Annotated in this window: 50 protein-coding genes, 1 tRNA gene and 2 pseudogenes (1 of these 53 only partly in view); 34 read left to right on the forward strand and 19 right to left on the reverse strand. The window is 65.3% G+C overall.

All coding sequences use genetic code 11. The features are described from left to right. The 7 genes from H8B02_RS08065 to H8B02_RS08095 form a co-directional block, all read left to right on the forward strand. Window positions 1-953, forward strand: a 953-nt coding sequence (locus H8B02_RS08065; protein ID WP_229165720.1) for a 2-oxo acid dehydrogenase subunit E2, incomplete at its 5' end; no start/stop codon positions are given. 12 nt (window positions 954-965) lie between these two features. Further along, window positions 966-1,142: a hypothetical protein gene (locus tag H8B02_RS08070; RefSeq protein ID WP_171947596.1), complete on the forward strand. Its 177-nt coding sequence runs from the start codon at window positions 966-968 to the stop codon at window positions 1,140-1,142. Then, entirely contained in the window at window positions 1,143-1,385 is a 243-nt protein-coding gene (locus H8B02_RS08075; protein ID WP_229165721.1) for a hypothetical protein, read from the forward strand. It begins immediately after the preceding gene. A gap of 17 nt (window positions 1,386-1,402) precedes the next feature. Beyond that, complete coding sequence (lpdA, locus tag H8B02_RS08080) at window positions 1,403-2,824, forward strand: dihydrolipoyl dehydrogenase (RefSeq protein WP_229165722.1); 1,422 nt, start codon at window positions 1,403-1,405, stop codon at window positions 2,822-2,824. A gap of 164 nt (window positions 2,825-2,988) precedes the next feature. Further along, window positions 2,989-4,230 (forward strand): threonine synthase, encoded by a 1,242-nt coding sequence (locus H8B02_RS08085; RefSeq protein WP_229165723.1) that lies wholly within the window; start codon window positions 2,989-2,991, stop codon window positions 4,228-4,230. Window positions 4,231-4,308: 78 nt separating this feature from the next. After that, complete coding sequence (locus tag H8B02_RS08090) at window positions 4,309-5,277, forward strand: tripartite tricarboxylate transporter substrate binding protein BugD (RefSeq protein WP_229165724.1); 969 nt, start codon at window positions 4,309-4,311, stop codon at window positions 5,275-5,277. Between the two features lie 69 nt (window positions 5,278-5,346). Further along, on the forward strand, window positions 5,347-5,844 hold the full coding sequence (locus H8B02_RS08095; protein WP_229165725.1) for a hypothetical protein: 498 nt from the start codon (window positions 5,347-5,349) through the stop codon (window positions 5,842-5,844). A gap of 42 nt (window positions 5,845-5,886) precedes the next feature. Here H8B02_RS08095 and H8B02_RS08100 read toward each other — a convergent pair whose 3' ends face one another. Continuing rightward, complete coding sequence (locus H8B02_RS08100) at window positions 5,887-8,097, reverse strand: lytic transglycosylase domain-containing protein (protein ID WP_229165726.1); 2,211 nt, start codon at window positions 8,095-8,097, stop codon at window positions 5,887-5,889. A 293-nt stretch (window positions 8,098-8,390) separates the two neighbouring features. Here H8B02_RS08100 and H8B02_RS08105 point away from each other — a divergent pair, with 293 nt between their 5' ends. Continuing rightward, complete coding sequence (locus H8B02_RS08105) at window positions 8,391-9,239, forward strand: SMP-30/gluconolactonase/LRE family protein (RefSeq protein ID WP_229165727.1); 849 nt, start codon at window positions 8,391-8,393, stop codon at window positions 9,237-9,239. Here the strand turns inward: H8B02_RS08105 and H8B02_RS08110 are convergent. Beyond that, on the reverse strand, window positions 9,236-9,406 hold the full coding sequence (locus H8B02_RS08110; protein WP_229165728.1) for a hypothetical protein: 171 nt from the start codon (window positions 9,404-9,406) through the stop codon (window positions 9,236-9,238). The genes H8B02_RS08105 and H8B02_RS08110 overlap by 4 nt on opposite strands. Window positions 9,407-9,522: 116 nt before the next feature. On the opposite strand from H8B02_RS08110, the gene H8B02_RS08115 reads away from it, so the two are divergent. Further along, window positions 9,523-9,660: a hypothetical protein gene (locus H8B02_RS08115; protein WP_229165729.1), complete on the forward strand. Its 138-nt coding sequence runs from the start codon at window positions 9,523-9,525 to the stop codon at window positions 9,658-9,660. A gap of 56 nt (window positions 9,661-9,716) precedes the next feature. On the opposite strand, the gene H8B02_RS08120 is transcribed toward H8B02_RS08115, so the two are convergent. Genes H8B02_RS08120 through dctP form a run of 3 tightly spaced genes read right to left on the reverse strand, consistent with a single transcriptional unit; the run spans window position 9,717 to window position 12,645 of the window. Next, window positions 9,717-11,075 carry a TRAP transporter large permease gene (locus H8B02_RS08120; RefSeq protein WP_229165730.1) on the reverse strand — a complete coding sequence of 453 codons (1,359 nt, stop codon included), beginning with the start codon at window positions 11,073-11,075 and terminating at the stop codon, window positions 9,717-9,719. Beyond that, complete coding sequence (locus H8B02_RS08125; RefSeq protein WP_229165731.1) at window positions 11,072-11,626, reverse strand: TRAP transporter small permease; 555 nt, start codon at window positions 11,624-11,626, stop codon at window positions 11,072-11,074. The genes H8B02_RS08120 and H8B02_RS08125 overlap by 4 nt, the downstream gene beginning before the upstream one ends. Then, the gene (gene dctP / locus H8B02_RS08130) at window positions 11,623-12,645 is read right to left on the reverse strand and encodes a TRAP transporter substrate-binding protein DctP (RefSeq protein WP_229165732.1); all 1,023 of its coding nucleotides are present in this window, start codon (window positions 12,643-12,645) and stop codon (window positions 11,623-11,625) included. The genes H8B02_RS08125 and dctP overlap by 4 nt, the downstream gene beginning before the upstream one ends. Window positions 12,646-12,974: 329 nt before the next feature. Between dctP and H8B02_RS08135 the strand changes: the two genes are divergently transcribed. Beyond that, window positions 12,975-13,208, forward strand: a complete 234-nt coding sequence (locus H8B02_RS08135; protein WP_092114537.1) for a pentapeptide MXKDX repeat protein — start codon at window positions 12,975-12,977, stop codon at window positions 13,206-13,208. Window positions 13,209-13,264: 56 nt separating this feature from the next. Here the strand turns inward: H8B02_RS08135 and H8B02_RS08140 are convergent, their stop codons facing one another. Together H8B02_RS08140 and H8B02_RS08145 are read right to left on the reverse strand one after the other, a co-directional pair. After that, window positions 13,265-13,621 (reverse strand): DUF6481 family protein, encoded by a 357-nt coding sequence (locus H8B02_RS08140; protein ID WP_229165733.1) that lies wholly within the window; start codon window positions 13,619-13,621, stop codon window positions 13,265-13,267. A gap of 205 nt (window positions 13,622-13,826) precedes the next feature. Further along, window positions 13,827-14,048, reverse strand: a complete 222-nt coding sequence (locus H8B02_RS08145; protein ID WP_229165734.1) for a hypothetical protein — start codon at window positions 14,046-14,048, stop codon at window positions 13,827-13,829. Window positions 14,049-14,234: 186 nt separating this feature from the next. On the opposite strand from H8B02_RS08145, the gene H8B02_RS08150 reads away from it, so the two are divergent. Both H8B02_RS08150 and H8B02_RS08155 read left to right on the forward strand, forming a co-directional pair. Next, window positions 14,235-14,411 (forward strand): hypothetical protein, encoded by a 177-nt coding sequence (locus tag H8B02_RS08150; protein WP_171947595.1) that lies wholly within the window; start codon window positions 14,235-14,237, stop codon window positions 14,409-14,411. A gap of 139 nt (window positions 14,412-14,550) precedes the next feature. Beyond that, the gene (locus H8B02_RS08155) at window positions 14,551-14,856 is read left to right on the forward strand and encodes a hypothetical protein (protein ID WP_229165735.1); all 306 of its coding nucleotides are present in this window, start codon (window positions 14,551-14,553) and stop codon (window positions 14,854-14,856) included. Between the two features lie 97 nt (window positions 14,857-14,953). Here H8B02_RS08155 and H8B02_RS08160 read toward each other — a convergent pair whose 3' ends face one another. Beyond that, window positions 14,954-15,130 (reverse strand): hypothetical protein, encoded by a 177-nt coding sequence (locus H8B02_RS08160; RefSeq protein ID WP_229165736.1) that lies wholly within the window; start codon window positions 15,128-15,130, stop codon window positions 14,954-14,956. Between the two features lie 220 nt (window positions 15,131-15,350). On the opposite strand from H8B02_RS08160, the gene H8B02_RS08165 reads away from it, so the two are divergent. The 3 genes and pseudogenes from H8B02_RS08165 to H8B02_RS08175 all read left to right on the forward strand — a co-directional run bounded on the left by H8B02_RS08165 (window position 15,351) and on the right by H8B02_RS08175 (window position 17,304). Then, entirely contained in the window at window positions 15,351-15,566 is a 216-nt protein-coding gene (locus tag H8B02_RS08165) for a hypothetical protein (RefSeq protein WP_050402491.1), read from the forward strand. A 174-nt stretch (window positions 15,567-15,740) separates the two neighbouring features. Beyond that, window positions 15,741-16,657: pseudogene (locus H8B02_RS08170) on the forward strand (2-dehydro-3-deoxygalactonokinase). 11 nt (window positions 16,658-16,668) lie between these two features. Continuing rightward, window positions 16,669-17,304, forward strand: a complete 636-nt coding sequence (locus H8B02_RS08175) for a 2-dehydro-3-deoxy-6-phosphogalactonate aldolase (protein ID WP_229165737.1) — start codon at window positions 16,669-16,671, stop codon at window positions 17,302-17,304. A gap of 27 nt (window positions 17,305-17,331) precedes the next feature. On the opposite strand, the gene H8B02_RS08180 is transcribed toward H8B02_RS08175, so the two are convergent. Beyond that, window positions 17,332-17,637 carry a hypothetical protein gene (locus H8B02_RS08180; RefSeq protein WP_092114532.1) on the reverse strand — a complete coding sequence of 102 codons (306 nt, stop codon included), beginning with the start codon at window positions 17,635-17,637 and terminating at the stop codon, window positions 17,332-17,334. 259 nt (window positions 17,638-17,896) lie between these two features. On the opposite strand from H8B02_RS08180, the gene H8B02_RS08185 reads away from it, so the two are divergent. Both H8B02_RS08185 and H8B02_RS48455 read left to right on the forward strand, forming a co-directional pair. Then, window positions 17,897-18,310, forward strand: coding sequence for an SRPBCC family protein (locus tag H8B02_RS08185; protein WP_229165738.1), 414 nt, complete (start codon window positions 17,897-17,899; stop codon window positions 18,308-18,310). 96 nt (window positions 18,311-18,406) lie between these two features. Next, window positions 18,407-18,781 (forward strand): YdeI/OmpD-associated family protein, encoded by a 375-nt coding sequence (locus H8B02_RS48455; protein WP_229165739.1) that lies wholly within the window; start codon window positions 18,407-18,409, stop codon window positions 18,779-18,781. A gap of 283 nt (window positions 18,782-19,064) precedes the next feature. Here the strand turns inward: H8B02_RS48455 and H8B02_RS08195 are convergent, their stop codons facing one another. The 3 genes from H8B02_RS08195 to H8B02_RS08205 form a co-directional block, all read right to left on the reverse strand. Then, entirely contained in the window at window positions 19,065-19,361 is a 297-nt protein-coding gene (locus H8B02_RS08195) for an OapC/ArvC family zinc-ribbon domain-containing protein (protein WP_229165740.1), read from the reverse strand. Between the two features lie 524 nt (window positions 19,362-19,885). After that, window positions 19,886-20,341 carry a DUF992 domain-containing protein gene (locus tag H8B02_RS08200; protein WP_229165741.1) on the reverse strand — a complete coding sequence of 152 codons (456 nt, stop codon included), beginning with the start codon at window positions 20,339-20,341 and terminating at the stop codon, window positions 19,886-19,888. Between the two features lie 560 nt (window positions 20,342-20,901). Further along, window positions 20,902-20,978: transfer RNA gene (locus tag H8B02_RS08205), tRNA-Arg, on the reverse strand. A 289-nt stretch (window positions 20,979-21,267) separates the two neighbouring features. Between H8B02_RS08205 and H8B02_RS08210 the strand changes: the two genes are divergently transcribed. From H8B02_RS08210 to H8B02_RS08245, 8 genes are all read left to right on the forward strand, one after another. After that, window positions 21,268-26,475: an alpha-2-macroglobulin family protein gene (locus H8B02_RS08210; protein ID WP_229165742.1), complete on the forward strand. Its 5,208-nt coding sequence runs from the start codon at window positions 21,268-21,270 to the stop codon at window positions 26,473-26,475. Window positions 26,476-26,573: 98 nt separating this feature from the next. After that, complete coding sequence (gene pbpC, locus H8B02_RS08215; RefSeq protein ID WP_512699904.1) at window positions 26,574-28,685, forward strand: penicillin-binding protein 1C; 2,112 nt, start codon at window positions 26,574-26,576, stop codon at window positions 28,683-28,685. Between the two features lie 61 nt (window positions 28,686-28,746). After that, window positions 28,747-30,492 (forward strand): ArnT family glycosyltransferase, encoded by a 1,746-nt coding sequence (locus H8B02_RS08220; RefSeq protein WP_229165744.1) that lies wholly within the window; start codon window positions 28,747-28,749, stop codon window positions 30,490-30,492. 1 nt (window position 30,493) lies between these two features. Continuing rightward, on the forward strand, window positions 30,494-31,339 hold the full coding sequence (locus H8B02_RS08225) for a phosphatase PAP2 family protein (RefSeq protein WP_229165745.1): 846 nt from the start codon (window positions 30,494-30,496) through the stop codon (window positions 31,337-31,339). 67 nt (window positions 31,340-31,406) lie between these two features. Next, window positions 31,407-32,183 carry a glycosyltransferase family 2 protein gene (locus tag H8B02_RS08230; protein WP_376711618.1) on the forward strand — a complete coding sequence of 259 codons (777 nt, stop codon included), beginning with the start codon at window positions 31,407-31,409 and terminating at the stop codon, window positions 32,181-32,183. Continuing rightward, entirely contained in the window at window positions 32,183-32,521 is a 339-nt protein-coding gene (locus tag H8B02_RS08235; protein ID WP_229165746.1) for a lipid-A-disaccharide synthase N-terminal domain-containing protein, read from the forward strand. Before H8B02_RS08230 ends, H8B02_RS08235 begins: the two co-directional genes overlap by 1 nt. Before the next feature lie 459 nt (window positions 32,522-32,980). Further along, window positions 32,981-34,261, forward strand: coding sequence for a M23 family metallopeptidase (locus H8B02_RS08240; protein WP_229165747.1), 1,281 nt, complete (start codon window positions 32,981-32,983; stop codon window positions 34,259-34,261). Further along, the gene (locus tag H8B02_RS08245; RefSeq protein WP_229165748.1) at window positions 34,198-34,524 is read left to right on the forward strand and encodes a M23 family metallopeptidase; all 327 of its coding nucleotides are present in this window, start codon (window positions 34,198-34,200) and stop codon (window positions 34,522-34,524) included. The genes H8B02_RS08240 and H8B02_RS08245 overlap by 64 nt, the downstream gene beginning before the upstream one ends. A gap of 18 nt (window positions 34,525-34,542) precedes the next feature. On the opposite strand, the gene H8B02_RS08250 is transcribed toward H8B02_RS08245, so the two are convergent. Next, window positions 34,543-36,225, reverse strand: a complete 1,683-nt coding sequence (locus tag H8B02_RS08250; RefSeq protein WP_229165749.1) for a Na/Pi cotransporter family protein — start codon at window positions 36,223-36,225, stop codon at window positions 34,543-34,545. Between the two features lie 316 nt (window positions 36,226-36,541). On the opposite strand from H8B02_RS08250, the gene H8B02_RS08255 reads away from it, so the two are divergent. Continuing rightward, window positions 36,542-36,787: a PilZ domain-containing protein gene (locus tag H8B02_RS08255; protein ID WP_021079298.1), complete on the forward strand. Its 246-nt coding sequence runs from the start codon at window positions 36,542-36,544 to the stop codon at window positions 36,785-36,787. Window positions 36,788-36,948: 161 nt separating this feature from the next. Continuing rightward, window positions 36,949-37,740: a tetratricopeptide repeat protein gene (locus tag H8B02_RS08260; protein ID WP_229165750.1), complete on the forward strand. Its 792-nt coding sequence runs from the start codon at window positions 36,949-36,951 to the stop codon at window positions 37,738-37,740. A gap of 27 nt (window positions 37,741-37,767) precedes the next feature. Here the strand turns inward: H8B02_RS08260 and H8B02_RS08265 are convergent, their stop codons facing one another. The 5 genes from H8B02_RS08265 to metC all read right to left on the reverse strand — a co-directional run bounded on the left by H8B02_RS08265 (window position 37,768) and on the right by metC (window position 43,561). Then, a complete protein-coding gene (locus tag H8B02_RS08265) occupies window positions 37,768-39,033 on the reverse strand; it encodes a CpaE/TadZ family protein (protein ID WP_229165751.1) in 1,266 nt (421 codons plus the stop codon). After that, a complete protein-coding gene (locus tag H8B02_RS08270; RefSeq protein ID WP_229165752.1) occupies window positions 39,030-39,770 on the reverse strand; it encodes a CpaD family pilus assembly protein in 741 nt (246 codons plus the stop codon). Before H8B02_RS08270 ends, H8B02_RS08265 begins: the two co-directional genes overlap by 4 nt. A 27-nt stretch (window positions 39,771-39,797) precedes the next feature. Next, window positions 39,798-41,264 (reverse strand): type II and III secretion system protein family protein, encoded by a 1,467-nt coding sequence (locus tag H8B02_RS08275; protein WP_376711619.1) that lies wholly within the window; start codon window positions 41,262-41,264, stop codon window positions 39,798-39,800. Window positions 41,265-41,277: 13 nt separating this feature from the next. Beyond that, a complete protein-coding gene (gene cpaB, locus H8B02_RS08280; RefSeq protein WP_229165753.1) occupies window positions 41,278-42,081 on the reverse strand; it encodes a Flp pilus assembly protein CpaB in 804 nt (267 codons plus the stop codon). 283 nt (window positions 42,082-42,364) lie between these two features. Beyond that, window positions 42,365-43,561, reverse strand: a complete 1,197-nt coding sequence (metC, locus tag H8B02_RS08285; protein ID WP_229165754.1) for a cystathionine beta-lyase — start codon at window positions 43,559-43,561, stop codon at window positions 42,365-42,367. Between the two features lie 329 nt (window positions 43,562-43,890). On the opposite strand from metC, the gene H8B02_RS08290 reads away from it, so the two are divergent. The 4 genes from H8B02_RS08290 to H8B02_RS08305 are packed head-to-tail and all read left to right on the forward strand — an operon-like array spanning window position 43,891 to window position 48,406. Beyond that, window positions 43,891-44,907 carry an amino acid ABC transporter substrate-binding protein gene (locus tag H8B02_RS08290; RefSeq protein WP_173642910.1) on the forward strand — a complete coding sequence of 339 codons (1,017 nt, stop codon included), beginning with the start codon at window positions 43,891-43,893 and terminating at the stop codon, window positions 44,905-44,907. Between the two features lie 24 nt (window positions 44,908-44,931). Beyond that, window positions 44,932-46,137 carry an amino acid ABC transporter permease gene (locus H8B02_RS08295; protein ID WP_229165755.1) on the forward strand — a complete coding sequence of 402 codons (1,206 nt, stop codon included), beginning with the start codon at window positions 44,932-44,934 and terminating at the stop codon, window positions 46,135-46,137. Next, a complete protein-coding gene (locus H8B02_RS08300) occupies window positions 46,134-47,654 on the forward strand; it encodes an amino acid ABC transporter permease (protein ID WP_229165756.1) in 1,521 nt (506 codons plus the stop codon). The genes H8B02_RS08295 and H8B02_RS08300 overlap by 4 nt, the downstream gene beginning before the upstream one ends. Window positions 47,655-47,665: 11 nt before the next feature. Further along, window positions 47,666-48,406, forward strand: coding sequence for an amino acid ABC transporter ATP-binding protein (locus tag H8B02_RS08305; RefSeq protein WP_029083902.1), 741 nt, complete (start codon window positions 47,666-47,668; stop codon window positions 48,404-48,406). A 110-nt stretch (window positions 48,407-48,516) separates the two neighbouring features. Here H8B02_RS08305 and H8B02_RS08310 read toward each other — a convergent pair whose 3' ends face one another. After that, window positions 48,517-49,551: a cysteine synthase A gene (locus H8B02_RS08310; protein ID WP_229165757.1), complete on the reverse strand. Its 1,035-nt coding sequence runs from the start codon at window positions 49,549-49,551 to the stop codon at window positions 48,517-48,519. 589 nt (window positions 49,552-50,140) lie between these two features. Here H8B02_RS08310 and H8B02_RS08315 point away from each other — a divergent pair. The 3 genes and pseudogenes from H8B02_RS08315 to H8B02_RS08325 form a co-directional block, all read left to right on the forward strand. Beyond that, window positions 50,141-51,637: an efflux transporter outer membrane subunit gene (locus H8B02_RS08315; RefSeq protein WP_376711620.1), complete on the forward strand. Its 1,497-nt coding sequence runs from the start codon at window positions 50,141-50,143 to the stop codon at window positions 51,635-51,637. Further along, window positions 51,627-53,090 (forward strand): efflux RND transporter periplasmic adaptor subunit, encoded by a 1,464-nt coding sequence (locus H8B02_RS08320; RefSeq protein WP_229165758.1) that lies wholly within the window; start codon window positions 51,627-51,629, stop codon window positions 53,088-53,090. The genes H8B02_RS08315 and H8B02_RS08320 overlap by 11 nt, the downstream gene beginning before the upstream one ends. A 48-nt stretch (window positions 53,091-53,138) precedes the next feature. Next, window positions 53,139-56,220 (forward strand): annotated as a pseudogene (locus H8B02_RS08325) (efflux RND transporter permease subunit) (it continues 46 nt past the right edge of the window).

Genomic DNA, 56,220 nt, shown 5'->3' on the forward strand with positions numbered 1-56,220 from the left:
CGGCCGCGCAGGCCAATGGCCACGCCCGCGTGTTCTCCTCGCCGCTGGCACGGCGCCTCGCGAAGGAAGCCGGCATCGATCTTGGCCGCATCACTGGCACCGGTCCGCACGGCCGCGTCATCGCGCGCGACGTCGACGACGCCAAGTCCGGCAAGGGCCTGAAGGCGCCGGCGGCTGCGCCGGCCGCCACAGGTCCCAGCATCGCACCGTCGATGTCCGACAAGCAGATCCTGGCGCTGTTCGAGCCGGGCTCCTACGAGGTCGTGCCGCATGACGGCATGCGCCGCACCATCGCACAGCGTCTCACCGCCTCGGTGCAGAACGTGCCGCACTTCTACCTCACGATCGACTGCGACATCGGCAAGCTGCTCGCCGCGCGCGAGGAGATCAACGCCGCTGCGCCGAAGGACAAGGAGAAGAAGCCGCTCTACAAGATCTCGGTCAACGACTTCGTCATCAAGGCGATGGCGGTCGCGCTGCAGAAGATCCCGAACTGCAACGTCAGCTGGACCGAGGGCGGCATGCTCAAGCACAAGCATTCCGACGTCGGCGTCGCGGTGGCGATGCCGGGCGGCCTGATCACGCCGATCATCCGCAAGGCCGAGACCAAGACGCTCTCGACCATCTCCAACGAGATGAAGGATTTCGCTGCGCGCGCGCGCGCCCGCAAGCTGAAGCCGGAAGAATATCAGGGTGGCACCACCGCGGTGTCCAACCTCGGCATGTACGGCATCAACCACTTCACCGCCGTGATCAACCCGCCGCACGCCTCGATCCTCGCGGTCGGCACTTCGGAGGAGCGTCCGGTGGTGCGCGGCGGCAAGATCGAGATCGCGCACATGATGAGCGTGACCTTGTCGTGCGATCACCGCGCGATCGACGGTGCGCTCGGCGCCGAGCTGATCGGCGCCTTCAAGCAGCTGATCGAGAATCCCGTGATGATGATGGTGTGACGGGCATCCGCCATGTACGCGATCTATGGTCCGTACGTCCTGCTCGCCGCCATCGCCGTCGCGTTGCTCTTCGCTGTCAACCGCGACCTGATATCGACGATCCAGTTCAGGATCATGATGATCGGCGCCGCTGTGCTGGCGCTGGCGTGGACCGTGTTCCTCGGTGCGGTATGGCAGGAGTACGGATAAATGGCCGGCACGGCTCGCACGCGCTGGCCCTGGATCTCGCTATTGCTGTCGGCCGCACTGGTGCTCAATCCGGTCGGACTGGATTTTCTGCACTCCGCGTTCTTCGCCGGCGAACAGCTGGCGCGGAACATCGCTCAGCCGATCGTGCTGACGGCCTTGGCCATCATGGCCGTGGCGATCGGGCTCGAATGGCTGGTCAGGTCATTGATCGCAAGAAGCCGCGCGCGCGGCGTTACACGTTGAGTTGAACGGGAGCCGCCATGGCCGATACATCCTTTGACGTCATCATCATCGGCTCCGGCCCCGGCGGCTACGTGACCGCGATCCGGGCCGCGCAGCTCGGCTTCAAGACCGCGATCGTGGAGAAATCCTATCTCGGCGGCATCTGCCTGAACTGGGGCTGCATCCCGACCAAAGCGCTGCTGCGCTCCGCCGAGATCTATCACTACATGCAGCACGCCAAGGATTACGGGTTGTCGGCCGACAACGTCTCGTTCGACCCGAAGGCGGTGGTGCAGCGCTCGCGCGGGGTCTCGAAGCGCCTCAACGACGGCGTCGGCTTCCTGATGAAGAAGAACAAGGTCACGGTGATCTGGGGCGATGCCACGATCGACGCGCCCGGCAAGATCACGGTGAAGAAGTCGGCGGTCGAGGCGCCGAAGGGTGCAAGCGGCGATGGCACCTATCAGGCCAAGCACATCATCGTCGCGACCGGCGCGCGGCCGCGCGTGCTGCCCGGGCTCGAGCCCGACAAGAAGCTGATCTGGACCTATTTCGAGGCGATGGTGCCGGAGCGGATGCCGAAGTCGCTGCTGGTGGTCGGCTCCGGCGCGATCGGCATCGAATTCGCCTCGTTCTTCCACACCATGGGCTCTGACGTCACCGTGGTCGAGGTGCTGCCGCAGATCTTGCCCGTCGAGGACGCCGAGATCGCGGGGCTGGCGCGCAAGCGGTTCGAGAAGATGGGCATCAAGATCATGTCCTCGACCAAGGTGACAAAGCTGGAGAAGAAGGCCGACAGCGTGGTCGCGACCATCGACGACGGCAAGGGCCAGCCGCAGACCAAAGAATTCGAGCGCGTGATCTCGGCGGTCGGCGTGGTCGGCAATATCGAGAATCTCGGGCTGGAGAAGCTCGGCGTCAAAACCGACCGCGGCTGCATCGTGATCGACGGTCTCGGCAAGACCAACGTCCCCGGCATCTACGCGATCGGCGACGTCGCGGGACCGCCGATGCTCGCGCACAAGGCCGAGCATGAGGGCGTGATCTGCATCGAGGCGATCAAGGGCCTGCATCCGCATCCGATCGACAAGCTGCTGATCCCGGGCTGCACCTACTGCAACCCGCAGGTCGCCTCGGTCGGCCTCACCGAGGCCATGGCCAAGGAAGGCGGCCGCGAGATCCGCGTCGGCCGCTTCCCGTTCGTCGGCAACGGCAAGGCGATCGCGCTCGGCGAGGACCAGGGCCTCGTCAAGGTGGTGTTCGACAAGAAGACCGGCCAGCTGCTCGGCGCGCACATGATCGGCGCCGAGGTCACCGAGCTGATCCAGGGCTATGTCGTGGCGATGAATCTGGAGACCACGGAGGAGGAATTGATGCACACCGTGTTCCCGCATCCGACCCTGTCGGAAATGATGAAGGAAGCGGTGCTCGACGCTTACGGGCGCGTGCTGAATATCTAGTCTCTGCTCCGTCATCCTGAGGTGCTCGCGCAGCGAGCCTCGAAGGATGCACGGCCCGGATCGAGCAGCGAGGCTCGTCGCCCTTCGAGACGCGCTTCGGGCTCCTCAGGGTGACGGGTCAGGCAGCAAAGCGAATTCGCAAAGAACAAGAAAGAGCGCATCTCGTGAAAGACAACGACAACCTCACCATCGAACGCCCGACCTTCGCGACCCATCTCGAATGCGCGATGGAGGGCGATCATTATGCAGCCGATCAGGTGCACAACCTCTCGAAGGCCGGCAAGCCGCTCTTGGTGCGCTACGATCTCGCCGGGGTGAAGAAGGCGCTGACCAAGGACGCGCTGGCCGAGCGCCCCGCCGACCTGTGGCGCTACCGCGAGCTGTTGCCGGTGCGCAAATGCAAGGACATCGTCAGTCTCGGCGAAGTCACGACGCCGCTGATCCGGTTGCCGAAGCTTTCAGCGAGGCTTGGCGGCGGCGAGATCATCGTCAAGGACGAGGGGCGGCTACCGACCGGCTCGTTCAAGGCGCGCGGCCTCGTCATGGCGGTGTCGATGGGCAAGGCGCTCGGCATCAAGCACATGGCGATGCCGACCAATGGCAATGCCGGCGCGGCGCTCGCGGCCTACGCGACCTCCAGTGGGATCAAGACCACGATCTTCTGCCCGGCGGATACGCCGGAGGTGAATGTCAGCGAGATCGAGCTGCAGGGCGCCACCGTCTATCGCGTCAACGGCTACATCGACGACTGCGGCAAGATCGTCGGTGAAGGCAAGGCCAAGGTCGGCTGGTTCGATACCTCGACCCTGAAGGAGCCGTACCGGATCGAGGGCAAGAAGACGATGGGTCTCGAGCTCGCCGAGCAACTCGGCTGGGACGTGCCCGATGTGATCTTCTATCCGACCGGTGGCGGCACCGGCCTGATCGGCATGTGGAAGGCGTTCGACGAGCTGGAGAAGATCGGTTTCATCGGTTCGAAGCGCCCGCGGATGGTCGCGGTGCAAGCTTCCGGCTGTGCGCCGATGGTGCGCGCCTATGAGGCCGGCACCGAGCATGCGACGCGCTGGGAGGACGCTCACACCATCGCCTCGGGCATCCGCGTGCCGCAGGCGGTCGGCGATTTTCTCATCTTGCGCGCGGTGCGCGAGAGCAAGGGATTTGCGATCGCGGTCGATGACGACAAGATCACCGCCGCCCTCAACGAGGTCGCGCGCGAGGAGGGACTGTTGCTGTGCCCCGAGGGGGCTGCGACCTATGCCGCCTACAAGCAGAGCCTTGCCGACGGCCGCGTCACCAAGGCAGACCGCGTGATGCTGTTCAATTGCGCCAGCGGCCTGAAATACCCGCTGCCGCCGGTGACCCGCGCGCTCGACAGGCACAAGCCGATCGACTTCTCGCAGTTCTGACGCCTCGTCCGAAGGGCCATCTTGTTGAAAGGTGGCCCTTCAAAAATGATACGACAAGGAAGATTGAGGGAGCGCGTGATGCGGAAGCTGGTTCTGGCCGTGTTGGCGATGTTGGCGTTCACGGGGATCGTTTCGGCGGAAACCTGGCCCGCGCATCCGATCACCATCGTCGTGCCGTTCGCCGCCGGCGGTCCGTCGGATGCGATGGCGCGCATCCTCGCCGAGCGTATGAAGCAGTCGCTCGGCGAGGTGGTTCTGATCGAGAACGTGACCGGAGCGGGCGGCTCGCTCGGTGTCGGCCGTGCGGTGCGCGCGGCGCCCGACGGCTACACCGTCTCGTTCGGTCATCTCGGCACTCATGTCGCGAACGGCGCGATCTACAAGCTTGGCTACGATCTCGTCGATGATCTCGAGCCGGTGGTGCTGCTGCCGAGCAATCCGATGATCATCGTCAGCAAGAACGCCGTGCCGGCGAAGTCGCTGAAGGAGCTGTTGGAGTGGCTGAAGTCGCGGCCGGCGCCGCCGACCGCGGGCACCGCCGGCGCCGGCAGCGGCAGCCACATCGCAGGGCTCTATTTCGAGAACGTCTCAGGCATCAAGCTGCAATACGTGCCCTATCGCGGCACCGGGCCGGCGCTGAACGACCTTGTCGCCGGCCAGATCGACATCATCGTCGACCAGACGTCGAACTCGATCAACCAGGTCCGCGCCGGCAACATCCGCGCCTATGCGGTCACCGATTCCAAGCGGGTCGCGAACGCGTCGGAGGTCCCGACGGTCGACGAGGCCGGCCTGCCGGGCTTCCACATGACGCTGTGGTCCGGCCTCTGGGTGCCGAAGGGCACGCCGAAGGAGATCGTGGACAAGCTCAACGTCGCGGCGATCCAGGCGATGAACGATCCCGCGGTGAAGAAGCAGCTTGAAAATCTCGGCTTGCAGATGCCGCCAAAGGACCAGCTCAAGCCGGACGCACTCGGCGCCTGGCAGAAGGCGGAGATTGCAAAATGGTGGCCGATGATCAAGGCCGCCAATGTGAAGGTGGATTGAAGCGCCTGCGCGGTCTCGCTGTCGATCCATCGGGAGGTCGGGTATCATGATGAAGGATTGGATACTCACGTGACCGTAGGGTTGTCGCTCCCGATGTCTTCAGCAATGCGTCGCCACGTTCAGCTTGTCTGCAAACTGACGAGCATTGGTGCCTACGGTCTTTCGCTAGCTATTTTTCACAATGTTCAGCCTATCGCGGCAAAGGCCTACAACGATCTTTGTCAAAGCCAAGGTATGACTTTTGGCGACGGCGAGCCCGTGAACATTCTCGTGGTCGCGATTATTGTCATCACGGTTCCGCTCCTCATCGCGCGGAGCAATGCAGTCGTCACGACGAACCTGACCTTGGCTCTGGGTACGGCCCTCGGTGCGGTTGGGCTGCGGTATACGGCCGGCGATACGCCGTATGAATGCTTCACCACGGGTGGAACCTACGAGGATCACACGTCCGGGCTCGAAGGGTTCGAATTTTGGTTTATTTTCGTTGTCGTCGTCTCGTGCATTTTGCTGCTGATTGACTGGACAGTTTGGGCTCTGAGAAGGCCATCGCAAAATGGTGGCCGATGATCAAGGCCGCCAATGTGAAGGTGGATTGACCAAGGATCGAGCTCACTGCGCCGGCGCTGCGTTGCTCTCCTGCGTCACGACGCGCTCGCCGCTCTTGGCCGCGATCGCCGTGGCTGCGTCCTCGAACCGCGCCTGATAGACCGCGAAATTCTCCATCACACGCTGGACATAGTTGCGCGTCTCCGAGATCGGAATCCGTTCCACCCAGTCGACCGGATCGACCTTGGGGTCACGCGGGTCGCCATAGGCCTTGATCCAGTCGCGGACGCGGCCGCGGCCGGCGTTGTAACCGGCAAAGGTCATGATGTGGCAGCCGCGATATTCCGCCAGCAGCGCACTCAATTCGGCCGCGCCCATCTGGGTGTTGTAGACCGGATCGGAGACCATCCGGCTCCAGTCATAGCTGACGCCGAAACGCTTGGCGGTGTCGCGGCCGGCCTCGGGCGTCACCTGCATCAGGCCGACGGCGTTGGCCGCCGACTTGTCGCGCTGATCGAACGCACTTTCGGTACGCGCGATCGAGTAGGTCATGCTGCGCCCGATATCGGGGGCGATCGGGGTGTGCTTGGGAATACCGATGACCGGGAAGGCGTAATGGTCGAACGCAAAGCCCCGCGCCAGTGCGATCTTGCCGATCTGCAGCATGGCGCGGGCATCGTTATGGCGGCCGGTGAGTTCGCCGAGCGCCTCGAGCATCCCGACATCTGCGCTTTCTTCGGCAAGGTCGGCGGCGAAATAGAGCACGGTGTCGGGCTCGCCGATCGCATACAGCATGTCGGCGGCACGCACGCGCTCGTCGGCCACCATGCTGCCGGCGCTGGCCGCCGGCGAGGGCGCGCGCAGCTCGATCCCGTCGCGGCCGAGCCGGGCCAGCGCGAGCTGACCATAATAGGCGGTCGGGTAGCGCGCCGCGGCCTGGTAGTCGGCCCGCATCGCCACGTTGTTGCCGAGCACCTCGGCGGCGCGACCGCGCCAATAGGCGGCGCGCGCCAGCACGGTCGGGTTGGTCTGGCCTTCGTCGATCCGCGCGAAATGCGCCGCCGCGGTCCTGGCATCGTCGAGATAGCGCAGCGCGATCCAGCCGCGCATGAAGTGCATGTCGGAGCGGTAATACGGATTGTCCGGCGCCGCCGCGGCGCTGATGACGTCATAGGCCGCCTGGTGCTCACCCTGGTCGAGCAGCTTGCGGGAGAGGTTGCGGCGCTCGCGCCACCACTGGTCGGTGTCCTGCTGCGCCATGGTCTCGGGCGCCGCCGCAATCGTCACGCGCGCCGCATCATCGACCCGGTTCTTCGCGAGCAGCCACTGGATGCGGCACAGCGTGTAGCCGAGGTCGCTGCGGGCGTCCGCCGGCACATCGTTGAGTGTGTCCTCCGCCTTGCTGGATTGCCCGCGGACCGCGCCGCAAGCCTTCACGATGGCCAGCTCGTCGCTGCCGAGGTGCTGCGCCGCGCGCCTGGCGCCGGCAAGATCCTTGGCGCCGATCCGCTTGTCCATGCGCGCGCGATGATCGTCGCGCGTCAGCATGTCCTTGAATGCGTCGTAGGCGTCGCTCTCGGTACGGTCCAACAATTCTTCCGAGCGCCAGGCCTCGCGCACCAGCCGCGCGGCGCCGTCGCGGTCGCCTTCGGCGAGCAGCGTGCGGGCGAGGGCGAACTTGCCCTTGGCGCTGATCGGCTGATCGAGCGTGAAGCCGTGCACCGTGGCCGGATCGCTGCGCTCCTGCCACATCCGCGCTTCAGCCCGTTTGCGCAACAGCGTGACGCTTGGCCAGTCCGGGTTGGCCGTGACGAATGCCGCATAGCGGCTGAACGGCGCATTCGACTCGGAATGGCGCAGCAGATACCACTCGACGAGCTTCCGCCCGACGGGATCGGTGATCTTTGCCTGGATATCGGTCGCGTCGTTGGTCTTGCCCCGGCGCGCCGCGGCGATCGCGTCCCTGACCGCGGCGAGATCGCCCGACAATTGCGGCCCGGCGGGCCTCTCGGGCTCGGGCGCCTTCGAGGTCTCGGTGGATTTGGACGGCGCGGATTTGGCCTTCGCTGATTTGCGCTTGTCGGCGCCATGCCTGGCATGGCGCCGCTTGCCGGCGGCGCTCTCGCGCGTCGCCTTGGCGCCGTGCGCCTTCCTGTCCCCGTGGCCGCTCTTGGCCTGGTGCTGATGATGCGGTTTGGCACCTGCCTCAAGCGGAAGCAGCGCGAGCACGGCCACCGTGGCGAGGCACGCCAGCGGACGTAGGCAACGGTTCATTCCTTGGCCCCCCTGAAACGATCAGGCACAAACGGAACGCGTCGTACGCGGCACATCCGCCGCAGATTACTACCACCCTCGATTCTCGAGTATTAACGCTGCCGCAACTCAACAGAGAAAACGCGGCAAAATATGGCATACAGCGTGTGGAACCCTGCGGGAACCGGGGTTTTGCGGGTCTTTTTTAGGGAGCCGAGGCTCCGATTTGACCGGTCCCAGCGGGGATATATCCTGGCCGAAACATATGGCGGGGCGCTTCTGATGTCAGATCTGTTCGTTCAGGCCGGCGCGTCATGACGGCTCGGCTCAGAACCATCCTGGATGGCGGGCGCTATTTCGAGGGCCCGCGCTGGCATCGCGGGCGGCTCTGGTTCGTCGACTGTATGGCGCGGACGCTGCTCAGCATCAGCCCGTCAGGCGAACGCCAGGAGCATGCGGCGGTGACCGACGACACGCCGTGCGGTCTTGGCGTGCTGCCTGACGGCGACATCGTCGTGCTGACGATGTTCAGGAAGCGGCTGCTGCGGTTTTCCGGCGGCGCGCTGTCCCTGTATGCCGATCTCTCCGCGGTCGCGACCGGTACGATAGACGACATGATCGTCGACGGGCAGGGCCGTGCTTACGTCGGCGATCTCGGCTTCAATCTGCCGCCGCCGGAGGGCCGCGGCGCCGTCGGCCGCATCATCCTGGTAATGCCCGACGGCAGCGCCCGCGTCGTCGCCGACGGCTTGCGCTTTCCCAACGGCATTGCCGTCTCCTCCGACCATCGCCGGCTCGTCGTCGCGGAGATGGATGGTGCCGGTCTCGCCGACTACGACATCGCGCCGGACGGCGGCCTGAGCCTTCGCGGGCGGTTCGGTCGCGTCAATGATCCCGACGGCATCTGCCTCGACGGCGACGGCGCAGTCTGGGTCGCGTCCTTCACCGAAGACGCGTTTGTCCGGATCGATCGCAATGGTGTCGAGCGTGCGCGCATCGCGGTCCCCGGCCGCCGCGCGCTCGCCTGTGCATTCGGCGGCACGGATCGCAGGTCGCTGTTCTGCCTGAGCGCGGAGACGTCCTATGAGGAGCTGCGGAAGGGCAAATCGGCGTCGCGGATCGACGTGATCGAGGTCGATACAGCGGGCGACGGCTATCCCTAGCCGGGGCGAGACTGTTTCTTCTTTTGCTTCTCTTTCTTCTTCAGGATCTCGGCCTGGCTCCTGAAGGCGCGGGCCAGGGAGCGCATCTGATCGGCGACGATTGCGTCCGCGGTCGCCGATGCGACCCGTTCCGCGGTCTGCGCCTGCTTGCGAATTGCCTTGGCCATTTTCATGAAGGAACCAATCGCGCTGCGTCGTCCTGGTTCCCGCGCCGGCGACGGCCTCTTGCGGCCTTGAGTTTTGTTCTTGTTTCGTTCATAGTGAGGCACTCCGGGAGAATGCCATGGACGCCGAGCGAGACCGCGAAATCATCAGGCTCTGGAATGAGCTCCGCCGGCTGCAGCGCGAGGGACGTCCGACGACGTTGATAGTCCGCCGGATCGAGCAGGCCCTGGCAGCGAGGGAGCAGGAGGCGGCCTGAAGCGCGACGGCGATCGGGGCGAACCGCCATCGCGCCTGTAGTTCCTTGTTTGCGCATCAGCGCCCGCCGTCCGGCCCCATCACCAGATTGGGCAGCCAGGTCGAGATCTCCGGGAAGAAGCATAGCATCAGCACGGCGAACATCATCAGCAGCACGAAGGGCAGCGTGCCCCAGATCACCTCGCTCAGCGGGATATCGGGCGCGACGTTGCGGATGACGAAGATGTTGAGGCCGACCGGCGGGTGGATCAGGCCCATCTCCATCACGATGGTCATGACGACGCCGAACCAGATGATGTCGAACTCGGCGGCGCGGAGCGGCGGCAGGATGATCGGCGCGGTCATCAGGATGATCGAGACCGGCGGCAGGAAGAAGCCGAGCACGATCACCATCACGAGGATCGCGAACAACAGCTCCCAGCGCGGCAGGTGCATCGCGACGATTGCTTCCGCCGCCGACTGCGAGATGTGCAAATAGCTCATCACGTAGGAATAGAGCAGCGACATGCCGATGATCAGCATCAGCATGGTCGATTCACGGATGGTAGACTTCAGGATCGGCGACAGGTCGCTCGGTTTCCACACGCTGTAGATCACGGCGATCAGCCCGAGCGCCAGCAGGCCGCCGAGGCCGGCGGTTTCCGACGGTGTCGCGTAGCCGCCATAGAGCGCGATCATCACGCCGGTTAGCAGCAGCACGAACGGAATCACGCGCGGCAGCGCGCTGAAGCGCTCGGCCATGGTGAACTCGTCGCGCTGCAGGATCGCGGCATCCTCGCCGGTCGCGTCATAGACGGCGCGGGCCATGGCGTATTCCTTGCGGAAGCGGAACACGGCGTAGACGCCGAACAACGACACCAGCAGCAGTCCGGGGCCGATGCCGGCCAGAAACAGCCGTCCGAGCGACTTCTCGGCCGCGACCGCGAACAGGATCATCGTGATCGAGGGCGGCAGCAGGATGCCGAGCGTGCCGCCGGCGGCGATGATCCCCGCGGCAAAGCCGCCGGAATAGCCGCGCTTGCGCATCTCAGGGATGCCGGCCGAACCGATCGCCGAGCAGGTCGCGGGCGAGGAACCGGCCATCGCCGCGAACAGGGCGCAGGCGAATACGTTGGCGACGCCGAGGCCGCCGGGCACGCGGTGCAGCCAGGCATGCAGCGCCGAGTAGAGATCCTGGCCGGCGCGGGATTTGCCGATCGCCGCGCCCTTCAGGATGAACAGCGGGATCGACAGCAGCGTGATCGAGGCCATCTCCTCGTAGACGTTCTGGGTCACCGTATCGAGCGAGGCCGCCGGCATGTAGATCGCCATGAACACGACGGCGACCGCACCGAGCGCGAATGCGATCGGCATGCCGGAGAACATCGCAAACAGGGTGGCAAGCCCGTAGGAGATGCCAATACCAAACACGGTCATCGGCGCGCGCCACCGGTCAGCGGAATGAGGATTTGCAGAAGGAGCTGCACGCAGAGCAGCGTCATGCCCAGCGCCATCAGCCCATAGGGGATGGCGAGCGGCGGCGACCACATCGAGTTGGACACCTGGCCGTCGACATAGGCCTCGTGCGCCAGGGTCCAGGACTTCCAGGCGAAGAAGGTGCAGAACGCGAAGCTCGCCACGTCGACCAGCCACAGCCTGATGCTGTTGGCGCGCGCCGAGAGCAGGCCGACGAACGCCTCGATGCTGACATGACCGCGCTGGCTCTGCACATAGGCCGACGACATGAAGGTGGCGCCGACTAGCAGGAATACGGCGGCCTCGTCCTGCCAGTAGTTCGGGCTGTGGAACAGGGCGCGGCCGAGCACGCTGTAGCTCAGGATCACGCAGGCCGCGATCAAGGCGAGCGCGGCGAACACCACGATGATGTTGTTGCAGACCGACAGCGCACGCCCGAGCAGCGCCACGGGTGTATGGCCCGTGGCGATGCTTGGGGTTTCGGCTTGATCCGCGGCCGGACCATGCATCATGCGGCGACGTCGCTTGCGAGCTTCAGCAGGTTGGCTGATGTCGCCGTCTTGGCACCGTAGTCCTTCCAGGCGGTGTCGCGCGCGATGTCGCGCCACTTGCCGACAATGGCGGCGTCGAGTGCGCTGACCTTGGCGCCGGCCTTCTCATAGACCTTGGTGACTTCGATATCGTCGTCCTGCGCCCCCTTGCGGCCGAACGCCTCGAGCTCGGCGCCGACGGCGAGGATGATGTCCTGCTGGTTCTTCGGCAGCTTGTCGAAGATCGCCTTCGACATCATCAACGGCTCCAGCATGAACCAGTAGGAGGCGCCGGCGCCCGAGGTCAGCGACTTCGCGACCTCCTCGAGGCGGAACGAGATCAGGCTGGTGGAGGAGGTGATGCCGGCATCGCAGGCGCCGGTCTGCATCGCGGCGTAGATCTCGTTGGACGGCACCGACAGCACGGCGGCGCCGGCGGTCTGCAGCACCATGTCCATCTCGCGCGAGCCGCCGCGCACCTTGAGGCCCTTGGCGTCTTCGGGCGCCACGATCGCCTTGGAGCGGCTGGCGACGCCGCCGGCCTGCCAGACCCAGGAGATCAGCAGAATGCCCTTGTCGGCGAGGAAGTCGCTCAGCGCCTTGCCGACCGGCTCCTTCTTCCAGCGCAGGCCCTGGTCGTAGGTCGTGACCAGGCCCGGCATCAGGCCGATATTGGTCTCCGGCAACTCGCCGCCGGCATAGGGCATCGGATAGAGGCTGAGATCGAGCGCGCCCTTGCGCATCGCCGAGAACTGCGCGTTGGTCTTGATCTGCGAGGAGTTCGGATAGATCTCGGGAGTGAGGTCGCCGCCCGAGCGCTTGGCGACCTCGGCCGCGAACATCCGGCACAGCCTGTCGCGGAAATCGCCCTTGTCGATGGTGCCGCCGGGGAACTGATGCGAGATCTTCAGTGTGGTCGCGGCATGCGCAGTCCCGACACCCATCCGCAGGACGGCGGGTGCGGCGAGGGCGGAAGCGAGGACGTGGCGGCGTGTGAGCATGGTTGTTCCCCTGAAGAGCTTCTTGAGTGGCTGTTAGACCGGCGCGGAGCTTTAGCCTAGCCGGTCTTCGCGTGAAACTTCTCTAGTCTGATAGTTCGAGGCGCCCTGTTAGTGCGGGCCGGCAGGCGGTCGCAAGGGTTGCCGTTGCTGCGGCGCACACTGCGCTGCCGCAGCGTCGCCGCCCGATCCTCGCGCGATGAGCGATGGGCGTACGCGCCGGTGTGCTTCAAGAATTTGTTATTGAAGGTAACAACCGGCGGCGCAAGTGCGTCGAGGAGAGAGCGGCAAGTCGTCGCGCTCACATTTGACCACACAAGGGATCACTCATCATGACCACCAAGACCCGCCTCGGCCTTTCCGCCGCGCTGCTCTCGTTCAGCCTCGCGCTCGCCCCCGCCGCCTTCGCTCAGGACAAGATGGGCAAGGACGACGCGATGAAGAAGGAAGGCACAATGTCCAAGGATGCCATGAAGAAGGACGATGGCATGATGAAGAAGGACGACGCCATGAAGAAGGACGGCGGCGCGATGATGAAGAAAGACGACGGCATGAAGAAGAACTGACCGCCGCCACCGCTCATCATTCGCAGGCCCGCCATCGTGGCGGGCCTGGTTACGCCTCAGCGCTTCTTCTTGCCGCGCTCCTTGCGCGCCGCGTAGCGCGCGTCGCGCTTGGCCTTCTGCTCGACCTCGAGCGCAGCCAGTCTTTCGGTTTCCTCTTCCTTCTCCCGCGCGATCCGGGCGGCCTCGGCTGCGGCGGCCTCTTCCTCGCGGCGCTTCCGCTCGGCCCTCTCGATTTCGCGGGCTTCCTTGGCCTTGGCGCGGCGCTCGGCGATCGCCGCGCGCTCGTCGGCCCGTGCCTTCACGGTCGGATCGTCGGCGCCCGGCTGGGTACGAAACTTGTTGAGGAGGTTTTGCCGCGCCTGCAGGGCCGCTTTCTGGCGGTCGGCAAAACCCGGTTCCTTGAAGCCACTCATAGAGGAAGCCTGCTGCTTTCTGTTCGTTGATGGATGAGGTTCGGTTCGGCGTTTCAATAAGTGAATGGCGGCGAAAAGGCCAGTGGCGAACGGGGGGCTGTGGAGCAAAGGAGATATGAGCGGACAGCAAATGGCCGACGGCGGTGTTTGCGCCCGGCTGGCGGCCGGCGTGGTGAGTGCTTGGTCACCGAACCTGCCGACAGGCCTAGCCGCGCTGAAACTGCTCGCGCCGGCCGTTGCCGAGCACCTTGGCGACTGTCTCGGCGGTCATCGCGCTCCGGTCCGAGGCGCGCTGCGCTTCCAGCCTGTCGCGCGCCTTTTCCGTGATCAGGAGGCTGATCAGCCGCAGTCTGGCGGTCTCGTCGACAGCTTCCGAGAGCAGCTGCCTGTAACGCTGATAATCGTAACTCGCTTCTTGTTCGCTCACCGGCACGCCCCGCACACGCGCTCCACTCAGCGAGCAGTTTTTCGCGAGTCGCGCCAGCCCGCAATGGAATTGCAGGGCCGATCGCTGCCGGCGCGCATTTCGTTGTGCGAGTGTTGCAGAATTGATCGCACGCAACCGTGCAAACGGTCATGATGCGGGCGATGGCAAAAGGGAACCGAAGCGGCCATGAGCGAATCCGAAGACGGAGGTAACCGCCGCGGGGCGCTGATCGGATTGCTCGTCGCGGTGGTCATGCTCGCGGTTGGTCTCTGGCTTGCGCATGACCTGACGGCGGCGAGCAAGATGCAGGACTGCCTGATGTCGGGCCGGACCAACTGTAATGTGATCGAGCCGGCGCGCTGATCCTGCCTTGCGGCAGTGCAATATCGCTCCCACATCACGCCCAAGATTCGGGCTGAACTGTTTGGTCCTGATTGTGATTCCGGTCACACGCGGGCAGGCGGGCTGCCTCGACTCCCAGAGATCGGCGGGAACCAAGGCCATGATGTCCAAGCTGTGGTCCGGAACGGGCGCGGCACTGGCTGCCGCAGCCGCGGCGGGTGCCGTTTTGGTAGCGTATCTATCCCTGACGCTGGCGTCGCCAGAACCGGTGTCGAGCGCGGCGCTCGGGCCGGCCTGGCAATGCAGCCGGGTGGCTTTCGTGCTGACCACCTGCACGCGGGCGGGCGAGGATGAACAAGAGGCCAGAGCTGAGCGCGAGGTGAAGGCCGAGCGTGAGGTCAAGACCGAGGGCGAGGTCAAGGCGATCCCGGTGCGGGCCAAGGACGATTGCCCGCCGGAACCCTAGATCTTTGTTTCTGACGCGTCGTCTTTAAGCGGATCGGTGCCCACTTCGCTCAAGCGCGCTCTGGCCGGCCGGGCTGCGGTCGCGGCCGTATTTCAAACTATTTCTTGGTGGCGCCACGCGGCTTGATGGAGAGGCCAAGGCGCATCGCCATCTTCTTGATACGGTCCGGCGAACGGCCGGTCGCCTTCACGACCTCCTCCAGCGACTTGGAGGAGCGCGCCAATTCCATCAGTCGTCGGTCCTCCTTGAACGACCACCGCGGCTTTCGGGCCATCTTGTTGGTATCCTTGTGCATTGCTGGGCAACAAAGCCGCCAGGCGGGGTCGCCTGACGGCCTTGCCGGTGTGGGCCCGGACCTTGGGGAAATGTCCGGTGGATAAGCAATACCGCTTCCGGATCAGGTCGCAATTGAAACCGAAATTTAACCTAACCTATCAAGGTTACTTGCAAGGATACTTGGAAGGATACTTGGATAGAGCGTGGCAGGAGGCCTTATGCGCAAGGTCGCCATTTTGAGTGCCGCAGCATTTTTACTGTCCGGTTGCTGGTCCGACCCGGAGGTCACGGGATCGACCAACAGCTGCGCGGCCAATCTTTATAGTCAGTACAATCCCAAGGTCATGGATCAGTGCGTCAACGCCTGCATCAAGTGTGACCATGGCAACGTCACGACCTGCACGACCTCCTGTACGCTGAAGGGCGCGCGGTAACCGATCCGCACGCACCGACGCGAACAGGGCCCGGCGGTCGCATGCGTGCGCGTTCGCGGGATCGCGTGGCTGCGCGATATCGGCGCGCCTTGCGCGGCGTCATGAACGCCGTTATCGCGTCTGTTCGGCGGCGCCATCGCCGAGCCGGAAACCAAGAGCGTGGAACAGAGCGCGATGAGCGGGCCTTCCTATGTCGCGGTCGATTGGGGCACCAGCAGCTTCCGGCTCTGGCTGATGAGCGCTGGCGGCGAGCTGTTCGGCGAACGGCGCAGCGACGAGGGCATGACGGCGGCCGCCAGGGCCGGCTTTGCGTCGGTGCTGCAATCGCATCTCGACGCGCTGGGCGCGGCGGCCAATCTGCCGGTCGTGATCTGCGGCATGGCCGGCGCGCGGCAGGGCTGGGTCGAGGCCGGCTATGTCGACACACCGGCGCATCTCTCCGATATCCTCAAAGGCGCCGTCGTGGTCAGGGGGCAGCCGTGCGATATCCGCATCCTGCCCGGGATTGCACAGCGCCATGCTGCGGCACCCGATGTGATGCGTGGCGAGGAAACCCAGTTGCTCGGCGCGCTCGGCCTGGATGCGCCGGGTGAGGCCCTCGTTTGCATGCCGGGAACCCATTCCAAATGGGTGCGCCTGCGCGGTGGAACGGTCGAGCGCTTTGCGACCTTCATGACCGGCGAGTTGTTCAGCGTGGTTGCGCGCGACACCATATTCTGTCGCATGCCGTCGCCGGTGCGGAAGAGGCCGTTGATGCCGATGCGTTCCGCTCGGCCGTCGCCGAGGCGTTCGCAAAGCCGGCGCTATCAGCCAATTTGCTGTTTCGGGTGCGATCGCGGCAGTTGCTGTTCGGCGGCAGCGCGCAGGCGGCCCGTGAGACGATCTCCGGCACGTTGATCGGTGCCGAGCTGGCGGCCGGCCTTGCCGAGCGGGAGCGAGCAACGCCGGTTACGCTGATTGCATCGGGCCGCCTGCAACGGCTCTATCGGATCGCGCTCGAAAGCCTTTCGATTCCGCTCAACGTGATGGATGCGGAGGAGGCGGTTCGCCGTGGCCTCGCCGGCGCCGCGGCGGCGATCTGGACCAATTGAGGGATCAACGCATGAGCATTCCGTTTCCTCCGATGAAGCGTCCGCTGGTCGCGATCCTGCGCGGTGTCAAGCCGGGCGAGGCTTTGGGCATCGTCAGCGCGCTGCTCGAGGCTGATATGACCGCGATCGAGATCCCGCTGAACTCCCCCGAGCCGTTCCGTTCGATAGAGATTGCGGCGAGGCGGGCGCCTGCTGATGTCCTGATCGGCGCCGGCACGGTGCTGACCGCGGGAGACGTCGATCGTCTCCATGACGCCGGCGGGCGCCTCATGGTGTCGCCGAACGTCGATGTCGATGTGCTGGCGCGCGCCCGGCACCATGCGATGATCACGATGCCCGGTGTGTTCTCGCCGACGGAAGCGCTGCTCGCCGCGCGCGCGGGCGCCTCGAGCCTGAAGTTCTTTCCGGCAAGCGTGCTCGGCGCTTCCGGCATCTCGGCGATCCGCGCCGTGCTGCCGCCGGATGTGATGCTCGCCGCCGTCGGCGGCGTCTCGGACCAGAATTTCGCGGAGTATGTGAAGGCGGGCATTCGCGCCTTCGGTCTCGGCAGCAGCCTCTACAAGCCGGGCATGACGGCCGCGGATGTTGCGGTCCGCGCAAAGGTGACAATCGAGGCGTATGACAGGGCCGTGCAGGGCGCGAGCTAGGCCCGGTCCGCAATTCCTGACCGCGGGCTAATCGTCGCGCTTTCCGCCGTCGATCACCCTGAACAGCGGGGCTGCCTCGCGAGGATTCTCGAGCAGCTCTTCGACCATGGCGATCGCGGCCGCGACGTATTTCCCGGTCGCGGCGTCCAGCGGCCGTTCGGCTTCGTCTGCCAGCGCGAGCTTGGCGCCTTCGAGCAGTTTGCGTGTGCGGATGGCGGACTCGTCGCCGGAGGTCAGGGCGGCGCGCGCGATCGATCGCAGCACGAACAGCTCGCCCTCCAGCCGCAGCAGGCGGTCGTTCAGCTTGCTCAGCACAGTATTCAGGTTCCGCATGTCGTCCTCTCCGGGCGTTGGACCCGTCTTCCATACACGGTCATTCCTGACGAAATTCTTGTGCAGGCCACACACCATTTGGTTTGTTGAACGGCGTCGCCGGCCACCTCATGTTCCCGGCGGCCCTGGCAGGCGCTGTCGTCCGCGGAGCGATTTGTGGATCACGGCGAATAGCCCTAGTAGAGTGTCCGCGGTCAGGCGCCCCGGCGCGGGCGCCGTGGGCGCATCCGCTTCATTTGGGAACGACGAAGGAACGCATATGAAGATTGCCGTCGAAACGACCGTTGCCGCGCCGATCGCAGATGTCTGGCGCGCCTACACCACGCCCGAAGACATCAAGCAGTGGAATGCGGCCTCCGACGATTGGCACACCACTGCTGCGATCGTGGACCTGCGCGCCGGTGGCGCATTCTCGTCGCGGATGGAAGCCAAGGACGGCAGCATGGGATTCGATTTCGCCGGCACTTACACCAAGGTCGAGGCACCCCGGCTGCTGGAATATGCGTTCGGCGACCGCACCGCGCAGGTTGCGTTCACGCCTGAGGCGGGCGGCGTCAAGCTGCAGGTCAGCTTCGACGGCGAGGATACCCATTCGGTCGAGCAGCAGCGCGGCGGCTGGCAGGCGATCCTGGATAATTTCAAGCGCTACGTCGAGGCAAAGCAGCGGTCCTGATCCGGCCACTGGAGGCGACGTGATCGATGCAGCAAGGGTCTGGCAGCTTGCGCTGCCAGCAAGATCGCGGGACGGACCTCCGGATCCGAGACGTCGGTGATCGTCGTCGACACGCCGCCCGGGCCGGGCCGCCTCCTGCAGGTCGACGTCCACGCCTCCGACCACTTCGTCGCCGAATGGCTGATAGCGGGGGCGGAGCGCCCGCGCAGCTCTGCGCGAGAGGAAGGCATGATGCTGAAACGACCGCGCGCGACCATGCCGGCGGGGATCCGTCGCGAACTCGACGCTGCCGGTCTGACGGAGGCGTTCAAGCAACGTCCACCGTATCAACGCAATGACTATCTGCACTGGATTGGCCGCAGCGTGCGGGCTGCCACCAAGCGCAAGCGGATCGACCAGATGCTGGAAGAATTGAAAGCCGGCGGGGTCTATATGGGAATGGCGCATCGGCCGAGCAAACGGGCGAGGTGATCGTTCTCTCGGCGCGGTCGCGATGGTCGTCAGGAGCAAATGCGATGCGTTGTGTCTTGGCACTTGGCCTACTGGTCATCCTTTGCGTGTCTGCGAGCGCCGCAACACGGCGTCACTCCCACGCACGCCAACCCGCAACCGTTCGTTCGCCTGCGGCTGCAACGCCGACGGCGCGCTTCGCCGTTCCCGGCTGGAGTGACGAATCGACGCGGCAATGGCTCGACCGCGCGTCGGAAAATGCCGGCCGAGGCGGCGGATAGTGCGGTAGCCCCTCGCGCCAAACTCAATCGGCACCGTCGTCTTCGGTTCCCCGCGCGCTCGATGCCGAGCGCCCGCCGTATTGCCGAGGAGCAGCCGCGGCCCTCCTCGTGCTCACGCCTTCGCTTTCACGTAGTTCCTTCCGTGCGCGCCGCGCGCTTCGCATCGCTTGTTTGATGTTTGCATCATGCGAGTCCTCGTCGAAGAACAGCACGATCTCGCAGCTCGGGCACTGACGCGAGTAACCGTTCTGCAGCCGCTTGGCGCGATCACGAAAGACGTTCTTGCAGCGTGTGCAACGGATCTGGACGGAGTCTTCCATATCGATCCCAAATATCCACGAACAATGAGCGCGCTGGCAATCTCTTCGAGGAAGCAATTCCAGATTAAGAAATCACGAAGCACGCCGCCCAAGATCGCTGCGAGAATTGGAACCTAGCAACGTGACGAACAGAATACGTTCGACATCTCAAGCGCCGTCGGAACTTTGTTCACGCACGGAGAACTACGGAATCGTTGCGTGCGCTGAATGATAAAGAACAAGACGCGATTTCGGAGGAGATCGTGAACATCAAAAAGAATGACCTCAGCGCGTGGGCCACGCTGAGGCCAAGTTGACACTTTGGTCGTGAGGCACCGTCACCAGTGCCTCGGTGCTTAACCTAGCTTCGTTTCTCTGCAGCCAAATAGCCCATATGGGCCATGATCGTTGGCACAGAACGTGCAGAGTTGGAGCTGTCAGGATTTTGCATCACCTTCCTGGGGCTAGGAGCAGCGCCGTCCGCGTCTATTTCAAGCGGGCGGCGTTGTGCATTTCGGCCGCCGGTACGCGGCTTCGATCAGGGATCAGCGATCCATCGGCCGAACTTCCAGGCTCTCGATTTTGACCGGCGGAGCCGAGAAAGCATCCTCGTTCAACGGATGCAGCGTGATCGGAGTATTCGTGCCGCCGGTGAGGACATTGTCGCCCGCGCCGCTTGCGTGGATGTAGCTGCCGGCGAGTTGGTCGAGCCCGAGCCACGGCACTGGCGCCATCACCTTCCAGGTCAGTGCGACTTCCTGGTCGCCGATGAAAATGCCGAGATTGGGAATAGCTGCGACGTAACGGCTGTCCGGTGCGCTATCGGCGTGCAGCACGCAATCGAGATTGGTCACCGCGCCCAGGATGAAACCGGTATCGGGGCCGCCACGACACGCGAGCGTTCCGGCCTGCACCTGTTGCGCCTCGGCGGTTGCGATGGGCGTGGCGAGAACGGCCGCGCCCCATACCGCAACGATGACCCAATGACCCGTTGTACGCATGGCGCTGTACAACGCGAAGGGACGCGCAATCGGTCCACGCTCTCGCGTGCGGCATTCGCTGGTGGTTAAGGGATCCTTAGAATTGGGGCGGCCAACGAAACTACGCCGCCGGGCTCGAAATGAATTGTCCCGGCGGCGCCCTGTTTCAATCTGGGCCCGCAATCCCAGTCATGTTCTGTCTGCGAGACTGCCGCCAAGGTTCGAGTAACCCGTATTCATACGGGCGTCAGCGTCTCGCGACAGTCTGGGGTCGGCTGCTGACTCTCTTGTGCCCCGGCGGAGGTCCGATGGTCACCCAGACCACCGCGGCAATCACCACAGCCGTCAGGATGGCGCCGGCCAAGGGCCGATCGTTATCCATGGTCCGTGCCTGTTCAGATATGATGCTCGACCTTCCGCATCTCCTGCAGGCGAGCCAGACAAAAATCCCGATACAATTCGTTGATGAAATCCCACATGACCGAATCCCCTTTTGGTGCAATGACGGGACGCTATCCCGGCTTTGTTTCCGGCCGGCTTCGCGGCGTCCGGAAAATGGCTTCATCGAACGGGGAGTGGCGTGGCGATCCCGGCAGGATTCGAACCTGCAACCCGCGGAGTAGAAATCCGCTACTCTATCCAGTTGAGCTACGGGACCGTGGCCGCCTTGTAGCATCCGCAATATGAAAAATCCGCCTTTCCGCCAAGTCCGTCCGAACCGATTTTTGTGGTCAGACGACAAAGGCGAGCAGGGGTCCCGTCCTGTGTTGGCCAGACCCGCCCGCCGAGCCGGCATGACGCTGCCGCCGGGGCTGGTCGAAGGAATGTCGGCAATGCAATCTGCGACGTTTTCGTCCGTTCATGTCAGCGCCTTCACTCCGTCACCTTTTCGCGCATTTTTTAGCCCCAACGCGGCGGTCGACCGCGGGGCGTTCAGGAGCTCCATCATGATCGGATTGGTTCGTGCGGCCGCACTTTGCGCCACGCTGGCACTCGGCCTGGTGAGCGCCCAGGCTGCGGACAAGGCCTTCAGGCGGGACGATCTCGCCGATTCTGCGATCAAGCTGGAAGCCCAGATCAAGAGCGAGGCGGGCGCGGTCAACAAGTCGGCCGCGACCTTGCGCATCGACGCGGACGCAGCCTTCAAGCGCAATGATTTCCGCGGCGGGCTCACGATCCTCGGCCAGATCGCGGCAACCGCGCCCGAGGACGGTGCCAACTGGCTGCGGCTTGCCAGGACCGTCTTCCAGATCCGGTCGGCCAGCTCCAGCGAACAGACCTTCCTGATGGAGCGCGCCTCCACCGCCGCCTACATCGCCTATCAGCGCGCCGGCAATGCGGGCGAGGAGGCCGATTCGTTGGCCGTGCTCGGCAAGGCGCTCGCGGAGCGCAAGCTGTGGCGTCCGGCGCTCGACGCGCTGCGGCTGTCGCTCGACCTGCGCGAGGTCGCCGACGTCCGGGGTCAGTATGAGAAGATGCGCGACGAGCACGGCTTCCGGCTGCTCGATTATACCGTCGATTCCGACGCAGCCTCGCCGCGGGCCTGCTTCCAGTTCTCCGAGGAACTGGCCAAGCGCGTCGACTTTGCGCCGTACCTCGCGCTCGCAGGCACCGACAAGCCGGCGCTGTCGGCAGAAGGCCAGCAGCTCTGCGTCGACGGGCTGAAGCACGGCGAGCGCTACAACATCAATCTGCGCGCCGGGCTGCCGTCGACCGTCAAGGAGACCCTGCCGAAATCGGCCGAGTTCAACATCTATGTCCGCGACCGCAAGCCGTTCGTGCGGTTCACCGGACGGGCCTATGTGCTGCCGCGGACCGGACAGCGCGGTATCCCGGTGGTTAGCGTCAACACGCCGGCGGTCACGGTCAACGTGTTCCGGATCGGCGACCGCAACCTGATCAACACCGTGATCGACAGCGACTTCCAGGGCACGCTGAGCCGCTATCAGCTCTCCGATCTCGGCGACCAGCGCGGCGTCAAGGTGTGGTCAGGCGAGCTTGCGACCGCCACCACGCTGAACCAGGACGTCGTCACCGCATTTCCCGTCGACCAGGCGCTGGGTGACCTGCAACCGGGCGTCTATGTCATGACCGCCGCGGCCAAGGGACCAGGCAGCGACGACGACGGCACGCTGGCGACGCAATGGTTCATCGTCTCGGACATGGGCTTGTCGGCGTTCTCCGGCAACGACGGTATCCACGTCTTCGTCAACTCGCTGGCCTCGACCGAACCGGTCGCCAATGCCGAAGTGAAGCTGGTCGCCCGCAACAACGAGATCCTGGCCACCCGCAAGACCGATGCAGCAGGCCATGTGCTGTTCGAGCAGGGGCTGGCGCGCGGCGAGGGCGGATTGTCGCCGGCACTGCTGACGGTGACGGACGAGAAGGCCGACTATGCCTTCCTGGGCCTGAAGACCAACGCCTTCGACCTCACCGACCGCGGCGTCGCAGGGCGCGCGATCCCGGCCGGCGCGGACGCCTTCGTCTATGCCGAGCGCGGCGTCTACCGCTCCAACGAGACCGTCTATTTGACCGCGCTGCTGCGCGACGGACAAGGCAACGCCCTGACCGGGACGCCGCTGACCATGGTGATCGAGCGGCCCGACGGCGTCGAATTCCGCCGCACCGTGCTGCCCGACCAGGGCGCCGGCGGCCGGATGCTGGCGGTGGCGCTGAACTCCGCGGTGCCCACGGGAAGCTGGCGGGCGCGCGTCTTTACCGATCCCAAGGGCTCGTCGGTCGGCGAGACCACCTTCATGGTCGAGGATTACATCCCCGAGCGGATCGAATTCGACCTGACCAGCAAGGAGAAGGTGATCAAAGCTGAAGTTCCAGTGGAACTTCAGGTTTCCGGCCACTTCCTCTATGGCGCGCCGGCCTCGGGTCTGCAGCTCGAAGGCGATATGCTGGTCGCACCTAGCGCGGCCGGGCGGCCCGGCTATGCCGGGTACCAGTTCGGCGTCGACGACGAGCAGACCGCGAGCAACGAGCGGACCCCGATCGAGGACCTGCCGGAGGCCGATGCCAACGGCGCGGCGAGCTTCCCGGTCAAGCTCGAGAAGGTCCCGGCCTCGACCCGGCCGCAGGAGGCCCAGATCTTCATCCGCATGGCGGAGACCGGCGGCCGTTCGGTCGAGCGCAAGATCGTGCTGCCGGTGGCCCCAGTGGCCTCGCTGATCGGGGTCAAGCCGCTGTTCGGCGACAAGAGCGTGGCCGAGGGTGACAAGGCCGAGTTCGACGTCGTGTTCGTCGCGCCCGACGGCAAGCAGCTGCCGCGCAACGGACTGCGCTACGAGCTGTTGAAGCTGGAGTCGCGTTACCAATGGTACCGGCAGAATTCGTCCTGGCAGTATGAGCCGGTCAAATCGACCCGCCGCGTTGCCGATGGCGACGTCAATCTCGCGGCCGACAAGCCGATGCGCCTGACCTTCCAGCCGCAGCCCGGCCGCTACCGGCTCGATGTGAAATCGACCGATGCCGATGGTCCGGTGACCTCGGTGCAGTTCGATGTCGGCTGGTACTCGGACGGCAGTGCCGACACGCCCGATCTGCTCGAAACCTCGATCGACAAGCCGGAATACCAGTCCGGCGACACCATGACGGTGTCGGTGAACGCGCGCATCGCCGGGAAGCTCACGGTCTATGTGCTCGGCGACCGCCTGCTGACGACCCAAAGCGTCGACGTCAAGGAGGGCACCCAGCAGGTCAAGCTCCCGGTCGGCAAGGACTGGGGCACCGGCGCTTACGTCATGACGACGCTGCGCCGTCCGCTCGATGCCGCCGCCGGGCGCATGCCGGGCCGCGCGATCGGGCTGAAATGGTTCGGCATCGACAAGAAGACACGCACGCTGGCCGTCGAGCTTTCGCCGCCCGCATTGGTGCGGCCGGGCACGACGCTGAAGATTCCGGTCAAGCTCGGCGGGCTCAATCCCGGCGAGGACGCCAAGGTGGTGCTGGCTGCGGTCGATGTCGGCATTCTCAATTTGACCAACTACAAGCCGCCGGCGCCGGACGACTATTATCTCGGCCAGCGCCGCCTGACCGCCGAGATCCGTGACCTCTACGGCCAGCTGATCGACGGCATGCAGGGCACCCAGGGTCAGATCCGGAGCGGCGGTGACGCCGCCGGTGCCGAGCTGCAGGGCTCGCCGCCGACGCAGAAGCCGCTCGCGCTCTATTCCGGTATCGTCACGGTCGGCCCTGACGGCACTGCCGAGGTGAGCTTCGACATCCCCGAATTCGCCGGCACGGCGCGGGTGATGGGGGTGGCGTGGAGCGCCACAAGACTCGGCCGCGCCAATGTTGATGTGATCGTGCGCGATCCCGTGGTGGTGACCGCGACATTGCCGCGTTTCCTGCTGACCGGTGACAAGGGCACCATCAGCATGGATATCGACAATGTCGAAGGCGCCGCCGGCGATTACGCCGTCAGCGTCAAGGCAAGCGGCCCGATCAAGGCCTCGGGCAATCCGACCACGACGGTGAAGCTCGCCGCCAAGCAGCGCACCTCGCTGTCGCTCGGCCTCGAGGCCGGCGGCGCAGGGCGCGCCGATTTCGACGTCGACATTTCCGGGCCGAACGGGATGACGTTGGCGCGGCACTATGCGCTCGACGTCAAGCCGGCGACCCAGGTGCTGGCGCGCCGCTCGATCCGCACGCTGGCGAAGGGCGAGAGCCTGACGCTGACGTCCGATATGTTCTCCGATCTGGTGCCGGGCACCGGCAGCGTCTCGGTCTCGGCGAGCCTGTCGACCGCGCTCGATGCGGCGAGCATCCTGAAGGCGCTCGACCGCTACCCTTATGGTTGCTCCGAACAGATCGCCAGCCGCGCGTTGCCGCTGCTTTATGTCAACGATCTCGCCGCCGGCGCCCATCTTGCGATGGACACCGCGGTCGACCAGCGCATCCGCGACGCGATCGAACGGCTGCTGGCGCGACAAGGATCGAATGGCTCGTTCGGCCTGTGGTCGGCGGGCGGCGACGACGCCTGGCTCGACGCCTACGTCACCGACTTCCTGACCCGGGCCCGTGAAAAGGGCTTTGCGGTGCCGGACGTGCTGTTCAAGAACGCACTCGACCGCGTCAGGAATTCGGTGGTCAATGCCAACGAGCCGGAGAAGGACGGCGGCCGCGATCTGGCCTACGGCCTCTACGTGCTCGCGCGCAACGGCGCCGCGCCGATCGGCGACCTGCGCTATCTCGCCGACACCAAGCTGAACAATCTGGCGACGCCGATTTCCAAGGCGCAGCTTGCCGCGGCGCTGGCGCTGGTCGGCGACAAGGCGCGGGCGGAGCGGGTCTATGGTGCCGCGCTCGATGCGCTGAACCCCAAACCGGTGATCGAGTTCGGCCGGGTCGATTACGGCTCGGCGCTGCGCGATGCGGCGGCGCTGGTTTCGCTCGCCGGCGAGGGCAATGCGCCGCGCACTACGCTGACGCAGGCCGTGCTGCGGGTCGAAGCGGCGCGGGGGCTGTCGCCTTACACATCGACGCAGGAGAATGCGTGGATGGTGCTGGCGGCACGCGCGCTCGCCAGGGAGACGATGGCGCTCGACATCAATGGCCAGCCGGTCAAGACCGCGGTCTATCGCAGCTACAAGGCCGAGGAGATGACGGGCCAGCCGCTCAAGATCACCAATACTGGCGATGCGCCGGTGCAGGCGGTGATCTCGGTGTCGGGCTCGCCGGTGACGCCGGAACCCGCCGCCTCCAACGGCTTCAAGATCGAGCGCAGCTATTTCACGCTCGACGGCAAGCCGGCCGACGTCAGCAAGGCGAAACAGAATGACCGCTTCGCGGTTGTGCTGAAGGTGACGGAAGCCAAACCGGAATTCGGTCACATCATGGTGGCCGACTATCTGCCGGCGGGGCTCGAGATCGACAACCCGAACCTGGTGTCGTCGGGCGATTCCGGCACGCTCGAGTGGATCGAGGACGGCGTCGAACCGAAGAACACCGAGTTCCGCGATGACCGCTTCACCGCGGCGATCGACCGGGGCGCCAACGACAAGTCGGTGTTCACTGTCGCCTATGTCGTGCGCGCGGTGTCACCCGGCAAATACGTGCTGCCGCAGGCTTATGTCGAGGACATGTACAACCCCTCGCGCTACGGCCGCAGCGGCACCGGCGCAGTCGAGGTCAAGCCGGCGAAATGAGTGATCGTGGAATGAGCAAGGACGTGCGTCCAAAACTCTTCTCGTCATGGCCGGGCTTGACCCGGCCGTCCAGGGATGCGTCCGCTGGCAAGAAAGACGTGGATGCCCGGGTCGAGCCCGGGCATGACACGCGTAGCGGGCGGTTGGTGCTTCGCATCGCCGGCGCTGTTGCGATCGTGCTCGTCATGGTTGCTGCGGCCTTCGCCGCCTGGGTCGCCTCGCTCGGGCCGCTACCGCTTGCGCAGGCGCAGCAGGTCTCGACCACGGTCATCGACCGAAACGGAAAACTGTTGCGCGCCTATGCGATGGCGGATGGGCGCTGGCGGCTACCGGTGGACGCCAAGGCATCGGTCGATCCCACCTATCTGAAGCTGTTGTTCGCCTATGAGGACAAGCGCTTCTACGCGCACCACGGCATCGATCCGCTGGCGCTGTCGCGCGCCGGATTCCAGATGCTCACAAGCGGCCATATCGTCTCGGGCGGTTCGACGATCACGATGCAACTGGCGCGGCTGATCGAGCCGCGGCACCAGCGCTCGGTCTACGCCAAGCTGCGGCAGATGGTGCGGGCGGTTGAACTGGAGCGGCAGCTTTCGAAAGACCAGATCCTCGATCTCTATCTCGCGCTGGCGCCGTTCGGCGGCAATCTCGAGGGCGTGCGCGCCGCCTCGATTGCCTATTTCGGCAAGGAGCCGAAGCGGCTCTCGCTTGCGGAGGCCGCGCTGCTGGTGGCGCTGCCGCAATCGCCGGAGCGGCGGCGGCTCGATCGCTATCCCGAAGCCGCGCATGCTGCACGCGACCGCGTGCTCGACCGCATGGTCGAGGACGGCGTGGTGGCGAAGGAGGACGCCGCGCAGGCCCGGGCCACGCCAGTGCCGAAGCTGCGCAAGCAGATCCCGATCCTGGCGCCGCATTCGTCCGATCAGGCGATCGCGACGATGAAGGATGCGCGCGTCATCAAGCTGACGTTGGACGCCACGCTGCAACGGAACCTGGAGGCGCTGGCGCGCGATCGCGCCATCGCGCAGGGATCTGACGTCTCGGTTGCGATCGTCGTCGTCGACAATGAGACGGGCGACGTGCTCGCGCGCGTCGGCTCCGCGGATTATTTCGACGAGCGGCGGGCCGGGCAGGTCGACATGACGCGCGCGGTGCGCTCGCCGGGTTCGACGCTGAAGCCGTTCATCTATGGCCTCGCCTTCGAGGACGGCTTTGTCCATCCCGACAGCCTGATCGAGGATCGGCCGATCCGGTTCGGCTCCTATGCGCCGGAAAACTTCGACATGACGTTCCAGGGCACGGTGCCGATCCGCAAGGCGCTGCAATTGTCGCTGAACGTGCCGGCGATCGCGCTGCTCGACCGCGTCGGCGCGAGCCGGCTGTCGTCGCGGCTGAAGCAGGCCGGCACCAACCTCGTGCTGCCGAAGGACGAGGCACCGGGCCTTGCGATGGGCCTCGGCGGCGTCGGCATCACGTTGCAGGATCTCGCCCAGCTCTATTCCGGTCTGGCGCGGCTCGGTGCGACCAAGCCGCTGCGCGAGATCGTGCAGGCGAATGACGGCCGCGACACGATGCGGCTGATGGATCAGGCCGCGGCCTGGCAGGTCGGCAATGTCCTGCTCGGCACGCCGCCGCCGGAGAACGGCGTGCACAACCGGATCGCGTTCAAGACCGGCACCAGCTACGGCTATCGCGATGCCTGGTCGGTCGGCTTCGACGGCCGGATCACGATCGGCGTCTGGGTCGGCCGTCCGGATGGCGCGCCGGTGCCGGGCCTGGTTGGGCGCACGGCGGCGGCGCCAATCCTGTTCGATGCCTTTGCACGCACCGGGAAGATCCCGGCGGCGTTGCCGAAGCCGCCGCGGGGCGTGCTGGTCGCCTCCAACGCGAAACTGCCGCCGCCGCTGCGCCGGTTCCGGCCGCTCGGCGAACTGGTTCGCAGCGGCAACGACCAGGCGCCACATATCCAGTTTCCGCTGAACGGTTCACGCATCGACGTCAATCAATCCGAGGGCGGCAGCCATGCGGCGATGCCGGTCAAGGTCGCCGGCGGGGTACTGCCGCTGACGGTACTCGTGAACGGTGTCTCAGCCGGGGACATCGACAGCCGGCGGCAGCGCCTGATCGACCCGCCCGGGCCGGGCTTCGCGCGGCTGACCGTCATCGACGCCACTGGAGCAGCGGATACCGTTGTGATCCGCGTGCAATGATCGCGCGGGAAAGCGGAACAGCACGGTTGTTTGCGCTGCGGTTTCATCGTATGCGAAACCCATGGTGGATAGCCTCCAACCCCGGCGCTTCGGAGCAGGGCAACAGTCTGTAAAACCTGCGCATTCGAGCCGCAGGCTGTTCATGGCGTTCGAGTTCGCGACGGCCAGCCAATGGCGTTCGATCCTGTTCCTGACGCTGACCTGCCTGGTGCTGTTCCTGCCGGGCTTCTTCACCATCCCGCCGATCGACCGCGATGAGGTTCGCTTTGCCCAGGCCACCAAGCAGATGGTCGAGAGCGGCGACTTCGTCGATATCCGCTTCCAGGACGACGTCCGCTACAAGAAACCGGTCGGCATCTACTGGATGCAGGCGGCGGCGCTGAAGACGATCTCCGCGCTCGGGGTGCCGCGCGCCCAGGTCCGCATCTGGGTGTACCGCCTGCCGTCCCTGATCGGCGCCATCGGCGCCGTTTTGCTGACCTATTGGACAGCGCTTGCCTTCGTGACGCGACAGGGCGCGGTGCTGGCTGCCTTGATGATGGCAAGTTGCGTGCTACTAGGGGTCGAAGCGCGGCTCGCCAAGACCGACGCCATGCTGCTGCTGACGGTCACCGCGGCGATGGGCGCGATGGCGCGGGTGTATCTGTCTTGGCAACGCGGCGAGGATCCGGCGCATCCATCATGGGCGCCGCCTGCGATCTTCTGGACGGCGCTGGCGGTCGGCATCCTGCTCAAGGGCCCGCTGATCCTGATGTTCGTCGGCCTTGCCATGGCCGGGCTTGCGATCCTCGATCGATCGGCGGCCTGGTTCTGGCGCATGCGCCCGGTCTGGGGCCTGATGTGGACCCTGGTGCTGGTGCTGCCGTGGTTCGTGCTGATCTTCCTGCGCGCCGGCGAAACCTTCTTTGCCGACTCCGTCGGCGGCGACATGCTGAGCAAGCTCGGCGCACAAGAATCCCATGGTGCGCCCCCCGGGCTCTATCTACTGTTGTTCTGGATCACGTTCTGGCCCGGCGCGCCGCTCGCCGGCATGGCGGCGCCGGCTGTCTGGCGCGCGCGGCGCGAGCCGGGTGCCCAGTTTCTGCTGGCCTGGTTGATCCCGTCCTGGATCGTGTTCGAGGCGGTGCTGACCAAGCTGCCGCACTACGTGCTGCCACTCTATCCGGCGATCGCAATCCTGACCGTCGGCGCGTTGGAGCGGCGTGTGCTGTCGCGTTCCCCTTGGCTGTTGCGCGGCGCTGCCTGGTGGTTCGCTATCCCCGCGTTCGGCGCCGTGCTGGTGATCGTCGGCGCCATCAAGGCGATTCATCAGCCGGTGTTTCCGGCCTGGCCGTTGTTCGCGGTGGGGATGGTGTTCGGCCTGATCGCCTGGTGGATGTTCGAGGACAGCCGCGCCGAGCGCTCGCTGCTCAATGCGGTGATCGCTGCGGCGCTGATGGCGGGCGCCACCTATGGCGTGGTGCTGCCGCGGCTCACCACCGTGTTTCCGAGCCAGGAGGTCGCACGCGCGCTGCGCAACGTGACCTGCGTCGGCCCGAGGGCGGCTGCTGCCGGCTTCCACGAGCCTAGCCTCGTGTTCATGACCGATACGTCGACGCTGCTCACCGACGGATCGGGCGCCGCGGATTTCCTGGGGCAGGGCTCCTGCCGCTTCGCGCTGGTCGAACAGCGCTCGGAGCGCGCCTTCGTGCAGCGCGCCGAAGCGATCGGCCTGCGCTACAACGCGCCGGTGCGGATCGACGGCTACAACATCTCGCAGGGCAAGGCCGTTTCGATCGCGATCTTCCGTTCCGAAGGGACGGAGTGACATGGCGGCGCCGCCAGCCACCGCGGAATCCGCCAACTATTTCGGACGATTGCTGACGCTGGTCTGGCTATCCTTTGCCCAGCTCGTGCGTGCTCCGTCGCATTCTCGCCGGTCCGAGGCGGCGCGACGCTCCGCGCGCCATGGACTCCTGCTGGTCGTCGGCGTTGGCGCCGTGATCATCACGCTGATGTATGCGGTCGATGTCGCCGAGATCAGCCTGATGCCGCCACGCGGCACGCCGGGTCTCTGGTGGGTGAAGACGCTCACCGATTTCGGCAAGGACGAGTATGTGCTGTGCGCGCTTGGCCTGCTGCTGATTGCGGTTGCATTGGCGGCACCGGCGCTGCGCGGTGTGCCGCGCGCGACTTTGCTCGGCCTCGGAACGAGGCTGCAATACCTGTTCCTGTCGGTCATATTGTCGGTGGCGGTCGGTGAGCTGATCAAGTGGATCGTCGGCCGCGGACGACCGTTCGTTGGCGGCAAGGCCGACGCGTTCAACTTCCAGCATTTCGCCGGCATCGAGGCCTATTCGAGCTTTCCGTCGGGACATTCGATCACCGCGTTTGCGCTGGCCTTCGCCGTGTCGGCGGTGTGGCCAGGCGCGCGGATCGCGATGCTGGTCTATGCGCTGGTCATCGCTGCGACCCGGCTCGTGCTGCTTGCCCATCATCCGAGCGACGTGGTGGCCGGCGCGCTGGTTGGCGTGATCGGCGCAATGGCCGTGCGCTACTGGTTCGCCGCCCGCCGCCTTGGTTTCGCCATTGATCGCGATGGCACGGTGTTGGCGGTGTCAGGACCGTCGGAAGAGCGCCTTAAAAGGGTTGCGAGGAACGCCTTCGCCCCATAAAAGCGGTCGCCCGATGGCCGGATCGGGCGGGTTCCAGCCGCTGCCAACACCAACCACGAGTGCCGATTTGCCTGCTTCCGACCAGACGCCGGTCGCCGTTTCCATCGTCGTGCCTGTGCGCAACGAGGCGGACAATATAGCGCCGCTGATCGCCGAGATCGCGGCGGCGCTCGACGGCCGCTGGGCCTATGAGATCGTCTACGTCAATGACGGCTCGACCGACGCCACCGGCGAACGGCTGAGCGCGATCATGGCGCAGCGGTCCAATCTCCGGCAGCTCCGCCACACCGTCTCGTCGGGCCAGTCCGCCGCCGTGCGCAGCGGCGTGCGCGCCGCGCGCGGGGCGATCGTGGCGACGCTTGACGGGGACGGCCAGAACGATCCGGCCTTCCTGCCCAACCTGATCGCGGCGATCGAGAGCGGCAATGGCCGGGTTGGCCTCGCTGCGGGCCAGCGCGTCGGACGCAAGGACACCGGCTTCAAGAAGCTGCAGTCGCGGATCGCCAACGCCGTGCGCGGCATCATCCTGCGCGACGGCACCCGCGACACCGGGTGCGGCCTGAAGGCGTTTCCGCGCGAGGTGTTTCTGGCGATGCCCTATTTCGACGGGCTGCATCGCTTCCTTCCGGCGCTGGTCCGCCGCGAGGGGCTCGCGATCGCCTATGTCGATGTCGTCGACCGCCCGCGCCATTCCGGCGTGTCGAATTATGGATTCTTCGACCGGCTCTGGATCGGGATCATGGATCTCGGTGGCGTGTGGTGGCTGATCCGCCGCAAGAAGCCGACGCCGGTCGTCACTGAAGTGACAGGCACTGAAGTGCCTGATGTGACCGAGGTGAAGTGATGCTGATTCAGTTCGGCCAGGCGCTCAGCGCCTATTTCTACGAAGTGTTCATCGCCAAGTTCGACTTCTGGCTGGCGTTCGGCCTGATCGCGCAATTGTTCTTCACCGCGCGCTTCCTGGTGCAGTGGATTTCCAGCGAGCGCGCCGGCCAGAGCGTGGTGCCGATAGCGTTCTGGTTCTTCTCGATGGGCGGCGGTTTGATGACGCTGATCTACGGGTTCGCCAAACGCGAGCCTGTCATCATCATCGGGCAGGGCCTCGCGACGCTGATCTACATCCGTAACATCATGCTGATCGTGAAGAACCGCGCCAAGGCGTCGAAGACGCTCGACAGCTGATCGTCGTGGTCGTCAGTGCGACGAGCGGTATGCGGGGCCTCCTCGACAAACTCGATGGAGTCCAGCACCGGGCGCCGCTCGACATTGTGATCGAAACAAAACGACGGTCAAACAATCGCCCCAAGGCGTATGGCATCTACGCTTCGTCGTGGGCGTGGCTGCACCCCGAAACCATGCGCCAAGGGATGAGGGGCGTTGATGACCGGCCGTGGCGAACCGACCAGAGCGCGTGGTTATCCATCGAGCGTCCGTGATGTCCCGATGCTTGACGAGCCGCCGCTGACCGGCGAGCGCGGCCTGCCGGACCGGCGTGCAGTCAGTATCCGCTGGATGGCCGGGACGATTCTGATCGCGACCGCGGCCGTCGCGCTCCTTGGTGGCGCGCTGCGCGGTGCATTCGGCTATCGCACGCGATTCGCAGCATCGCCGGTCGTTTCACTTCCGCGCTTCACCGGGCAAGTGGTTGACGAGGCGCGGCGCGGCGATCGTCTGGATCGGAGACCAGGCTCGCAAGGCCGTCCCTCGGCGCTCAAGATCGAGCAGCTGAGCGATGCCGGCTCGGTCCGTCGATTTACCCGTGTGTCAGCGCGGCTCGCGGAGATCGATCCCGAACCACAACAGGACCATCGTCGCGAAGCACCGGCAGACGGCAAGGACGAGCAGCGAGCGGACGCGCAACCGCTGTCGGAGTTACCAGCCATCATACGGGCGGGTCCATCGCGCCGCGGGCTGCCGGGCCGCACCAGCTCCTATGCTGACGGTGAAGATGTGCCGCAGCCGCATTCTCCGATCGGGGAGGCTGTCAACGTAACCAACCTTCCGAAGTCGCCTTCCTCGTCGCGTCACCATCGACATGTCGTTATCGCGAGGAGCGGTGACACGCTGTCCGCCATTCTGCGGGCGTTGGCCGCGGCTGCGGAGGACGCACCGTCGATCCTTGCCGCTTTCCCGACGCCTGGCAGTCGAGAGACGCTGTCTGGTGGCGAGAAGATCACGATCATCGAACAAGACGGAGACCCCGGGGCGCCGCGCGGCCATGTCGCGAAAGTGTCGATCGAACGGCCAGACTCAGGAGTGTCCGCTGTCGGTCGCACCGATAGCGGACAGTACCAGGCGATCGTGCCGGAACAGCCGGATGTCGTCGTGTCGAACGGGAAATTGTTGCGTCAGTCGATCGACACCCACTCCGTCCCCGGCGAGACGCTACGTGACGGACTTAACGCGCTTGCACGCTCCAATCATGTCGACGAGGGGATCGTTGCAGAACTGATGCGGCTTTGCGGCCGCGATTTCGATCTCGACGAGCCTCTCGGCGACGCCGACGTCGCCAACATCATCTATGCTCCCAACGAAATTGGCCAGCCGGAGCTGGTCTTCATCGACTTGACGGCCGGCGGGCAGGCGCGCCGCTACTATCGGTTCACGGCCCCGGACGACGGCAGCTCCGACTTCTACGATGAAGATGGTCAGTCCATCACCAAATTCCTGTTGCGCAAGCCGGTGGTCAGCGGCCGCCTCGGCGACGGCTTTGGTTGGCGCATCCATCCGATCCTCGGCGACCGCCGCTTCCATGAGGGTGTCGATTTTGCCGCGCCCTATGGTTCGCCGATTGCGGCCGCGGCGCCGGCGTCGTCGAGACCGAAGGCTATGAGCACGGCTACGGGAAATTTATCCGCGTGCGGCACGATCGCGGCTATGAGACGACCTACGCCCACGTCGCGAATTTCCCGCCCGGGCTGAAGATCGGAGACCGTGTTCGTCAGGGCGAGACGATTGCCTATGTCGGATCGACCGGGCTCTCGACCGGACCGCATCTCTATTACGAGGTGCGGATCAACCGCCATAACGTCGATCCGCTGCGGATGAAATTGTCAGGCGGCCGGCTGCTGCAAGGCGATCTCCTAGGGGCCTTCGATCGCCAGCGGGACAGCATCGACCAACTCGCGGCGGCCTCCGCGTTTCCGCAGCGGCCGCCTGGCTCCGAACACCGGCCGCCTACGTAGTCTTGGAAGTAAGTTTGATCACGGCCGCCCGGGCGCCGGCAGTTCGGCCGCCTCGACCGCATTCGCGCGATCGGCGGCAGTCTCGCCGGCGGCATCGAGCACGGGATAGGCGACCGAGCAGATGTGCGAATGGATGCGGCGAAGGTCGCGCAGCACGTCGAGATGCAGCGAGGTGGTCTCGATGGTCTCGGGCCGGCCTTCGCGCAGGCGCTCCAGATGGCGCTCGACGGCGGCAAGCTCGGCCGCGCGCAGCGCCGCCTTCTCGGTGAGCAGCTTGCGCGCCTCGGCGGCGTCGCCCGACATGAACACGCCGAACGCGAGCCGCAGCGAGTCGATCGTGCGCTTGTGGAACGCCGACAATTCCTCGGCGCCTTCGGCCGAGAATTGCAGGCGATGCTTGATCTTCTTGGTCGCGAGCTCGCTCAGGTTCTTATCGATGATGTCGCCGATATGCTCGAGATTGATTGCGAACGCGACGATCTCCATGGCGCGCTTACCTTCGCGCTCGTCCAGGCTGCCCCGAGTGAGCTTCGTGACGTAAAGCTTGATCGCCTCGTTCAGCCGGTCGACGGTGTTGTCCATCTTCGACACCTGGTCGACCATTGCGCGATCGTTGGTCAGCATCGCGGTCATCACCTTGCGCAACATCGCCTCGGTGTGGTCGCCCATATGCAGCACCTCGCGCGCGGCATCGGCCAGCGCGAGTGAAGGCGTCTCCAGCGCGCTCTCGTCGAGATAGCGCGGCCGTGACGGATCGGTCTCCTGCGCCCGCTTGGGCAACAGGCGCTCGAGCAGACGCGACAAGTGGTCGAGCACGCCGATGAACAGCAGCGCGGTCGCAACGTTGAAGGCGATGTGGAACAGCGCGGTCGCCTTGGCGAGATCGGGCTGCCAGGCGTAAATTTGCTCGGTGATCGGGCGCAGGAACGGCGCCACCAGCAGGATGCCGATGACGCGGTTGACGAGGTTGCCGACCGGCAGCCGGTAGCTCGCCGGATTGTCGCGCCGCGCCCCCTCCATCAACGGATTGACGGCGCTGCCGAGGTTGGCGCCGAGCACGAGCGCGAACGCGGCATAGGGCGAGATGAACTGTGAATAGGCCAGCGACATCACCAGCAGCACGCTGGCGACGCTGGAATGGACCAGCCAGGTCACGACCGCGCCGATCAGGATGCAGAGCACAGGATCGCCGGTGATCGCGTTCAGGAACACGCGCACGCCCGGGGCATTCTCGGCCGGCGCCATCGTATCGAGCAGGATATGCAGCGCGAGCAGCATCAGGCCGAGGCCGATCGAGACGCGGCCGAGATCCTTGATCCGGGAGCGCGGCCCGCTGCGGAATGCAACCAGGCCGACGATGAACAGCACCGGCGCCGCGGCGGCGACGTTGAACGACAGCACCTGCACGATCAGCGTGGTGCCGATATTGGCGCCGAGCATGATCGCAAGCGCCGGCACCAGGCTGACGATCTCCTCGGCGGCGAAGGAACTGGTGATCAGGGCGGTCGCGGTCGAGCTTTGGAGCAGGGCAGTCAGGCCGAGGCCGGCGCCAAGGGCGGTGAAGCGGTTGTTCAGCGCCCGGGCCAGCAACAGCCGCAAATCGGGCCCGAAGGCCCGCAGAATCCCGCTGTGGACCATGTGCAGGCCCCACAGCAAGAGCGCGACGCCCCCCATCAGATCAAGCAGAACAAGACTTCCCATACTTCCTGGATATCCCGGCAAATTCGAGTCGAAGGGGTCACGCTATCGTCAAATGACCTGGGATCAACCCCTTTTTGTTCCTGTTGGAACGGGCTTGTCGGAAGGGCCTGTAACGAGCGCGGCCGCCAATTGAGGCACTGAGGTCACTGGAGCCGGCCTCATGGTTCAACGGTGAGGCCCGGTAAACGAATCTCGAACATGACCGCTCAATTGCGATTGGTTCCGCTAGGCAGTTTCCAATCTTTCCCCGTTATGACGGTGGGAACGAGAAGCTGTCCAGCCGAGAAGCTATCCAGAAAAGGGCTTGGGGATCAGAATGTTTGTCAATCGCCGCAAGAGCGAACGCCGTGAGTGCCGGAGCGTCGCCAAAATTCAGTTGGGCACAGGGTCGCTGCCACGCGACTGCATGATCACCGATATCTCGGCTGGCGGCGTCAAGGTGATCGCTGAATATCTGGAGATTCCGCCGGAATTCACCATCATCCTGTCGAGCGGCAGTCCGCGTCAGTGCCGCCTGGCCTGGCGGATTGGGCACGAATTCGGCGCCCAATTCGTCGACTAATCCGGGCGGCTCGCGCGGCGTCCGGCACCGCTTCTGGGCCGGATGACGGCGAGATGATGGCATCCTTAACCGGAACTTAGGGTTAAGCTGTGAGCATCCCGGAACCTTCGCTGTTCCGAGTCTCGTTGATGTCTGACAAACTACCCCGACCTTCAGGCCGAATGCACCGTCTCGCCGGCTCGGTATCTGCCGCGCTCGTGCTGATCGGGCTATCCGCCTGTCAGACCTCGGGTCCGTCCGATATCACTGGGTCATTGGGCGATACGGCGGAGTCCACGCCGGCCCCAGCCGACCCGCGGCGCGACATCGCGACCTACCACGAACGCGTTCGCGCCAATCCGAAGGATACCGACGCCGCGCTGAAATACGCCCGGGCGCTGCGCGCCACCGGCCAGCGGGCGCAGGCGGTCGCGGTCATGGAGCAGGCGGTGCTGGCGCAGCCCAGCAACAAGGCGCTGCTCGCAGGCTACGGACGGGCGCTCGCCGACAACGGCAATTTCCAGCAGGCATTCGACGTGCTCGGGCGCGCCCACACCCCGGAAGATCCGGACTGGCGCATCCTGTCGGCGCAGGGCGCCGTGCTCGATCAGCTCGAGCGCCACGACGAGGCCCGCCAGTATTACGCGAGCGCCCTGAAGATCGTGCCTGACGATCCGTCGGTGCTCTCCAATCTCGGCCTGTCCTATCTGCTGTCGAAGGACCTGCCGAAGGCCGAGGAAACGCTGCGCCGTGCCCGGGATCGCGCTCCCGACGACATGCGAGTGCGCACCAATCTCGCCGTCGTGGTCGGCCTGCAGGGCCGCCAGGCCGAAGCTGAAACCATCATGAAGGCCGACCTGCCGCCGGAGCAGGGCTCCGCCAATGTCGCCGCGCTCAAGCGGCTATTGGCGCGCAAGGATGCGAGCCGCACCGATATGGACAAGATCCCGGTCGCGGCCAGCCGTCGCGACTAGAGCGTTCTCACGCGAAAGTCCGGAAGGCTAGCTGGCGGCGCGGCGTCCATCGTTTCGACGCGACTGCAGCTTCCTGAGGATCGGCGACAGGAACGACTCGCGCGTCTCGGCGAGATTGGGGCGGCCGGTCAGGCGTTGTGCGATCTGCAGGAAGGTCCTTGTGGTGCGGTGACGCGCGGAGACTTCCGCGATCATCTGACCGTTGTTGGCGGCCTCACCGAACAACCTGCAATCGAATGGGATGGTCGCGATCGGCTGGCTCTCGATCGTCTTGGCGAAGTCCTTGACCTCGATCTCGGGTCGCTTCGACATGCCGACCTGGTTCAGGCAGTAGAGCGGCGGGCGGTCGTTCGGACGCGCGGTCCGCAACATGTTCATCATGTTCTTGGTGTTGCGCATGTTGGCAAGGTCGGGCTCAGCGACGATCAGGATGTCGTCGGCGCCGACCAGCACGCGTTTGGTCCAGGCGGTCCATTGATGAGGAACGTCGAGCACGATGCAGGACGTGGTCATGCGCATCGTATCGAAGATGGCATCGAATGCTTCGGCGCCGAAATCGTAGACCTGGTCGAGCGTGGCCGGTGCCGCCAGCAGGCTCAGGTGATCGCCGCATTTTGCCAGCAGGCGCTCCATGAAGGCACTGTCCGGGCGCTCGGGCGAGAACACGGCGTTGGCGATGCCCTGTGTCGGATCCTGGTTGTAGTCGAGGCCGGCGGTGCCGAAGGCGAGGTCGAGATCGACCACGACCGAATCTAGCCCGAGGTCGCGCGCGATGGTCCAGGCGACATTGTGAGCGATGGTCGAGGCGCCGACGCCGCCCTTGGCGCCCGCGACCGCGATCAGGCGGCCCACAGAGACTGCTTCCGAGGACGAGAACAGGCCGCAGATCGAGCGCACGATGTCGAGCACCTTGACCGGCCCGATGACGTAGTCGTTGACACCGCGCCGGACCAATTCGCGATACGGTGCAGTCTCGCCGGGCATGCCGAGCACGACGACGCGGGTGCCGGGATCGCAGACCGTGGCGAGTTCGTCGAGACCGGCGAGCAAATCAATGTCCGGCTCGGTCTCCAGCATGATGACGTTGGGCGTCGGCGCCTTGTGATAGGCGTCGATGGCGGCGGCGATGCCGCCCATATGGACGGAGAGGTGGGCCTTGGCGAGCCGGCGGTCTTCGGCGGCGGCGCGCGCCGTCGTGGCGGTCGCAACGCTGGCGCAGAAGGCCTGCACGGAAATCCGTGGCGCCGGCGCGATGTGGTCGTTGGCGTGCTGTGGCTCGTCTTGTTCGGTCATTTCCCGGCGTCGCTCAGCTTGGCTCTATCGGCTTCGGGGTAGGTGGTCGCGGTGGACTCACCCTTGCCGTATTTCTGGAACGCGACCGACCGGCGCGGCGTGTAGGATGCGGTTTCGGTCCGCGGCTGCACGAGGTCGGACGGATTGGCGACCATCGCAGCCAAATTGTGCTGCGTGGCGCAGCCGAAATTGTCCCACTGCTTGTTCTCGTTGTAGCTGGGATTGTAGATCGAGGGACCCAGGTCGCTCGGCCACAAGCCGCAGGGGCCGGCGACCGCGGCCATCTTCGAATAGCTGAGGCGAATGGTCGGCAGCGCGCGCGGATCGTCGACGCGATAGGAGCGCCTGACGATGGCGTGGGCGGGCACGCCCATCGACGCCAGCACGCCGCGGATCTCCTGATACACCGCTTGCGCCGAGCGCGCATTCGAGGTGTCGGCCGGCACGTCGATCGCGATCGCGCCGGTGCCGTCGCGGCGCCAGGTGCGGGCCATCCCCATGACGTCGTCGCGTTGCGTTTCGGTGAGATTGCCGCGGGCGCGGCCCACGAACACGACGATCGACTGCTCGCCCTCGGTGACGGCGATCGGATGCCGCTGCCGGTAGTCGTCGGGCACCGTGCCGGTGGCAATATTGTCGCCGGTTAGATTGCAGCCGCCGAGCGCGATCGCGGTGGCGACGAGGGCGCCGGACAGCGACAGCGTCCTCGCATGGCCGGCTCGTGTGTGGCGTGTCATCATGGCATCCCCCAACCCTTCAGCGCCTCAGTCGATGATGAAGCCGAAATTGACCGGCGTGGCGCCGATCGGCTCGGCACGGGCGGCAACGCCGTAGATGCGATTGACGCGCGCCAGCAGCGCCGACTGCGCGTCGGAGGCCGGGGCGAACCCGTCATCGGGACGGGACAATTCCTTCTGCGCAACCGCGCGCACCACATACGGCGTTACGATGACCATGAGCTCGGTCTCGTTGTTGACGAAGTCCTGGCTCCTGAACAGCTGTCCGAGGACCGGGATCTGATCGACGCCAGGCATTCCGTTGATGGCCTGCTTGGTCTGCTCCTGGATCAATCCGGCCATCGCGATCGAGCCGCCCGAGGGCACTTCTAGGGTGGTGTCGGCACGGCGGGTCTTGATCGAGGGAATGGTCGTGCCGCCTTGGCCGCCGGTCAACGCGTTGTCCATCGAGACTTCGGAAACCTCGGTCATCACCTTCAGGCTGATGCGCCCCTCGGACAGCACCACCGGGGTGAAGTTGAGCGAGATGCCGAACTTCTTGAAGCTGACGGTCTGGACGCAATTCCCGATCGTGCCCGACGTCGTCGTCTGGCAGGTGACGCCGGTCGGAATTGGAAACTCGCCGCCTGACACGAAGGTCGCGGACTCGCCGGAGATCGCTGTGAGGTTCGGCTCGGCCAGCGTCTTCACCACGCCCGCGCTTTCCATCGCGCGCAGCGTCGCGGTGACGGTCGGCACGCCGAGCTTGTTCAGGGCCGCGCCGGCCAGCACGTTGCTGGCGAGCGGTCCGTTGTTGGCGGTGAAGGCGTTGGCGTTGTTGAAGACCACCGCGGCGGTGCCGTAATTCATGTTGGCGCTGAGATCGACTCCGAGCTGCTTGACGACGTCGCGCCGCACTTCGGCGACGGTGACCTTCAGCATCACCTGGTCGCGGCCGCGCACCACGATCGAGTTGACGACCTTGTCGGGGCCGCCGACGAGCTTGGCTGCGATGTCGCCGGCCTGCTGGGCCTCGACCGGGCTTGCCACCGTGCCGGTCAGCACCACGCTCTCGCCGACACCCTCGATCTGGACGCCCGGCAGCATCTGCTTCAGCGCGGCACGCATGCCGTTGAGGTCACGCTTGATCGCGATGTCGTAGGACGCGACCTGGTTGCCGTCGGCGTCGAAGAACACCACGTTGGTCTGGCCGACCGCGGCGCCGATGATATAGGCGCGCTGCGCCGAGCGGATCACGGCGTTGGCGATCTTGGGATCGGCGACCAGAACGTCCTTGGCTTCGCGCGGCAGGTCGACCACCACCGACTTGCCGACGCCGAGCGAGACGAAGCGCGTCTTGGCGGCGATGCTGCTCGTCACCGCGACGTCCGCGTTCTTGTCGGGATCGGTCGCGCTGGCGAGGGCAGGGATCAGCATCAGGGCGGTGACCGCCGAGAATGACAGCGAGCGGACCAGCGTGGTCCGCCTCGCCAGTTGTGTTGCAGCAATTGTCATATCGAAGCCCCCATCACTTCTGTGTCGTCTGAGAGCTCGGGATGCCGAAACGCACCACCCGAATGCTCTCGCCCCGCTTCGGGGCCTGGTCTCTGGTCTCGTCGGTCTTCTCGTTGACGTCGGCGATGCTGCGCAGCGCCAGCGCCAGCGTGCCGCTCTGCCGTGCCCGCGCGAGCGTCTCGGCCTGTTCGGGCTTGAGCTCGAGGGTCACGGTCTTGCCGATGAGGGAGTTATTGCCGTCCTTCTCTTTCGGCGCCTGGTCGATCGCCAGCACGCGGACGTTGGACAGCAGGATTTCGGTGGTGATGATGTCGCGGCTGCCCTGTTGCTGATCGGGATTCTTGTCGCGTCGCGACAGGATCACGTCGACGCGGTCGTTGGGCAGGATGAAGCCGCCGGCGCCGGTCTCGGGCGAGATTTCCGTGGAGATCGCGCGCATGCCGGTGGGCAGGATCGCGGCCATGAAGCCGCTGCCATTGGCCTTGACCAGTTTTTGCTCGCGGATCGGCTCGCCGACGATGAAGGGAGCGCGTGCGATCGAGCCGATGACGTCGTTCATGGCGTCGGCATTGGTATCGTGGCGGATGAACGCGCTGCTCGCGGTCTCGGCTGGCCAGCGCTGCCATTGCACGTCTTCAGGCTTGACCGACTGACCGAGCCCGATGTCGGACTTCGCCACCAGCACCTCGACGGTCGGCAGTTGTACCACTGGTGGCGCGACCGGCGCCGGTTTGCGATCGCCAACGCTCGCGAGATACATGGCCGCGAGGCCTGCGACGCCGGCGATGCCGAGGACCACGATGCGTGCCGTCTTCATGCGATTGTCTGAATGCCCTTAACGCAGGGCAGTCACGTCCTTGCGGCACTGACAGCCCTTCCCGGGAGCATCAGTACGGCCGCAAAAGTATAAGGGAACTTGATGGAAGGTCCGGACAATTCAGGGATTGGTGGGGATGGTGAACGGCGAGTTATCGGCGCCCGTCGCATCTCCGCAGAATCCCGGAGATCGTGCGTGCGCAACGCGTGCGACGTTAGTCGCAACGCGGCGACTTGGCCGGTCGGTCGTGGTTAATATCGTCTAACGCAACCGGCGTGGAAAGTCAGAGCGCGGCCTTCAACGCGGCAAAGCCGCGATCGAGATCAGCCTTGAGGTCGTCGAGATTCTCGAGCCCGATATGCAGCCGCAACGTCGGCCCACCCGGCGACCATTTGGTCGCGCTGCGATAGTCGCTGCAGTCGAACGGGATGGCGAGGCTTTCGAAGCCGCCCCAGGAAAAGCCCATGCCGAACAGCGTGAGCGTGTTGAGCATCGCATCGACCGCGGTCTGCGGCACAGGCTTCAGCACGATGCTGAACAGGCCGGAGGCGCCGGTGAAGTCGCGCTTCCAGATCGCATGCCCCGGATCGGTCTCGAGGCCAGGGTGCAGCACCCGAGCGACCTCCGGCCGCGCGCCAAGCCAGCGCGCGATCTCGAGCCCGGAGCGGTGGTGCTGCGCCAGCCGCACCGACAGCGTCCGGACACCGCGCAGCGCGAGATAGACGTCGTCTGGGCCGGCGCAGACGCCGAGCAGGCGGATCGCCTCCTGCACCAGCGGCCAGGCTTTCGCATTGGCCGAGATGGTGCCGAACATGATGTCGGAGTGGCCGCCGATATACTTCGTGCCGGCCTGCATGCTGATGTCGACGCCCTGTTCGAGCGAGCGGTGATAGAGCGCCGTCGCCCAGGTGTTGTCGTCGATCATCAGCGCGCCGCGGGCATGTGCCACGGCCGAGATCGCGCGGACGTCGGGCATCTCGAAGGATTGCGAACCGGGCGCCTCGATCAGCACCGCGCGGGTATTCGGCTTGAACAGCGTCTCGATGCCGGCGCCGAGCAGCGGATCGAAATAGCTGGTCTCGATGCCGTAGCGCTTCAGCATGTTGTCGCAGAAATTGCGGGTCGGCCGATAGGCGTTGTCGCACACCAGCAGGTGATCGCCGGCCTTCAGCACCGCGAGCAGCGTGGTGCTGATCGCTGCCAGTCCCGACGGGGCGAGGCCGACGCCGGCGCATTGCGGGCCCTCCAGCGCCATCAGCACGTCCTGCAGCGCCCGCGTGGTCGGGCTGCCGTGGCGGCCATAGGTAAATTCGGCGCGATGGGCGCGGAGGTCCTCGGCGGTCGGATAGAGCACGGTCGAGCCGTGAAAGACCGGCGGATTGACGAAGCCCTTCTGGGCCTTGGTGTCGCGGCCGGCCGTGACCAGGCGGGTCGCGGCGTCGTGCGGGCGGGAGGGCATGGAGCCGTCGGAGGAGGTCATGGTTTGCTGCCGTTAGATTTTAGACTTTTTGCCGCAGCCGTACCGCGTCGGGAAGACAGGGCCACGCCGGGAGGTGTTACTAACAAGACGTAGAAGACGTGCGTCAACCCCTTGACCCGGCTCGTCAGTCGCTATGTGATGCGCCGCAACTACCAGTCGCCGCACGTTGAGGGGCCTGCCGCGACCTACGATCCGTTGCCTGGCCGGTTTGCACGTCAAACTGACTGTCAGATCAGCATCTTTTGCTGCAAGGGATCATTGGGATGGCCCGTGAACGCGAGGCGATCACAAAGCAAAACGTCCAACGGACGACCCTGAAAGGCCTACCCATGAAACGCGTATCCCTGGCTGTTCTCCTTGCCGCTGCCGCTGCCTTGTCGGTCCAGTCCGCCTCGGCGCAAACCCTCAAGACGGTCAAGGACCGGGGCCAGCTGTCCTGCGGCGTCAGCCAGGGCCTGCCTGGCTTTTCATCACCGGACGACAAGGGGAACTGGACCGGGATCGACGTCGACGTGTGCCGGGCCATTGCCGCAGTGGTGCTCGACGACCCGACCAAGGTCAAGTTCGTGCCGCTGTCGGCCAAGGATCGCTTCACCGCGCTGCAATCCGGCGAGATCGACGTGCTGTCGCGCAACACCACCTGGACGGTGTCGCGCGATACCTCGCTCGGCGCCAATTTCACCGGCGTGACCTATTATGACGGACAGGGCTTCATGGTGAAGAAGTCGCTCAAGGTCAATTCGGCGCTCGAACTGAACAGCGCTTCGGTCTGCGTGCAGACCGGCACCACGACGGAGCAGAACCTCGCCGACTTCTTCAAGGGCAACAACATGAAGTACGAGGTGATCGCGTTCGGCAGCATTGACGAAGCCGTCAAAGCCTATGAATCCGGACGCTGCGACGTCTTCACTGACGACGCGTCCGGGCTCTATGCGAGCCGTCTGAAGCTCGCGAACCCGGCCGATCACATCGTGCTGCCGGAAATCATTTCCAAGGAGCCGCTGGGGCCGATGGTGCGCCACGGCGACGACCAGTGGTTCGACATCGTGAAGTGGACGCTGTTTGCGATGATCAATGCCGAGGAGCTCGGCATCACCCAGAAGAATGTCGACACGATGCTCAAATCGGACAAGCCGGAGATGAAGCGGGTGCTCGGCACCGACGGCAATCTGGGTGAACAACTCGGCCTGACCAAGGACTGGGTGGTGCGCATCGTCAAGGCGGTCGGCAATTACGGCGAGACCTTCGAGCGCAATGTCGGCGCCGGCTCGCCGCTCGGCATCGCCCGTGGCGTCAACAATCTCTGGAACAAGGGCGGGATCCAGTACGCGCCGCCGATCCGCTGATCGGTCCGGCCAACGGCTGCCGCGATGAGCATCGCGCCCCGCAAACCGCCGCTGCAATTTGCCCTCAGGCTGAAGCGTGCGCTTGGCGGCAAGACCGGCTGGAACGGATTGGCCGCCCAGATTGCCTTCGCTGCGATCCTCGCCTGGATCGCCTATGAGATCGTGGCGAATGCGCGGACGAACCTGGAGACCCAGCACATTGCGTCGGGCTTCGGCTTCCTCAATTACAATGCGGGCTTTGACGTCAATCAGAGCCTGATCGCCTACAACAACTCCGACACCTACTGGCGGGTGTTCTTCGTCGGCTTGTTGAACACGATCCTGGTCTCGGTGATCGGCATTGTCTTTGCCACCGTGATCGGCTTCGTCGTTGCGCTGTGCCGGTTGTCGCCGAACTGGCTGCTGTCGCGGATCGGCGGCATCTATGTCGAGATCGTCAGGAACTTGCCGGTCTTGTTCCAGATCCTGTTCTGGTACCTCGCTGTGCTCGCGGCGCTGCCGGCGCCGCGGCAGAGCATCTCGATCTTCAGTACGTTCTTCCTCAACAATCGCGGCCTGATCGTGCCGCAGCCGGTCAGCGAACCGGGGCTCTATCCGTTCCTCGCCGCGCTCGCGGTCGGCATTGTCGTGGCGCTGGGCTTGCGGCACCACGCGCGGCGTGCCCTGTTCCAGCGCGGGCAGATGATCCGGATCTGGCCCTATGTGCTGGGTTGCCTGGTCGGACTGCCGCTGGTCTCGATGCTGATGTTCGGTTGGCCGTTGAAGTTCGAGCTGCCGCAGCTGAAAGGCTTCAACTTCGCCGGCGGCGCGCGGGTCATCCCCGAATTCGTTGCGCTGACGGTCGCGTTGTCGACCTACACGGCGGCCTTCATTGCCGAGATCGTCCGCGCCGGCGTCATGTCGGTCCACAAGGGACAGATGGAGGCGGGCTCTTCGCTCGGCCTCAGCCGCGCCGCGACGCTGCGGCTGATCGTGGTGCCGCAGGCGATGCGGGTCATCGTGCCGCCGCTGACCAGCCAGTACCTCAATCTCACCAAGAATTCGTCGCTGGCAGTGGCGATCGGCTATCCGGATCTGGTCTCGGTGTTCGCCGGCACCGCGGTAAGCCAGACCGGGCAGGCGATCGAGATCATCGCCATGACGATGGGCGTCTACCTGCTGCTCTCGCTCGCGACGAGCGCGCTGATGAGCGTCTATGGCTGGCGCATCAACCGGAGCATGGCGGCATGACCGATCTGTCCGCCCCGTCCTTTGTCCGGCAGGATCTGGTCGCAGAGCGTGCGGCGCCGGCCAAGACCACCGGCTTCATCGGCTTCGTACGAACGCGGCTGCTGAATTCGCCGGGCAACATCCTGCTCACGATCCTCGGGCTATTGCTGGCCTGGTACATCGTTGTCCCGACGATCAAGTTCCTGCTGGTCGACGCGGTCTGGGCCGGCAAGGATCGCACCGCTTGCCTCGCCGAAAAGGCGGGGCACGAGGTCGGCGCCTGCTGGCCCTATATTGCGGCCAAGCTGACGCAGCTGATCTATGGCTTCTATCCGGAAGCGCAGCGCTGGCGGGTCAATCTGACCTATGGGCTCGGCGCCGCGTTGTTGCTGCCGCTGCTAATGCCGCGCCTGCCGGCCAAGGGCATCAACTCCGGCCTGTTTTTCTTCGCGTTTCCGGTGGTGGCGTTCTTCCTGCTGCATGGCGGCGGCATCGCGGGCTTCGGCGTGAGCTGGACCGCCGGCGTGTTGCAGCTGTTCGAGCAGAGCGTTGGCGGCGCCGGCGATCTGCTGGTCAATCTCAGCAAGAGCTCGGCGATCGCCCCGCTGCCGTGGGCACTGGGCAAGGTGCTTGTCCTGGTCGGCTTTCTGATCCATTGGCTGATCTTTCCGCTGACCTGGCTGCGCGACCAGTTGCAGCTCTCGTCGCTGCCGGTCTGGGGCGATTTCCTGGTCACCGCCGTCATCGTCTCCGCCGTGCTGTTTGTGCTCGGAGGCGGCATGCGGACCGGGCGCAGAGCGCTGGTCGGCAGCCTGCTGACGTTTGCCGGGATAGCCGTTGGCATCAAGCTGATGGGGCTCGATCGCGGCGGCTTTCCCATCGTCGACACGCGACTGTGGGGCGGCCTCCTGGTGACGCTGGTGATCGCGATCACCGGCATCGTTGCCTCGATGCCGATCGGGATTGCGCTCGCGCTCGGCCGTCGCTCGAGCATCCCGCTGATCCGGATCTTCTCGATCGCCTTCATCGAATTCTGGCGCGGCGTGCCGCTGATCACGGTGCTGTTCTTCGCGACCTACATGCTGCCGCTGTTCGTGCCGGGCAATTTCGCCGTCGACGGCCTGTTGCGTGCCCTGATCGGCGTGGCGATCTTTACCGGCGCCTATATGGCCGAGGTGATCAGGGGCGGGTTAGCCGCGGTGGCGCGCGGGCAGGCGGAAGCCGCATCGGCGCTCGGCCTGTCCTGGTGGAAGACGACGTCGCTGATCGTGCTGCCGCAGGCGCTGCGCTACGTCATTCCCGGCATCGTCAACAGCTTCATCTCGCTGTTCAAGGATACCTCGCTGGTGTCGATCGTGGCGCTGTTCGATCTATTGGGTTCCCTGCGGGCATCGTTCTCCGACCCGAACTGGTCGACGCCGACGACGGCCTTTACCGGCTTCGCCTTTGCGGGAATGATCTATTTCGTGTTCTGCTTCGGAATGTCGCGCTACTCGCTGTTCGTCGAACATCGGCTCAACGCTCACCGCCGCCACTGAACAAGGTCACCATGTCCACAACCCCGATCGTCAACATTTCCACGCTCAACAAATGGTACGGCGACTTCCACGTGTTGCGCGACATCAACCTTGAGGTCGGCAAGGGCGAGCGTATCGTGATCTGCGGGCCGTCCGGCTCGGGCAAGTCGACCCTGATCCGCTGCATCAACGCGCTGGAGGAATTCCAGGAGGGCGAGATCGTGGTCGACGGCATCGAGCTCGGCCCGAACCTGCGCCGGGTCGACGAGGTGCGGCGCGAGGTCGGCATGGTGTTTCAGAGCTTCAACCTGTTCCCGCATCTCACCGTGCTCGACAATTGTACGCTGGCGCCGATCTGGGTACGCAATATCCCGAAGAAGGATGCGGAGGCGGCCGCGATGAAGTTCCTCGAGCGGGTCAAGATCCCGCATCAGGCCAACAAGTTTCCCGGCCAGATGTCGGGCGGTCAGCAGCAGCGCGTCGCGATCGCCCGTGCGCTGACCATGAACCCGAAGGTGATGCTGTTCGACGAGCCGACCTCGGCGCTCGACCCGGAAATGGTCAAGGAGGTGCTCGACACCATGGTCGATCTCGCTAGGGAGGGCATGACCATGCTGGTCGTAACCCACGAAATGGGCTTTGCCCGCGAAGTCGCCAACCGCGTCGTGTTCATGGACGCCGGTCAGATCATCGAGTCGAACACGCCGCAGGAATTCTTCGCCAACCCGCAGCATGCGCGGTCGAAGTTGTTCCTGAGCCAGATCTTGCGGTGATTTCCGCTGTCACTGCGAGCGGAGCGAAGCAATCCAATCATCCGCATCGGAAGTATGGATTGCTTCGTCGCAATAGCTCCTCGCAATGACGTCTGTGGGGACGTCGTTCGTCAGACGAACGGCAGCTCGATCTTGCTGCGCTTTTCCAGCCATTCCGGGACCGGCAGATTCTTCGAACGCATGAAGGCCGGGTTGAACAGCTTGGACTGATAGCGGTTGCCGGAGTCGCAGAGAATGGTGACGATGGTCTTGCCGGGACCGAGCTGCTTGGCGAGCTGGATCGCGCCCGCGATGTTGACGCCGGTCGACCCGCCGAGGCACAGGCCTTCGTGCTCCAGCAGTTCGTAGATGATGGTCACGGCTTCCTCGTCGGAGACCAGGAACGCATCGTCGACGTTCGCTGTCTCGATCACCGGTGTCTTGCGTCCGAGGCCTATGCCTTCGGTGATCGAGTCACCCGGCGTCGATTTGACCTGGCCGTTCTTGAACAGCTCGTACATCGCGAAGCCGTGCGGATCGGCACAGGCGGTGACGATGTCCTTGTTCTTTTCCTTCAAATAGCGGCTGATGCCGGCGAGCGTGCCGCCGGTGCCGACCGAGCAGATGAAGCCATCCACCTTGCCGTTGGTCTGCTGCCAGATCTCCGGTCCGGTCGAGTCGTAGTGCGCCTTGGGATTGTCGAGGTTGTTCCACTGGTCGGCGAACAGCACGCCGTTCGGCTCGGTCTTGCGCAACCGCTCGGCGAGACGCCTGCCGAGATGCTGATAGTTGTTCGGATTGGAGTAGGGCAGCGCCGGCGCCTCGACGAGTTCGGCCCCGCACAGGCGGAGCATGTCCTTCTTTTCCTGGCTCTGCGTCTCCGGAATGACGATCAGGGTGCGGTAGCCCCGCGCGCTCGCCACGACCGCAAGTCCGATGCCGGTATTGCCCGCAGTCGATTCGACCACGAGCCCACCGGGCTTCAGATCGCCGCGCTTCTCGGCCTCCAGGATCATCCCCTTGCCGGCGCGATCCTTCACGGATTGGCCGGGATTCATGAATTCGGCCTTGCCGAGAATGGTGCAGCCGGTCAGTTCGGATGCGCGTTTCAGCTTGATGAGGGGGGTGTTGCCGATCGCTTCAATGACGTCTTTGTTGAATGCCATGTCGGGGAATTTCTTTGCCGGTCTGTGTCTTGCTTGCGGCGAACCTAGTGTGCTGATCGAAAAAGGGAAGGGCTTTCGCACTGCGGCAAATGGCGGGTTCACCACACCGAACCCGACTGGCGCGCACCACATGGGCATCGCGGAGGAGGCCGTTTTGCAGCGGGCTGGTCGTCTGGCAGAATCGTTCTGCGGCCGGCGCTTTTGCGTCAGTTGCGCGCGATCGACCAAGTCAAGGCCTGACGAGGCGTCGCCTGGCGCGGCGAGATCGTTGTCGCTCCGGCGCATGTTGCGGATTCGGAGCAACAGGGCCGAGAAATCCCCATGAAATCTTCGTAAGAAAGATGACTTCCGGCACCGGTCTGAAGCGCGCGGAAATGCCGTAAAAATAGGGAAAAGTCGGCATTCCGGGTAGCCACGAATCGCTTGCGATGCGACGTCGCACAATCGTGACAGGGCTGTCCGCCCTATCGTCCCAAGGGTAGGATGGGACAGCCAGGTTCCATTGGAAGCATTACCCCGTGCACGTCACCCAGACCATTGCTGACTGCGTCATTCGTCCGCCACGGGCGAAGTCTGGCTTTGGCGGAGAATGGGTGTGACCCAGCCCGCGTCCGTGATGGCGCCTGGAGGCCGGGTCGGCCTCGCCGTCCGCATGCGACGGCTCGCGGGACGATCGCTTGTCGCGCTCGGCCTGGTCGCGGGCTCACCCGGCTGCATTCTGACCCAGGACATCCCCGATCCCGCGCTCGACGTGCCGCAGGGCTACAAGGCCGCGCGTCTGGGCCGGCCGGGCGACGCGCTTCCGACGCTCGACTGGTGGCGAGGCTTCCGCTCCAAGGAGCTGACGAAGCTGATGGAGGAGGCGCAGACCGTCAACCTCGACATCGCCGCCGCCGTGGCGCGCTTCCGGCAGGCCGACGCGCTGGCGCGGCAGGCCGGCGCGGCGCTGCTGCCGACCGTCAATCTCAACGGGTCTGAAACCTATTCGCGCACCTCCGGCTCCAGCGCCAGCGGTCTGACCAATGGCGGCCGCGAGGTAGTGAACTACAGCGCCTCGCTGAGCGCGAGCTACCAGCTCGACTTCTGGGGCCAGAATCGCGACGCCGCGCAGGCGGCGGAGGAGACCGCCGTCGCCAACCGGTTCGACCGCGAGGTGGTGGCGCTGACCACGCTGGCGAGCGTCGCCAACGCCTATTTCACGGTGCTCGCCGCACAGGACCGGCTGCGCACCGCACAGCGCAATATCGCCAGCGCCGAGCGCATCCTCAATGCGATCCGGGAACGTTTCAAGGCCGGTACCGGCTCCGATCTCGATGTCGCCCAGCAGGAGAGCGTGCTGGCCAACCAGCGTGCGCTGGTGCCGCCGCTGCGGCAGACGCTCGACCAGAACATCAACGCGCTCGCGGTGCTGGTGTCGCGGCCGCCAGAGAGCGTGCGCCTCGCCGGCGGCTCGCTCAATTCAGTCGCGATTCCGCGCGTCACGCCGGGCCTGCCGTCCGAATTGCTCACCCAGCGTCCCGATATCCGCAGGCAGGAGGCGCAGCTCGCATCCGCCACCGCCAATGTCGGCAGCGCGCGGGCACAGTTCTTCCCGAGCATCCAGCTGACCGGGACGGGCGGCTACCAGAGCCAGGCGCTGGTCTCGCTGTTCCAGCCGCATGCGGCCTTCTTCAACCTGGTCGGCGGCATGACCCAGCCGATCTTCGATGGCGGCCGGATCCTCGGCAATTTCGAGAACGCGAAGGCGCGGCAGGATGAGCTGCTGCAGACCTATCGCAAGACGGTCGTGCAGTCGTTCACCGATGTCGACAATGCGCTGGTCGCGATCCGCGAGACCACGCGGCGGCTGCAGCTGCAGCGCGACGTGCTGTCGTCGTCGCGGCGCGCCTTCGACCTGGCCGAGCAGCAGCTCAAGGCCGGCACCGCCGACATCGTAACTGTGCTAAACACGCAGCTGACCCTGTTCCAGGCGGAAGACGCTTATTCCCAGGCCCAGCTGGCCCGGCTATTGGCGATCGTGAGCCTGTATCAGGCCTTGGGGGGCGGCTGGGAACCGAAGATGGAAAGACCGGTCGATGCTCTTTAAGCCCGACTCGAGGGACGACGAGAAAAGCTCAGCCCCACGCAAGCGGAGCCTGGTCTCGCGCCTGCTTGGACGCATGGTGTCGCTGCTCATCACACTCGTGATCCTCGGCGGGCTCGGCTATCTCGGTTGGCTTGCTTTCCAGCCTAAACAAAATGGAGGCGGCGGGCGCGGCGCGGGCGCGCGGCCCGATCTGCCGGTGCCGGTGCTCGCGGCCACGCCGCAGGTGCGGGACGTGCCGGTCTATCTCGATGGCGTCGGCTCGGTGAAGGCGCTCAACACCGTCACGGTGCGCTCGCAGGTCGATGGCAAGCTGCTCAAGGTGAACTTCGTCGAGGGCCAGGACGTCAAGAAGGACGACGTGCTCGGCGAGATCGATCCTGCGATCTATCAGGCGCAGTACGACCAGGCCGTCGCCAAGAAGGCGCAGGACGTCGCGCTGCTCACCAACCAGAAGCTCGACCTTACCCGCTATGAGCAGCTGGCCGCCAGCAATGCCGGCTCCAAGCAGCAGGCTGACACGCAGCGTGCGCTGGTGGCGCAGCAGGAGGCGCTGATCAAGGCCGACCAGGCCGCGATCGACAATACGGGCGCGACCCTGGGCTACACCAAGATCGTCGCGCCGATCTCCGGCCGCGCCGGCCTGCGCCAGGTCGACCAGGGCAACATCATCCACGCCTCCGACACCACCGGGCTCGTGATCCTGACCCAGCTGCAACCGATCGCGGTGTGGTTCAGCCTGCCGCAGCAGCAGATCATGCGAGTCAACGCCGCGGCGGCGAAGGGCCAGCTTGCGATCGATGTGTTCGGCAATGACGGCGTCACCGTGATCGATACCGGCAAGCTGACCGGCATCGATAACCAGGTCGATCCGACCACCGGCACGCTGAAGCTGAAGGCCGAACTGCCGAATGCCAGCTACCAGCTCTGGCCCGGCCAGTTCGTCAATGTCCGGCTCAAGGTCGAGACCTTGCCGCAGGCGATCGTGGTGCCGACCTCGGCGGTGCAGCGCGGTCCCGCCGGCACGTTCAGTTACGTCATCGGCGAGGACAGCACTGTCACCGCCAAGCCGGTTACGGTCACGCAGCAGAACGAGCATGAAGCCGTCATCGCCAGCGGCCTGACCACGTCGGACCGCGTCGTGACGACGGGCTTTGCCAATCTCGCGGATGGCTCCAAGGTCGTGGTCGGCAAGGACGACGGGCCGCCGGCCGCCGATCTTGCGCCGCGCAAGCGCGGCCGTACTCCGGACGGCAAGCGCGGGGCGCAAGGCGAGGGCCAGAGCAAGGATCAGGGCAAGGATCAGGGCAAGGACGCCAAGCAGGACGGGCAGGGCGGCGAGCATCGCGGCCGGCGCGACCACAGCGAGGGCGATCCGAAGGGGCAGACCGGACCGGCGCCCGCGCCGGCGGCAGGGGGCGAACAGTCGGGCGGCGCGCCGAAGGCGCAGCCATGACCGACATCCTGACCTCGTAATGTCCGACCTAACAGCGAGCACGCAACCATGAGCGTCTCCGAACCGTTCATCCGCCGACCGATCGCCACCTCGCTGCTCGGCATCGCCCTGATGATCGGCGGCGCGTTGGGCTATTGGGCGTTGCCGGTCTCGGCGCTGCCGCAGGTCGACTTCCCGACCGTACAGGTGACGACGCAACTGCCGGGCGCGAGCCCCGACGTGGTGGCCTCGCTGATCACGGCGCCGCTGGAGCGGCAGCTCGGGCAGATTCCGTCGCTGTCATTGATGAACTCGACCAGCTCGTTCGGCGTCAGCCAGATCTCGCTGCAGTTCGACCTCAACCGCGATATCGACGGCGCTACCCAGGACGTCCAGGCCGCGATCAATGCCGCCGCCGGCATTCTGCCGAAGACGCTGCCGTACCCGCCGGTCTACGCCAAGGTGAATCCGGCCGACGCGCCGGTCATGACCTTGGCGCTGACCTCGGACACGATCTCGCTGCGGGCGATGAGCGATCTGGCCGATACCATCCTCGGACAACGGCTGAGCCAGATCTCCGGCGTCGGCCGGGTCTCGATCCTCGGCGGATTGAAGCCCGCGGTGCGCGTGCAGGCCGACCTGGCGCGGCTTGCGGCCTATGGCATCGCGATGGAGGATCTGCGCAACGCGATCGCCGGCGCCAACGTGTCGGGGCCGAAGGGTTCGCTCGACGGCGCCCAGCAATCCTACACCATCGCCGCCAACGACCAGATCGCCGCTGCCGACGCCTACCGGCCGATCATCATCGCCTATCGCAATGGCTCGCCGGTGACGATCGGCGACGTTGCGCAGATCGTCGACGGGCTCGAGAACGACCGCACCGGAGGCTGGTACCAGGGCACGCCGGCCGTCATCATCGATATCCAGCGCCAGCCCGGCGCCAACGTCATCGACGTCGTCAAGCAGATCCGCGGCGAAATCCCGCGGATGCAGCGGGCCGTTCCGGCCGGCGTCAAGCTGACCGTCGTCTCCGACCGCACCGTCACGATCCGCGCTTCGGTCCACGACGTGCAGTTCACGCTGATCCTGAGCGTCGTGCTGGTGACGCTGGTGGTGCTGCTGTTCCTGCGGTCGCTGCGCGCGACCCTGATCGCCGGCGTCGCCCTGCCGCTGTCGCTGATCACGAGCTTCGGCATCATGTATTTCGCAGGCTTCAGCCTCGACAATCTGTCGCTGATGGCTTTGACCATCGGAACCGGCTTCGTGGTCGACGACGCCATCGTGATGATCGAGAACATCGTCCGCCACATGGAAGACGGCGAGACCGTGATGGAGGCCTCGCTGAAGGGCGCCAGCGAAATCGGCTTCACCGTAATCTCGCTGACGGTGTCGCTGATCGCGGTGTTCATCCCGCTGCTGTTCATGTCCGGCCTGGTCGGCCGCATGTTCCGCGAATTCGCGCTGACCCTGACGATCGCGGTCGTGACCTCCGCGATCGTATCCCTGACGCTGACGCCGATGATGTGCTCGCGGCTGCTCAAGAACATCCATGAGGAGATGGCGGTCCCGGGCCTTGCCGCGGTCAGCCGCGTCATCGACCGCATGGTGGAGTTCTACCATCGCACGCTGCTCTGGGTGCTGCAGCGGCAGCGCGCGACGCTGCTGGTGACATTCGCGACCATCGCGTTGACGCTCATCATGTATGTGCTGGCGCCGAAGGGCTTCCTGCCGCTGCAGGACACGTCCTCGATCACGGCGGTGACCGGGGCCGGCCCGACGTTTCGTTCGCCGAGATGCAGCGCCGCCAGAGCGAGGTCTCCGACCTCATCAAGGCCGACCCCGACGTGGTCGGCGTGGTCTCGGTGATCGGCGCCGGCTCGGTCAATCCGACCACCAATGTCGGCCGCCTGGTGATGACGCTGAAGCCGCTCGACCAGCGGCGTGACGGCGTCGTCAAGGTGATCGAGCGGCTGAAGCAGAAGATCGCGACGGTGCCCGGCATGACCGTCTACTTCCAGCCGGTGCAGGACGTGCAGATATCGACCCAGTCGAGCCGCTCGCAATACCAGTACGCGCTGACCGCGACCGATGCCGCCGAGGTCTCGCAATGGTCGCAGAAGCTCGTCGCCGAGATGCGGCGCGACCCGATCTTCCGCGATGTCTCGTCGGAGGCGCAGGATGGCGGCCTGCGTGCGGCGCTCGACATCAACCGCCAGCGCGCCGGCCAGCTTGGCGTCAGCTTACAAGGCGTCACCGATACACTGAACGACGCCTTCGCGCAGCGGCAGATCTCCACGATCTACGGCCAGGCGAACCAGTACCGCGTGGTGCTCGAGGCGTTGCCGATGTATCAGCGCGATCCCTCGATCCTCGACAAGCTCTATCTGCCGGGCGCCAACGGCGCGCAGGTGCCGCTGTCGGCGGTGGCGACGCTGGTCCGCACCACGGCGCCGCTCGCGATCTCGCACCAGGCGCAATTCCCCTCGGTCTCGCTCAGCTTCAACCTGGCGCCCGGCGAGGCACTCGGCGACGCGGTCGAGGCGGTGAAGGCGATCGAGACCCGGATCGGCATGCCCGGCAGCATCGTCGGCATCTATTCCGGCGACGCCGCCGAATTCGCGCGCTCGCTGGCCGGACAGCCCTGGCTCATCCTGGCGGCGATCATCACGATCTATATCGTGCTCGGCGTGCTCTACGAGAGCTACATCCATCCGATCACGATCCTGTCGACGCTGCCCTCGGCCGGCGTCGGCGCCATCCTGGCCTTGATGCTGTGCGGGCAGGACCTCTCGGTGATCGGCCTGATCGGTATCATCCTGCTGATGGGCATCGTCAAGAAGAACGCGATCATGATGATCGACTTCGCGCTGGAGGCCGAGCGGCATCAGGGCATGTCGTCCTATGACGCGATCGTGCAGGCCTGCCTGTTGCGGTTCCGGCCGATCATGATGACGACGCTGGCCGCGCTGTTCGGCGCGCTGCCGCTCGCGATCGAAAGCGGCACCGGCGCCGAGCTCCGTTTCCCGCTCGGCATTTCGATCATCGGCGGCCTGCTGCTGAGCCAGCTGCTGACGCTCTACACCACGCCGGTGATCTATCTCGCGCTCGACCGGCTCAACCGCCGGATCGAGCGGGCCGTGCCTGAGCCCGG

The sequence above is a fragment of the Bradyrhizobium altum genome (assembly GCF_020889705.1).
Lineage (GTDB): Bacteria > Pseudomonadota > Alphaproteobacteria > Rhizobiales > Xanthobacteraceae > Bradyrhizobium > Bradyrhizobium altum.

What these genes read in the sequence shown, in the direction of transcription:
- H8B02_RS08300 (WP_229165756.1), top strand. Translation starts at nt 46,134, where the DNA reads ATGACCGATCTGTCCGCCCCGTCCTTTGTCCGGCAGGATCTGGTCGCA.
- H8B02_RS08235 (WP_229165746.1), top strand. Translation starts at nt 32,183, where the DNA reads ATGCTGATTCAGTTCGGCCAGGCGCTCAGCGCCTATTTCTACGAAGTG.
- H8B02_RS08290 (WP_173642910.1), top strand. Translation starts at nt 43,891, where the DNA reads ATGAAACGCGTATCCCTGGCTGTTCTCCTTGCCGCTGCCGCTGCCTTG.
- H8B02_RS08200 (WP_229165741.1), bottom strand. Translation starts at nt 20,341, where the DNA reads ATGCGTACAACGGGTCATTGGGTCATCGTTGCGGTATGGGGCGCGGCC.
- H8B02_RS08090 (WP_229165724.1), top strand. Translation starts at nt 4,309, where the DNA reads ATGCGGAAGCTGGTTCTGGCCGTGTTGGCGATGTTGGCGTTCACGGGG.
- H8B02_RS08320 (WP_229165758.1), top strand. Translation starts at nt 51,627, where the DNA reads ATGCTCTTTAAGCCCGACTCGAGGGACGACGAGAAAAGCTCAGCCCCA.
- H8B02_RS08295 (WP_229165755.1), top strand. Translation starts at nt 44,932, where the DNA reads ATGAGCATCGCGCCCCGCAAACCGCCGCTGCAATTTGCCCTCAGGCTG.
- H8B02_RS08305 (WP_029083902.1), top strand. Translation starts at nt 47,666, where the DNA reads ATGTCCACAACCCCGATCGTCAACATTTCCACGCTCAACAAATGGTAC.
- H8B02_RS08125 (WP_229165731.1), bottom strand. Translation starts at nt 11,626, where the DNA reads ATGATGCATGGTCCGGCCGCGGATCAAGCCGAAACCCCAAGCATCGCC.
- H8B02_RS08250 (WP_229165749.1), bottom strand. Translation starts at nt 36,225, where the DNA reads ATGGGAAGTCTTGTTCTGCTTGATCTGATGGGGGGCGTCGCGCTCTTG.
- H8B02_RS08310 (WP_229165757.1), bottom strand. Translation starts at nt 49,551, where the DNA reads ATGGCATTCAACAAAGACGTCATTGAAGCGATCGGCAACACCCCCCTC.
- H8B02_RS08315 (WP_376711620.1), top strand. Translation starts at nt 50,141, where the DNA reads ATGGGTGTGACCCAGCCCGCGTCCGTGATGGCGCCTGGAGGCCGGGTC.
- lpdA (WP_229165722.1), top strand. Translation starts at nt 1,403, where the DNA reads ATGGCCGATACATCCTTTGACGTCATCATCATCGGCTCCGGCCCCGGC.
- H8B02_RS08220 (WP_229165744.1), top strand. Translation starts at nt 28,747, where the DNA reads ATGGTGGATAGCCTCCAACCCCGGCGCTTCGGAGCAGGGCAACAGTCT.
- H8B02_RS08105 (WP_229165727.1), top strand. Translation starts at nt 8,391, where the DNA reads ATGACGGCTCGGCTCAGAACCATCCTGGATGGCGGGCGCTATTTCGAG.
- H8B02_RS08210 (WP_229165742.1), top strand. Translation starts at nt 21,268, where the DNA reads ATGATCGGATTGGTTCGTGCGGCCGCACTTTGCGCCACGCTGGCACTC.
- H8B02_RS08160 (WP_229165736.1), bottom strand. Translation starts at nt 15,130, where the DNA reads ATGGCCCGAAAGCCGCGGTGGTCGTTCAAGGAGGACCGACGACTGATG.
- H8B02_RS08275 (WP_376711619.1), bottom strand. Translation starts at nt 41,264, where the DNA reads ATGACAATTGCTGCAACACAACTGGCGAGGCGGACCACGCTGGTCCGC.
- H8B02_RS08140 (WP_229165733.1), bottom strand. Translation starts at nt 13,621, where the DNA reads ATGAGTGGCTTCAAGGAACCGGGTTTTGCCGACCGCCAGAAAGCGGCC.
- H8B02_RS08155 (WP_229165735.1), top strand. Translation starts at nt 14,551, where the DNA reads ATGATGTCCAAGCTGTGGTCCGGAACGGGCGCGGCACTGGCTGCCGCA.
- H8B02_RS08195 (WP_229165740.1), bottom strand. Translation starts at nt 19,361, where the DNA reads ATGGAAGACTCCGTCCAGATCCGTTGCACACGCTGCAAGAACGTCTTT.
- metC (WP_229165754.1), bottom strand. Translation starts at nt 43,561, where the DNA reads ATGACCTCCTCCGACGGCTCCATGCCCTCCCGCCCGCACGACGCCGCG.
- H8B02_RS08175 (WP_229165737.1), top strand. Translation starts at nt 16,669, where the DNA reads ATGAGCATTCCGTTTCCTCCGATGAAGCGTCCGCTGGTCGCGATCCTG.
- H8B02_RS08135 (WP_092114537.1), top strand. Translation starts at nt 12,975, where the DNA reads ATGACCACCAAGACCCGCCTCGGCCTTTCCGCCGCGCTGCTCTCGTTC.
- H8B02_RS08165 (WP_050402491.1), top strand. Translation starts at nt 15,351, where the DNA reads ATGCGCAAGGTCGCCATTTTGAGTGCCGCAGCATTTTTACTGTCCGGT.
- cpaB (WP_229165753.1), bottom strand. Translation starts at nt 42,081, where the DNA reads ATGAAGACGGCACGCATCGTGGTCCTCGGCATCGCCGGCGTCGCAGGC.
- H8B02_RS08120 (WP_229165730.1), bottom strand. Translation starts at nt 11,075, where the DNA reads ATGACCGTGTTTGGTATTGGCATCTCCTACGGGCTTGCCACCCTGTTT.
- H8B02_RS08225 (WP_229165745.1), top strand. Translation starts at nt 30,494, where the DNA reads ATGGCGGCGCCGCCAGCCACCGCGGAATCCGCCAACTATTTCGGACGA.
- H8B02_RS08150 (WP_171947595.1), top strand. Translation starts at nt 14,235, where the DNA reads ATGAGCGAATCCGAAGACGGAGGTAACCGCCGCGGGGCGCTGATCGGA.
- H8B02_RS08075 (WP_229165721.1), top strand. Translation starts at nt 1,143, where the DNA reads ATGGCCGGCACGGCTCGCACGCGCTGGCCCTGGATCTCGCTATTGCTG.
- H8B02_RS08260 (WP_229165750.1), top strand. Translation starts at nt 36,949, where the DNA reads ATGCACCGTCTCGCCGGCTCGGTATCTGCCGCGCTCGTGCTGATCGGG.
- H8B02_RS08100 (WP_229165726.1), bottom strand. Translation starts at nt 8,097, where the DNA reads ATGAACCGTTGCCTACGTCCGCTGGCGTGCCTCGCCACGGTGGCCGTG.
- H8B02_RS08070 (WP_171947596.1), top strand. Translation starts at nt 966, where the DNA reads ATGTACGCGATCTATGGTCCGTACGTCCTGCTCGCCGCCATCGCCGTC.
- H8B02_RS08115 (WP_229165729.1), top strand. Translation starts at nt 9,523, where the DNA reads ATGGACGCCGAGCGAGACCGCGAAATCATCAGGCTCTGGAATGAGCTC.
- H8B02_RS08180 (WP_092114532.1), bottom strand. Translation starts at nt 17,637, where the DNA reads ATGCGGAACCTGAATACTGTGCTGAGCAAGCTGAACGACCGCCTGCTG.
- H8B02_RS08270 (WP_229165752.1), bottom strand. Translation starts at nt 39,770, where the DNA reads ATGACACGCCACACACGAGCCGGCCATGCGAGGACGCTGTCGCTGTCC.
- dctP (WP_229165732.1), bottom strand. Translation starts at nt 12,645, where the DNA reads ATGCTCACACGCCGCCACGTCCTCGCTTCCGCCCTCGCCGCACCCGCC.
- H8B02_RS08255 (WP_021079298.1), top strand. Translation starts at nt 36,542, where the DNA reads ATGTTTGTCAATCGCCGCAAGAGCGAACGCCGTGAGTGCCGGAGCGTC.
- H8B02_RS08110 (WP_229165728.1), bottom strand. Translation starts at nt 9,406, where the DNA reads ATGGCCAAGGCAATTCGCAAGCAGGCGCAGACCGCGGAACGGGTCGCA.
- H8B02_RS08185 (WP_229165738.1), top strand. Translation starts at nt 17,897, where the DNA reads ATGAAGATTGCCGTCGAAACGACCGTTGCCGCGCCGATCGCAGATGTC.
- H8B02_RS08265 (WP_229165751.1), bottom strand. Translation starts at nt 39,033, where the DNA reads ATGACCGAACAAGACGAGCCACAGCACGCCAACGACCACATCGCGCCG.